A 57,671-nucleotide genomic window follows, 5' to 3' on the forward strand; every position below is an offset into this window, starting at 1 on the left:
TCGATTGGCAAATACAGAAGGATTAGGAGGACGTTCAAACCCTTCAAAAAATCGAGCAAATGTGTTAGCACTGGTATCAATATGTTCCGGAACTGCGACTGCAAAACCATGAGAGGCTAAATGTTCAGCAATATAACTAAACGTTTGAGGATCGGAACCCAAACCATGAGAAATAACGATTAAAGGAACAGACTTTTTGACTTGAGGTAAATAAAGTCTCAAAGGTGAAGGCTGATCGCGATTAGGATTGCGAAAGGTCAATTCTTCTTCTGTCCAGGGAATTAAACCTTGTGTTCTGGGATCGGGTAAGTTAAAAGTATAGTTTTCATTAATTTGAGCCTGTTGTGCTTGCTGTTCAACTGATTGAATAACTAACTCATCTTCAACCAAAATCTGAAGAATATCTTCTAAGAGTTCTAAACTAAAATCTAAATCAACTCGAATACTTTCGCCGGGAAATTCTTCTAAAATACGCAAAATCGTTAAACCTTCAGGATGAGCTGAGGCTTGACCAATTGCTATTCTTAATGCTGCATAACCATTCTCATTTTTGTCTGTTTTCAACACTTTTCCGATCCGAGTCAACAGAACCCTTCCAGTGGGTGTATCAAGAAACTGTCCCACACTCCAAGGACTGGCTTCTAAAGGCGTTTGTAAAATTGTTCTGAGTTTCTGCCCATCTTTTAATTTCAGCAGTGTTCCATACAACGACAAGATGGGAGTAACTTTACCTTGTTTTGCAAACTGTTGAATTTATCAATAGAAACGGAGGATTCCGCAGGGCCATAAGAAATGGTAATTTGTTCTGCACCTAAAGCAGGAATTGCAGTTAACACGCTAGAAACAATTCCTATATTCAGTGCAACTAAACGGGAATTGAGGCGAGATAACTTCGGTTGACGAGCAAAGAAAAGTTTGTGTAATCGGGAGTTCAGTCGAGGTATAAATTTAAACATAATGGTATTCTCCCAAATCAAAAGACTGATAAATCAGAAAGAGGATCGTTAAAATCGGCTTCTGAGATTAAGAATATTTTGAAGCCTAAAAAGTTTTTTCTTTGATCTTCAGTGATTTGCCGGAAATTTTGCATTTTTTATCTGCAATTTTCCTATCCTCTTTCTGTCTATCTGTCTCCTCGCCCTACCCTTAAGACTCGATACTCCGTTCAAGTTGTACAAACGGAATCAACCATTTAACATCATAGGGTTGCAGAGTGATTACCATTTTATCGTTTGTTGTCGTCCACCCCCGTTGATCAACAAGATCATACCAGTGAGTTTCTGCTGCTTCAAGTTCCGATAAAGGAATTTCAACTTGACAAATTTTGTTCGCAACATTGGTTAACGTCAGGATAGATTGATCCTGTTTTGGAGAGGTTCGCAATACAGCAAAGACTTCGGGAGAAATCATCAAAATCTTTTGTTCTCCATTGGGATGAAAAGCTGTATAACGTACCCGAAGATCGAGTAAATGTCCTAATTTTTTAAGAATAAGAGAAAGCCGGGATTTGCGATCCTGTACATCTTCAATTAAGCGGTTAACATCAATCACTCGACGGTTAATATCTCGTTTAGATTTAGTTCGCAACACGGCATCAATATCATTGCGAGTTCCAATTAAACCATGAAAATAAATCCCCGGAACCCCTCGTAATACTAAAGCAATACTGCGAGAAGCCACAAAACGTTTCACTTGAAAACTAATATCTTCTCCATTATTATCAAGGTTGAGAGCGCTATACCAAGTTGTATTAATTTCATAGGGTTCTTCGCCCTGTTCCCCGCTTTTGTAGGAAACAAATGCCCCATGTTCTCTGGCTTTTTGGATAATAAAATTAATTTCTTCTTGAGGTAAAATACTCTTGACTCCCATTAATCCTACGCCATCATGGGTATCTAGCATATTCAAAAATGTCGTCATTTTGGACAAGTATTTGAGTTCTTTTGCCCAATTCGATAGAGTGGTTGTATCTTCTCGATAAAAGGTGTAAAGCACTAAAGGCGGTAAGGCAAAATTATAAACCATTTGTGCCTCATCATCACCCTGACCAAAATAGGAAATATTTTGCTCGTGAGGTACATTGGTTTCGGTAATTAATCCCACAGTTGGAGCGACAGCTTTGACAATATCACGAAAGAGTTTAATGACTTGGTGAGTTTGTTCTAAATTCGCGCAGGGGGTTCCGGGTTCTTCCCAAAGATAAGTCACCGCATCTAAGCGCACTAAATTGGCTCCCCGTCGAATATAAAGTAGGAGAGTTTCTATTACCCCTAACAGAACTTTAGGATTTTTATAATTGAGGTCAATTTGATCGGGTGAAAAGGTTGTCCATACCCAAATCTGGCCGTTAATCGATTGAAATTCTGTTAAAATATCGGAAGTTCGAGGACGAACAATCATCCGCCTTTCTTCGGGTGTTAGTTCATCGGGGGAATGATAAGTTGTAAAGTAATCTTTGTAGTCGGGGTTGCCATTAAGCATCCGTTGAAATAAAGGACTTTTGGAGGAAACATGGTTAAAAACACCATCAAACATCAGTTGATAATAGTTTCCCATTTCCTCAATATCTTTCCATGATCCTAAGTTGGGATCAACGCTATCAAAATCTATGACAGAAAAACCGCGATCAGAAGAATAGGGAAAGAACGGCAAAATATGGAGAGTGTTGATACTTAACCCCAAATAATGATTTAAAAAATGAGCTAAGGTTGAGAGTGGAGATTGTCCATCTCCTTTGAGTAAATCACCGTAAGTAATCAAGATCAAATCCCATTCGGTAAAGCGATTATTGGGGTCAAAATCTTGTTCTTCTTCGATGAGTTCGGAAGGTTTATGAGCATAATGAACTTTCAAAATTCTTTCTAATTCAGGCATAAATAGTTTTGCCTGTTCTTCACCATAAAGAAAACAAAATCGCTCGAACATTTGTTGATGCAATTCGGGCGCTATTTCTAAGGGAGATCTGGTGTAGTCTGGTGCATCATTGTAGGGAATTCGGAGTCTCCGCATTGATTTTTGAAGCTGCTGACTGGTGTGATCCATAGCGATTGTTTGAATTATTGCACTTATTCTTGAAGATTATAACGGTTTCTGGACGGATCAGCATCTAGATCAGAGATTCAAAAAATAAAGTTATTTAATTTTAGTAAATTCAACAATATTCTCAATTATAATTGGAGTTTAATCATCAGTTTTATTGATTTCTTCAGCCGTATATAAACCCACTAATCGAGCTAAAATAATAGCTGAATACATTTGTCCGATCAGTGCTTCTAAGTTAGAAAACATCATTCCTTTATGATTTTGTGGGACAATATCTCCATATCCTAATGTTGTTAACGTTGTAAAACTATAGTAGAGGAAGATATTCAAACTCTGGGTTTCTTGTAAGTTAATTGCTTCTGAAAAAGAATCGCCATCTAATAAAAAGAGAAGATTATAAAAGAATGCCCATAAAATCCCAATCAAAAGATAGATACAAATTCCCCCTCGAATGGTATCGTTTCCTACTTTTTGGTCGGAGAAAATTCGTTTACCAATCACCAGAATAGCTAAACTGATAAAAATAATATCAATAATTCGATTTATTAAAATTAAGCTTTCGCTCCAGCTTGGAATGAAATGATATTGAGCGATAATTTCACAAATAAAAGCTAAAAATGCCAGCAATACATAAACCCAAAAAGTTACTTTATTGAGATTAAATGTATTAATAATTAGGAGCAGAGTAGAGAGAAACGTAATTGAGATAATGACTGATCCCGATGCACTATCTTCTAAAAAGGGAGAACTAATCAACAAGAAAATTAGAACACCCAACAATCGAGTATATTTGGTTTGATAGAAATTTTTCTGAGAGAAGGTAGGAAAGAATCTCATATATTCTGAGATAAACAGCAGCGTTCAACTTGGAGTCAACTGTACTGCTCAGTAAATTTACGGAGAGAAATTTATTGTTCTCGGATTATATAGAAAACTATACAGAAAACTATACAGAATCTTGTACCTGTTCAGCATAATCTTTGAGTTTATTGGCAAACTCATCGCTGTTAATCAGTTGAGTCAGTTGACTGGCGGCTTTTTGGACTCGCTGAATATACTCCAATTTTTTCTCCTCAGACCAAGTATTATTGTACCGACTCAATAATTCGGCTGAAAGTAAAATCGTTGTTAAAGGGGTACGCAGTTCGTGGTTAACGACGGTGATCAAAGATTGATGATGATTGGGACTGAGTTGGGAAGTATTCATGGTTAAGCTGATCCATTATCACTAACAGTCTATACTCCTCTATCATAAACGCAAATCCAATTAACTTCATCCGAGAAAATACGGAATAAAAAAAGGTGATTTTGAACAGCACTCACAGAACAGACTATCGTTGTAAACTCCGAGGGTCAAGAGCATCTCGTAGGCCATCGCCGAGTAAATTAAACGCCAGTACCGTCAAAATAATCAGTAGAGCAGGAGGTAAAATCAGCCAGGGTTGTAAGACTAAAATAGAAGCATTTGTTGCTGATGAAAGTAAATTCCCCCAAGAGGGATCGGGTTCTTGAATGCCTAAGCCAATTAAACTCAAAACTGACTCAGACACAATAAATCCGGGAATTGCTAATGTTGCAGAGATAATCACATAAGTAGCGGTTTGAGGCAGAATATGACGCCAAATAATATAGAGCGGATTTGCACCCATAGCTTGAGTTGCTTGTACAAATTGCCGCTCTTTAATCGATAGAACTTGTCCACGAATAACCCTCGCTAAACCCGCCCAACTAATAAAAGAAATAATTACAACAATTAATAAATAGCGTTGAGCGCTACTCAGTTCAGGAGGTAATATAGCGGCTAGAGCTACTAACAAATAAATGCCAGGAATCGTCATTAAGACTTCTACTACACGCATAATCAGCGTATCAGTCCACCCTCCAAAGTAACCTGAAATTCCACCCAAAATTAGACCGATGGGGAAGTAAATTGCAATTCCCACAAAGCCAATACTCAAACTAATTTGACTGCCAAAAATTAAGCGACTAAACTGATCGCGAGCTTGTTCATCGGTTCCCAGAATATGAATTTTACACTCTCCAATTACTCCAAATAAATGTCGATCTCCGGGAATAATTCCCCAAAGTTTATAGGGAGTTCCGGAGACAAATAACCGGAGCGGACAAGGGTTATCTCGATCCACTCTTAACTGACGTTTTCCGGTTTCAATTTCGACTGGCCCCTGAGTATTCGGGTAAACGTGCGGCCCAATAAATTCTCCCTGTTGATTTTGCCAATAAATGCTCGTGGGTGGAAGTAATGCCCCATCAATTTTAGTCTCATAGGCACTGTAGGGTGCGACAAAATCTGCAAAAATTGCACAGAGATAAAATACAATTAAAATAATTGCTCCGAGTCGAGCTAAGGGATTTTTCTTGAGCCGATGCCACCATTTCATATTATTTTTTTGTTTAGTTTTAGAGTACAATTCAACAACAATTATAATCGATAATTGATCTAATTATTCACAATCAGGGAGGATTGCTCTTCGGTTTCCTGACTCTGACGATTTTCTCCTTCAACTTCATCTAAAGGATTTTTAAAAAATGAACCCGTTTGGGGAGGTGAACTCGGATCGAGAATCACTTCAAAAATACTTTTGATCACACCTGTTAATGGAATTGCGAGAATTACACCCAATAATCCCCCAATTCTACCCCCAAGTAGGAGAGAGGAGAAAATAATCACCGGGCTAAGTCCAGTAATATTTCCCATAATTCGAGGGGTAACAAGATTATCTTTGATTTGCTGAAATATGATCGCCACAAGCAGAACTTGCAATGCTAACCACCAATCAATAAAAGCCACAATAATAGTCACAGTTCCAATTCCTAATGTCGCCCCGACAAAAGGAATGATTTCTAGAAGGCCAATAAATACGGCAAATAATAGAAAGAAGGGAACTTTCAGCAAGAAAAAAGAGATCGTTAAACTCACCGCCATAAATAATCCCAGGATAAACTGACCGACTACAAATCCTTGCAGGTTTCGGGCGAGACAGTCTGTAAAAATATAGCGAACTTTCGGCGATAAAAAACTGGTGATTCCATCCCACAACCGTTCACCATCAAGTAACATATAAAAGGCAATCACCAGAATCAGAATAAAATCAATAAACCAGTTGAATGTCCCAACGACTAATCCTAAACTGGTCGCGGCGATCGCTTCGGCTTTTCCTTGTAAATTAACGAGCAGTTTTTGTTGTAAAATCCCCACATCAATGGGTAAACTTCGTTCTAAACCCCAAGCTTGAAATTCAGCTAACTGTTGTTTTCCAGACTCGATCAACTCCGGTAAGCGGGTAATCAGTTGTCGTCCTTGTATAATCACAGGAGGAACAACCGTTAAAGCAATCACAATCACGACTAAAGCAGCGACTAAATAAACCAATGCTGCGGCTAAACCTCGGGGAATTAATCGTTGTAATTTAGCGACAGCATAATTGAGGATAAAAGCAATTAATCCCGCTGTCACTAAAATACTAATCAGTTCACCGATATACTCAAATGCACTAATAGTTAGTCCACTCGCCACTAAAACCAGCACCCATGTGATCAAAGAGTTTTGAACAGGGGAAAACATTCTGTTCATAATTCTAGAGTCTAATGTTTTTAATCAGAATATTCTTGAGATACAGACCGTTTCTAAGCTTGAGCAACTTCTTCAGCGATGTCGTCATGCTCGACCACAAACACATTAGAATAAAGGTTGGCAACGATCTGCTTTCCTTGTTGTGTGAGGCTCAGATAACGCAAGGCATCTTTAATATAAGGGTAAACGCCATTCCAGTAAAATTTGTGGTAATTTTTCCGTAAATCTCCTGGACTTTTATAGCCCACTTTTTCGTTAAAGCGAGTTTCCTCAAATTCATAAAACAAAGCACTCACCTTTTTTAAGTAGCGAGGATCGCTGAGTTGACCGATTAAATCAGCCCCTCGTACTAAACCGGGATAATTAATGGTATCTTGATGATCAGATTCTTTGGGGATCGGAAAGCGGGTTAGCTCGATATTGCGCTTGATCACTTGTGCATCAATCAGTTTGTGACCTCCAAACCGTTCATCAATAAAGAGTTTAGCTCGATCTACATGATAAGGGGTTAAACTAGCATCAGTGCATCCTTCCGGTAAATTCACCATATCCCCATTGTGTCCGGTGGCATACAATCCTTCTCGATCTTGCCGACAAACCCCCTTAACATAACCAATATCGTGACAAACCAGCGAGATCAAAAAATGTAGCCAGTCTTCACAGGAAACACCCCCTTCTCGGATATGTCTACCGCGTAGGATTTCCTGACCGACCAGAGTGACGAGGATAGTATGTTCAACATCGTGGTACAAAGCATCACTATTGGCAATATTTTCTAAGGCCATATTACCTGCCCAACCCACAATATCTTCGTAGTCGGACTTATAGCCTCCATAGGTGCGGCGATAGCCCTCTCGAATTTGTCGAACAAAGGTATCAATCAATAATTCAGTTGCGTTGAAAAACATACGAGGTATTGACTTTTTGCAGTCGGTTGTATAAGGGTTAGCGAGATTGATCAGCGGCGTTACAGCCCATCAAAACAATTTCGGAAATACAAACAGTGATTGAATACTGACCCTGATCAACGGTGAATTGTCAACTGTTAGCCGCCCTGATCTGGCGATGCCTCCGATCAAGTTACACCCTGGTTGTAGAGGCAACTCATCCGGAAAGAAGACCGAGTATAACGTATCTGATCGGACAAGTGGCTATTTCTAAATTAGACGATAGAAGACCCGATGAGGATCGTTTTGATTGAGAATCATTCCCTAAAACTGTTAAACTTTCTCCTGTTGAGTCTCCAAGGAATAATCTCGGCGATCAGTAGAATCTCAAGTGATTACAATTTTAATTTAACTTTTTATAACTTTACATAAAATTAATCTCATCTCAATTCTGATAACATCAACTCAAAGACTTGATAGATAGCCGTTTCAGTTTATAGATTTGAGAATGATCGGCGACGGTAACAACACGCTACAATTAAGAATATTAAGAAAAATCCGTAATGCTATACATATATTTACACAAATATAAAACCCTGACCTGGAGGAACCCCTAGTGGCTTATCAAGATATCATGTCTAAACTTAACGATCAAGATCTCCCGTCCCAGAGAGAATCACCCTCTGTTGAGGATGAGAACGGGCAGAAGAATCAACCCATAGGCAATGAAAGCGAACTCAAAGACGAAGATCAGACTCCGACCTCTAACCCCAATTCAGGCCGATGGGGAGGGATGATATCCGGTTTAGGACTCGGTATCCTGGGAACAATAGCGGTCATGCACTTCTATGTTAACCCCAAAACTCAAACCCTAGAACCCACCAACCCTGAAAACCCAGTCGTTGAAGTTTCCACCAGTCCAGCTTCGGGGCAAACCGTCACCGTCGCCCCTGTCGAGTTAGCCACCGTTACCCGCCAGTTAGAGGTCACGGGAACCGTCGAAGCCTATGATCTCTTACCTATCCTTCCACAAGCCAGTGGGCTGCAAATTCAAAAGGTTCTCGCCGACGAAGGAGATCTCGTCGAAGCCGGGGAAGTTCTAGCGGTTTTAGATAATTCAATTCTGCGATCGCAAATCGATCAAGCCGAAGCGGGGTTGGCCCGAACCCAAGCGAACCTCAGTAAGCTACAAACCGGTAGCCGTCCCGAACAAATTGCCGCCGCCCAGGCCAAGTTAGATCGGGCATTAGCCCAGTTAGCCGAACTCGAAGCCGGAACCCGTCCGGAGGAAATTGGCGTTGCTCAAGCTAAACTCAATGAAGCCGAAGCCAGACTCGCCGATGCACGTTCGGGGAGTTTGCAAGATGAAATTGCCCAAGCCGAAGCCAGACTCGAAGCCAACAAAGCCGATCTGCAACTGGCCAGCGAACGGGTGAACCGTTATCAGAAGTTAAAAGATCAGGGGGCAGTTTCCGAAGATAGTCTAGAGGAATACTTACAAAATGAACGCCGACTCCGGGCATTAGTCGATGAGGCCCAAAGACGCATTCAACAGCTAGAACAAGGTCAGCGAAGTCAGGTTGATCGCTTGGAAGCAACCGTTGACATGGAACGCCAAGCCCTGCGACAGTTGCAAAATGGCGCCCGTCTTGAGGAAATTGCCGCAGCGACTGCCGAAGTTGCAGAAGTTCGCAGTAATTTGAATGAGTTAACCAATGGAACTCGCCCCGAAGAAATAGCAGTGGCTCAAGCCGAAGTTCGTGAAGCCCAGGCACAAGTTCGCTACTACGAAGCCCAGTTAGAAGATACCACTGTTCGCGCCCCAGCAACCGGTGTGATTGCCAACCGAGTCGCCCGAATTGGGGATGTCACCAACGGCACCAAAGAACTCTTTACAATTATTGCCGAAAATCAGTTAGAACTCCACGCCAAAGTCCCCGAAACTCAACTTTCTCAAGTCAAAATCGGATCGCCTGTCACAATCACTTCTGATGCCGACTCTAAGTTAAAAGTCCAGGGAACTGTGCGAGAAATTGCGCCGTTAATTGACCCAGAAAGTCGTAAAGCAACGGTTAAAATTGACCTCCCGCCTCTCGGTGCAATTTCGGGGTCTTTCTTGCGTCCGGGAATGTTTTTAAGGGCAGCGATCGCCTCCAGCAGCACTCAAGGGTTAAAAATTCCAGCTCAAGCTGTTGTTCCCCAAGCCGATGGGAGTTCAATGGTTTATCGGTTAACCGAAAATGAAACCGTAGAAGCAACTCCGATTCAAGTCGGTGAAATTCGCGGTAATTTTGGGGGAGATTTAACTCTGGCCAAAGTGGAAATTAAAAGCGGTTTAAATCTGGGTGATCAGGTTGTGGTTTCCGGCGCTGCCTATCTCAAAGATGGTGATTCAGTTAACGTGGTTAGTCCTGAACTGAGTCGATTTTAGATTCACTTACTCCTGATTATTTAAAAATGTCTCAATTTAGTTTATCGGCTTGGTCAATTAAAAGACCTGTTCCCACTTTAGTTTTATTTTTAATCCTAACCTTAGTTGGGTTAATGTCTTTTCCGCAGTTGGGAATTGATGACACTCCTAATGTTGATATTCCGGCTGTAACTATTACCGTCACTCAACCCGGTGCTGGGCCTACAGAATTAGAAACTCAAGTGACCAAAAAAGTCGAAGATTCGGTTGCGAGTTTAGGAAATATTGACCGTTTAACCTCGACTGTTCAAGATGGAGTTTCGACAACAACCGTTAGTTTTATTTTAGGAACAGATAGCGATCGCGCCACCAATGATGTGCGAAATGCGATCGCCCAAATTCGTCAAGATTTACCCCTAGATATTAACGATCCGGTTGTCCAACGGTTGCGGTTTGCGGGGGGAATTGTAATGACTTATGCGGTGACATCTCCTCAAAGATCCGTTGAAGAATTGAGTGATTTAGTGGATCGAACCATTAGCCGAGAATTACTCAATGTTCCCGGTGTGGCGCAAATTCAACGGGATGGAGGCGTCGATCGCGAAATTCGGATTGAGTTAAACCCAGATCGACTCCAAAGTTTAGGAATTACGGCAACACAAGTTAACGATCAAATTCGGGCTTTTAATATTAATTTACCCGGAGGGCGATCGCAATTTGGCGGCACAGAAAAGAGTATTCGCACGTTAGGAAGTGCCAAAACAGTTGAAGCCTTAAGAGATTATCCGATTGTGCTTCCGTCTGGCGGTTCAATTCCCCTTTCAAGTCTCGCGAATGTGGTTGATGGGTTTGGGGAAGTTCGTCAGCTTGCCCGTTATTTTGAGGTCGAAAATTATCCGAATTCAGATTCTCAAGAAATTGGTGAACCTGTTGTTACCTTTTCCGTCTTTAGAAGTACGGGTAGCACGTTAGTTACCGTTGAAGAAGGGGTTCGCGAAGCCGTTGCTGAGTTAAAGAAAACTTTACCCGAGGATATCAATTTAGAACTGATTTTAACGGATGCTGACTCAATTCGAGACTCCTATCGAGCCTCAGTTGATGCGTTAGTTTTGGGGTCGGTTTTAACCGTGATTGTCGTCGGTGTATTTTTGCGGAATTGGCGACCTACATTAATTACAGCGATTGCTTTACCCTTGTCAATTTTACCCACTTTTATGGTAATGAAACTATTGGGATATACCCTCAATAGTATGACGTTATTAGCATTAGCATTGGCAATGGGAAACTTGGTTGATGATGCGATCTGTATGATGGAAAATATCGACCAACACGTTGAAATGGGTAAAACACCCTTTCAAGCCGCCCTCGATGCTTCGGCAGAAATTGGGTTAGCGGTGGTCGCCACAACTGCAACCATTGTCGCTGTGTTTATACCTGTTGCCTTTATGGGGGGTGTTCCGGGTCAATTCTTTCAACCTTTTGGGGTAACTGTTGCGGTTTCAACGATGTTTTCCACCTTGGTTGCTTGTACCGTAACTCCGATGTTGGGGGCGAGATTATTAAAGCCGAAAAAGCAAAAAGAGTTAACGGTTTCTGAATATCAATTGACTCAAAATCGGATTCATCCTTATCGGAATTTATTGCGTTTCTCGTTGCGAAATAAGGTGTTAACGTTAGCAGTTGCCGTTGCATTTTTTATCGGTAGCTTGCAGTTGGTTCCGATGATTCCCAAGGGATTATTTGATAATGGGGATACAGGTTTAAGTACAGTATCGATTGAACTTCCACCAGGTTCTACGTTGCAGGAACTCGACAAAACCGCCCAACAAACAACAGCGTTAATTGGAGAAAATCCGGCGGTTACCAATATATTAGCCATAGTCGGTAGCGGCGGTAATAGCGATGCGGGAGTCAATAAAGGAACGATTTATGTTAATCTTAAGCCCCGAGATGAACGACCGGTTTCTCAAGAAGAATTTGAACAGGAAATGCGCCTAAAGTTTGAACAAGTTCCCGGCGCGAGAATTAGTTTTATGGCTGAAGGTGCGGGTGGTGGCGGCAAAGATCTGTCAATTGTTTTAACGAGTGAAAATCCTCAAGCTTTGACTCAGGTGGCGAATGATTTAGAACGTCAAATGCGGGAGATTTCGGGTTTAGTAGAAGTGACTTCTAGTGCGAGTTTAGTTAAACCAGAAATTCTGATTAAACCCGATCCCGAAAGGGCGGGAGATTTGGGTGTTTCTGTGCAATCAATCGCCCGGACTGCAAGACTTGCAACCTTAGGCGATAATGAATCTAATTTAGCAAAGTTTGATTTGGCCGACCGTCAAATTCCAATTCGAGTTCAATTAGCAGATGAATTTAGAAACAATTTTGATGTCATTCGTAACCTACAAATTCCCAGTCAAACGGGTGATTTAGTCCCCTTATCTGCTGTTGCTGAACTGACAATTGGCAGCGGGCCTGCAACAATTGATCGCTTTGATCGGGCGCGTCAAGTGTCAGTAGAAGCAAATTTACAAGGGATGTCTTTAGGCGATGCGTTGGCGAAAGTTCAAGCGTTACCTGCAATGAATCCGCTTCCGCCTGATGTCGAAGAAAAGTCCGATGGAGATGCCAAAATTATGATTGATATCTTCACTCGATTTTTAAGTGCGTTGGGTTTGGCGGTGTTGGGAATTTATGCGATTTTGGTACTATTGTACAACAATTTTTTACTTCCCTTTTCGATTTTAATGGCGTTACCGTTATCCATTGGCGGGGCGTTTTTAGGGTTGTTATTGACGCAGAAAGAGTTGGGGTTATTTGCTTTAATTGGGATCGTTTTATTAATGGGTTTGGTGACGAAAAACGCGATTTTGTTGGTAGACTGTTCGCTAGCCAATGAACGAGAAGGAAAGCCTCAATTTTATGCGGTAATTGAAGCCGGAGTTTCTCGTTTCCGTCCAATTTTGATGACCACACTTTCGACAATTGCGGGAATGATTCCGATCGCGTTAGAATTAGGCGCAGGTTCTCAAACTCGTAGTCCGATGGCGATCGCAGTGATTGGCGGAATGACAACTTCTACACTGTTAACTTTGGTTGTTGTTCCGGTTTGGTTTACCTACGTTGACGGCTTTCAACATCGACTTCAGAATCTATTTACAGGCAAAAAACGGAAAGCTAAACGGTCTTCTAAGTCAAAAAACTCAAAAGCCAAACTTCCGAGTATAGATTAATGAGAATTAGGACTAGAGTTGAACGAATCAATAATAAACTAAAGCTTAAAAAAATTATTGATTCTAAGTCAAAAGTCTACGGATTAGTATTTTCTTAAATACTTTAAAATCACCCATACTCAAGACGCTTAAGTTTGGAATGGGGTACAAATCAAGTTAGATTGAATCTAATTTATTTTTTCTATTGATTCAGGGGTGAAAATCATAGATAATTGATCATTATCTATATTTTTGTCTATTAACATGAATTCACCGACCGCAACAATATTATTATCTTGTCCCGATCAACAGGGATTAGTGGCAAAAATTGCGAATTTTATTTATTCTAATGGTGGAAATATTATTCACGCCGATCAACATACAGATTTTACATCAGGAGTCTTTCTAACTCGTATAGAATGGCAATTAGAAGGATTTAACTTACCGCGAGAAGTGATTAACCCCGCATTTGGGGCAATTGCTAAACCGTTAGCGGCTAATTGGCAATTGCATTTTTCTGATAAAATTCCTCGAATTGCAATTTGGATCACGAAACAAGATCATTGTTTATTGGATTTATTATGGCGATGGCAAGCCAAAGAAATGGCTGTAGAAATTCCGGTAATTATTAGCAATCATACTGATTTAAAGTCTTTAGCTGAACAATTTGGGATTGATTTTTATCATATTCCTATCACTAAAAGTCATAAAAAAGAACAAGAAATCCAACAGTTAGAGATCTTAAAACAATATCAAATTGATCTGGTTGTTTTAGCAAAATATATGCAAATTTTGAGTTCAAGTTTTGTCGCACAATTTTCAAATATTATTAACATTCATCACTCATTTTTACCTGCATTTCCAGGTGCAAATCCCTATCAACGCGCTTACACAAGAGGCGTTAAAATTATTGGGGCAACCGCTCATTATGTGACTGAAGATTTAGATGAAGGCCCGATCATTGAGCAAGATGTTGTCCGAGTGAGTCATCGAGATGCGATCACAGATTTGATTCGTAAAGGAAAAGATTTAGAACGATTAGTGTTAGCAAGAGCAGTTAGACTACATTTACAAAATCGCGTATTAGTTTATAACAATCGAACTGTCGTTTTTGAGTAAAATTCAAGTCAAACTAAAATAATTTAATTCGATTCAAATCCCGATTGTCCCATAAAAATAAATCCTGCCCATTCAAGAGGTTTAGGATGTTTTTCTATGGTTTTAATCATCGCTTGACGCAAGGCAGAGGCTTTATCATTTGTTGTTTGCATCTGACGATAAAACTCAATCATTAAGTCCGCAGAAGGATTGTCAGGAATATACCACAAAGAAACGATAACACTCGGAACACCTGCGGAAATAAATGAACGAGACAAACCAATTACTCCATCTTCAGTGATTTTACCTCGCCCTGTATTACAAGCACTTAAAACCACTAATTCGGCTTTGAGTTTCAAATTAAAAATTTCATCAGAGGTGAGTAAACCATCATCTTTCAAAGTGGGCGTTAGAGCTAATGCTCCCGGTATTTCTAATCCTAAATGTTTTAATTCATTGAGTAAACCATGTGTAGCCATGTGAATAATACGAGCTTGAAGCATTTTTTTAACGACTATATCTTCTGTGGCAATCTCACCAATCATCGGTTCAGTTTTTAGCATTTTAGCAATTGCTAATGCTTCTCGTTCTGTTCCTGGGAGAGAACTTAAAGCTTGAGGTTTTTCACCGAGTCGAGAGGCAATACTTGGCATTTTTGGATTGCCAATTATAAGAGTTTTGAGTTGATTTTCTTTGGCTAAATGTTGTTGATGTTTGTAGGTTAAATCTAACACTTGAATTGAAGGTGAAATTAAAATGGTATGCTTTTCAATTAGATAAGTGCCTTGTTCATCTTGTAAGGCAGCAAAAGGAACTAAGAAGAACTCTTGATGAGGAATAAAAATAACATGATGATCGGGATTTGTGGGGAGTAAATCAGCAATGGGTTTAATGAGAAACTTATATCTTCTTAATAAAAATGGATCTTTATAACGAACAATATTAGCCACAGGTTGAGAATTGACTGCGGCTTTATTGACAATCTGTTGATCCAGTTGGGCAATATTTTTATGGACAAAATTATCCTGTTCTTCAATCTCATTCCCTCGATTAATCACTTGTCGATGATTGCCAGTCTCAGGCGAAATACTTTGTAATGAACTCAGATCAACAGAGCGAAATTTTAGCTCACCGTCCGGCTGAATTACCCAAATATAAAGCAGTTTACCTTCAATTACAATTGAGTATTCAACAAGAGTAGAATTTTGTTGTTGAGCGATTTGTTGAATTTGTTTAAATTTCAGTGGTGAGGACGACAAATCAGATTCATTAAATCGTGATGCTAATAACTGTGCAAATGCTCTTGCACGCCCTCGTTCTGAAACTTCTAAAGCCGCTTCAATTTTATTTTGAGCGATTAATGCTTGCTGTAGCCAACGATAGGTATCTGCTTGGCTATCCATCAATGAAACTTTATTTTCATCATTGAGTCCAGGATGCAAAGATTCCCAAATTTTTACTGCTTTAAATAATTGATCTGCTGCTGCGGCTTCTTGACCTAATTTTAACAGAGTTAAGCCTATATTACTCAGCGTTTCTCCTTCTTGGGGACGAGCATTAATTTGACGGGAAATTTTTAAGGCTTTGTTATAATTTTGGAGAGCAATTTTATACTCCTCTAAATTCCGATAAACAGTACCAATATCATTGTAAGTTGTACGTTCTCCGGGTAAATCTTTTAACTCCTGACGAATCACTAACGCCTTTTGTAAAGACTGTAATGCAGCCGGAATATCACCAACTTTACTTCGCACTAAACCCAGATTATTAAAAATCCGACCTTGAGCGACACGATCCCCATCTTTTTCAGCTAAATTCAGAGCTTTTTGATAAGAATCTATTGCCTTTTGATACTGTTCTAAGTTGGCATAAATTAAACCCAGATTATTTAAAATTGCTCCTTGCCAACCTTTATCTCCTACTTGTTGAAGAATCTCTAAGGCTTGTTGATAAAATTCTAAAGCTTGTTGATTTTGATTCAAATTTTGATAAATTGCCCCCATATTATTAATAATTTCACCTTGCCTTTTGATATCGTTAACTTGTTGAGCAAAGACGAGAGCTTGTTGATGAGATTCTAATGCTTTTTGATACTCTCCAATATCACCATAAAGCGCTCCCATATTGGTTAATATAGCTCCTTGCTCTTGCCATTTTTCCTCTTGAGTGTAAATATTTAATGCTTGTTTATAAGAATCTAGAGCTTTTTCGTAGTTCCCTAAATGATAGTAAGCATAAGCAATTTGGTTAAGCGTTCCGGCTTGACCTAAACGAGCATTACGATCACTTAAATCTTGAACTGTTTTTAAAACTTCCTCAAAAGTATCTAAAGCCGCTTGAAATTGACCTGAGTTTAAGAGTTGCGTGCCTTGTTGATAAAGTTCCATCGCTCGCGTTTTTGGGTCTTTAGTTGTGTCAATCTGGGCAATCTGTTCAACTTTTGATACAATCAAGAGACCCGGATCAACTGCTCTAGCATTTATAGAGCAAACTAATACTAGGGTTGCTATTGCCACCATGAAGTAAAAAAGCCTGAAGCTCATAGTCAGCCTCCTTTGTTTTTCATATAAATTTGAGATAAATAAATAAAAATGATGATTTATTTTAAGCTTGAAAAAAAATTCAAACAATGGGTAACTTTAGCAATAATGGTGAGTTTTATTTTAGGAATAACCACTAATATTTTAGCACAGTCAGACTCTGAACAAACTTCTGATCGCTCTAAAAACAGTTCGGAGAAAAATTCGGAGACCAACCGAGGTTTACCCAACACGGATGTTCCTGAAAATTTGCCTGATGCTAAAACAATCGAGAATTCCAACAGCATGACATCCGAAAATTATAATGATAACCCTTTTGCTCCTACTGTCGTTCGAGGAACTCCTCGCCGTTCTAGTCCTAGTGACATCATTAAAACCCTCGAAAATGATGATCAATTTCAAACTCTCCTTTCAATTTTAGAACTGGCTGATCTCAATTTTGAACTCGAAAAACCGGGATTTTTAGTGTTATTTGCACCCACAGAAGAAGCATTTAATCACCTAGCATCAGAATTCTATGATCGCTTAATTTTGCCTGAAAATAGGAGTCAACTGATTGAGCTGATTAAAAATCATTTTGTTATTCAACAAATTCAAGCAACAGATATAGAACGGGGTGAAATTCAAACCCTAACTGGAACTAAAATACGGGTTCAAGTTAACTCAGATGGAAAGGTTGAGCTGAATGAAGCTACTGCAAAAAAAGATGAATTTATTCAAACTCGAAATGGCTTAATTGTTCCTGTCGATCAGGTTTTATTTATACCTAAGCTAGACATTGAGAACTCAACAACTCAAACTCCATCAACATTTTGATAAGAAAAGATAAGAAATCCGGATTTTAAATCGGGTTGAGGTATAGTGTAGCCCACAGCTAAATAGTTAATCTATGGAGATGAAACAGGTTCAGCGATCGCATTCTTACCCCTTTTTCCCCTTAGCGAGTCTATTGTTTGGCGGAAGCTTACTGTTAAATAGTCCCGCAACCGCTCAAATTATACCCGATAATACACTGGGATCAGAACGTTCTGTTATTAGACAAAATGTTAATATTAATGGCAGTTCCGGCGATAGAATAGAGGGCGGTGCATCACGGGGAGGCAATTTATTTCACAGTTTTAGAGAGTTTAATATTTCTGAAAATGGGCGAGTTTATTTTGCGAATCCCGCCGGAATTGAAAATATTTTAACTCGGGTAACAGTCGATAATATTTCTAACATTCTCGGTACATTAGGAGTAGAAGGCACGGCAAATTTATTTTTGATTAATCCGAATGGAATTTATTTTGGGCCGAATGCACGGTTAGATGTAGGCGGTTCATTTTTTGCATCTTCAGCAGATAGTATTTTATTTAACAATGGGACTGAATTTAACGCGATTAATCCTCAGATTCCGCCATTATTAACGATTAATATTCCCATTGGTTTACAGTTAAGAAATAATCCCGCTAATCTTCAGGTCGATCAAGCTCAACTCGGTGTTAAAGAGAGTCAAAGTTTAGCATTAGTTGGAGGAAACATTAACATCAATGGCGGACTATTAAGAGCGCAAAATGGTCGAGTAGAACTTGGAAGTGTAAGTGAAGGAGTTGTTGAAATCGAACAAAATCGCTTAAATATCCCCGCCAATATTCAACGATCTAATGTTGTAATTAGTGAGAATTCTACCCTTGAAGTGATTGGAGATGGACAGGGAAATATTAATATTTTTGCTCGCAATCTATTAATTTATAATAGTGACCCAGCCTTAAGAGCAGGTATTGATACAAGCAATCAAAGTATAGCAGGTTTAACACCCGTAAATATTCAACTTAATGCCACAGAATCTGTTACGATTAGTAATAGTAAACTTTCTAATATTGTTGAACCTGGAGGAATTGGAAATAGCGGTCAAATTCTGATTAAAGCTAACAATTTAAGCATGAGCGAGGGTGCTGCACTTGATAGTCGTGTGAGAGGTTCGGGAGAGAATAACCAACGGATAGCTGCACAGGGAAATGCAGGTGCAATTTCTATAGAAGTTGCTGAAGCTGTTACATTAGATCGCAGTTTTATTAATACGAATGTGGGGAATAATGTTTCAGGTGATAGTGGGGTAATTGAAATTATTGCTGATTCTCTGATTCTTCGTAATGGTTCAGAACTGAATACTGGAAATTCTGGACAGGGTTATTCCGGTGATATTACAATTACAATTACAGGTCATTCTTTATCACTGAGTCAAGCTTCAAATCTCGATAGTCGAGCATTCAAAAGTGAAGAAGAACGTCCTGGAAATGCTGGAAATATTACGATTAATGCAGAACAGGCGATTGTTAATCTCAACCGAGGTTATATCTTTACAACGGCTGGTAATGGAGTTCTCGGAAATAGCGGAGATATTAACATTCGAGCAGCATTTCTTTCACTAAGTAATGGGTCGAGAATTGAAGCGAATACTTCGGGTGGGAATTCAACTCAACCCTCAAAAGCAGGTAATATAACCCTTAACGTTCGCGATCAAATTAGAATTGATGGGGTTGATGGGGTTGAGGAAATTAGCCCAGATACCGCCCCAAAATCTAGCGGAGTTTTTAGTCAAGTTGCAGAAAAAGGAGTTGGAACTGGGGGAAATATTGACATTCAAGCGCGATCATTAACTTTAACAAATGGCGGACAATTGAGTGCAGATACTTTTGGAGTTGGTGATACTGGATATATTAATATTGAAGTTGAGGATACAGTTGAAATTGCCAAAACTTTTGATAATGGGGTTAATATTCCTCAGTTAAGTGGTATTTTTTCCCGAGTCAATAACGGTGCAGTTGGGAGTGGTCAATAAATTAGGATTCAAGCTAATTCATTATCAATTTTAGAAGGAACTATTGACAGTCGAGTTCAAGGATCAGGTGCAAACAATGAGCGTATTGCTGGACAAGGAAATGCAGGAAGTATTACCTTTAATATTGCTGACTCCGTGACTTTAAATAAAGCCTATATTAATGCTAATATAGGCAGTAATGTGATCGGAAATAGTGGCTTCATAGAAATTAAATCAGGCTCGTTATTAATGATGGGAGGTTCTCAACTTAATTCTAATACTTCAGGAGGCAATTTTGAGCAACCCTCACAGGCTGGAGAAGTCAGATTAAATATTCGCGATCGCCTTAATTTAGAAGGACTAGGAACAACGGTAGATCCTGCCCAACAAACTAAAATTACCACCGAAGTTGATAATGGTGGAATTGGAGAAGCTGGACAAGTGAAAATTGAAGTCACAAACGGCTCTTTTTCGATGAATAATGGGGCGGCTTTAGTAACCCGAGTTCGACGGGCGCAAACCGATGAAAATACCGGAGAAATTCTTATTCCAGCCGGACAAGGAAATGGGGGTGATGTTAATATAAATGTACAAGATGATGTCATTATTGAGAATAATAGTTTGATTTTAACAACCGTTGGAGATGAAGTTTTAGGAACTCGTAGCGGCAATGTTAGTATTGAATCTAATTCAGTTTATTTAAACAATAATTCCGAAATTATTACAGCCACAGGGGGGAGTATAAACGCTTTACAAACGCCCTCAGTTGCGGGTAATATCTCCATGCAAGTGAGTGATTCAGTTAACTTAAGTCAAAGTCAAATTATTTCTTCAGCTACTCAAAAAGCAACCCGTGCATATGGTGGAAATATTACGATTAACACCCCGTCAATTTCCTTAGAAAATAGTGCAATTACAGCCGGAGATGGGACACTAAATCCTGCTGAAGAAAATAGTGCGGGTCAAATCATTGTCAACGCCCCTAACCTTCGATTTAATACCGGAATATTACAGGCAGATACTCAACGCGATCGCACAGAAACCGCCAGTATTACGGTTAATAGTCAAGACTTACGTTTACAAACTCAAAGTAACTTGACCACTAATGCTAAAGAAACCAATGGGGGTAATATTACCATTAACGCAGAAACGTTAGTGGGTTTAAATAATAGTGATATTACAGCCAACGCGGATGGTGGTGCAGGTGGTGCTATTTTGATTAATGCTGAGGGAATTTTTGGGGCAACTCCTCTAACTCGACAACAAGTTGAAGAACGTTTGGGTGAACAACAAATTCAAGGAAATCCTCAATTTAGTCAAGATTTACTGCAAACAACCAGCGATATTGTAGCGATTTCAACCACCGATGCTGCCCTGAGTGGAAGTGTTGATCTTAATAGTGCGCTTGATCCGTCAAAAGGATTAGTTGATTTACCTCAACAAGTCATTGATCCTGCCGCATTAATTGCTGAAGATCCCTGCAAACAAGGTTCAGAAAGTGAGTTTATTATTACCGGGCGAGGAGGAATACCAACGACACCCGATGATCGGTTTACAGGCGAAAATGTGCGAGTAGAATTAGTTGATCCGAGTTTGGAAGAAGACTTAATAGAAGACGCCGGAAAAGTTCAGCAACCGATTGAAGAAAAGGTTTCTAGTGCTAATATTATTCCCGCTAGAGGATGGATTCGCACAGCTAACGGTGAGGTTATTTTAGTCAGTTATGACCCCACTCGTCGCGGAATTCGACGTCAACCTCGCAACTCCAGTATTTGTTCACCTTTTTCTGAAGACTCAGAAATGAACTCAAAAATCGAATAAAAAAATCGAACTTTCTACTCAACCTTGTCGTCAAAGAGAGGAATAGGGGTAGGATACTGAGGGGGAAAATCACTCTGGCGTTTCTCTTGAGATATTGGTTATTATCAAGCTAACCTCTATTTGACTCATTTCAGTGACCCCATTACAGCAGAATAAAAGTGCAATCACTTTATTGTTGTGTAGGATGATCTAAACGGAGATTCAAAAAATCTGGAGATTTACCTGAATGCCTTTCACAAAGTCCATTTATACTTCCCCGACTAAAACCTTGAATTTAACTCAAAATCCTTTAACTTCTGAACAATTTCAACTGTTTCAATCTCATTTATTAGAGTCAACCTTTACTCCTTCAAATTATTCCTCTGATCAAGTTTTTGCGGGAAGTTCTATCAATCTTTTTTTTGATCCTCGTCGTCCCCAACAGTTTAAACGTCCGGATTGGTTTGGTGTTGTTGGAGTTGATAAACTTTATCAAGGTCAAAATATTCGCAGATCCTATGTGAGTTGGCAAGAATCTTTTAATCCTTTTATTGTGATTGAATTTATGGCTGATGAAACCGCCACTGAAGATTTAGGTCAAACTCCGGTTGGTGTAGAGACTATTCCAACAAAATGGGATGTTTATGAACAGTTTCTTCGGATTCCCTATTATATTTTGTTTGATCCTGAAAACAATAAATTAGAAGCATTTCATTTAGTGGGAAGTCGCTACGAACAACTCGAACCCACTGAACAACGAATTTGGATACCGGGCTTAGAATTAGGATTAGGGTTATGGAAAGGTGTTTATCAAGGGATTGAACGGCAATGGTTACGGTGGTCTGATGTTCGAGGAAGTTGGATAGAAGTTCCGAAAAATAAACAGCCAATTTCTCAACCGAAGTCTGAACAAATTCACAAACGAAAACAAATCAATAAACAGCAACAAATTGGAAAAAATTTAAAGGAAAAGTTAAAAAATATTGGACAAAAAGTTGATTCAATCTAGTCATTGATTGCGTGAGTTAGACTAGCATAACGTCTCTTTTTTTATTGTTGATCAGAAAAGATGAGTTGTACTACCTCTAACTCATGTTAAAATTTTGATTGGATGAATTCTTGATGAAAACGTGCTGAAGTTTATTGACTTATTTGCTGGAATAGGAGGGTTAAGATTAGGATTTGAACAGGGAATTGCATCTCTGGGGTGGAGAGGTGAATGTTTGCTAGCTAGTGAAATTGATGCGGAAGCTAGTCAAGTCTATTCTCAAAATTTTCTACACGTTCCCGAAGGAGATATTCGTCAGATCAAATCTTTACCTGAACATGACGTTTTACTGGCTGGTTTTCCTTGTCAGTCCTTTTCTTATGCGGGAAAAAAACAAGGCTTTGGGGAGATTCGCGGAACGCTATTTTTTGAAATTATGCGGCTAATTGATACCAATCAGCCTCAAATTTTAATCCTAGAAAATGTCCGGGGTTTAACTACCCATGATCACGGCAAAACCTTCGCAACAATTGAACATGAGATTAAATTAAGAGGTTACAGTTTTTATCAATTTATCCTCAATAGTGTTAACTTTGGCTTACCTCAAAATCGAGTCAGAGTTTACATGATTGGGGTATTAAATGCTTCGCCCCAATTCAACCTAATTTCTGACTTAGGGCCGAAAGATTCCCACAGTTATAACGCAGTTCAGCTTAATCTTTTTAGTTTAAATCATTTTCCCCCAAAAGTCAAAGATATTCTCGAAGAAAATCCCGATTCATCCTTTGATTGTTCACCCGAATTTTCACAAGCTTTAAACAAAGTTGTTCAAGGAGATCTTAACAAGTTACATGGCGTGCGGTTAATTGACTATCGGGGTGGAAATTCGATTCATTCTTGGGAGTTAGGCTTGCGAGGAGACTGTAGCCAAGATGAAATTAAATTAATGAATTTACTGATTACCGAAAGACGTAAGAAAAAATTTGGTCAACATCAAGATGGGAAACAACTCACCCGCGAACAAATTGCCAGTTTTTTTGAACATCCCAAATTAACTCATCTTTTAGAATCTCTCGTCACAAAGCGTTATTTAAAAGTAATTAACGGACGCTACAAACCCGTTTCAGGTAACTTTTCTTTTGAAGTCTATAAATTTCTTGATCCGGAGAAAGTCTCTGTTACCTTAGTCGCCAGTGATGCTAACCGGATTGGAGTTTATTACAATAATAGAGTTCGTAGAATTACTCCCAGAGAAGCCGCCCGTTTACAGGGATTTCCAGACGACTTTCAACTCCACCCAAACCCAAGCAAAGCCTTTTATCAATTGGGAAACTCAGTGAGTATTAATGTGATTACTGCGATTACTCAAGATGTGATTAACCAGGTTTTTAATAATAATTGTCCTGAACTTCCTTTACTTCACCTGAATCAACCAAAAGAAAATGTTTATTCTATTGCCGAGTTGAACCCTATATGCCATGATAGAGAATAAGTCAGAACTTGGTGGAAAGATGGCTCAAAATCTCGTTTCTGTTGACCGACTCAGACAGCTAACTAATCTATCGATAGAAACTTTAGAATCTCTGCTGACAAGTCCCGATGTTTCTTCTCAACAAAAAGCAGAGATTGCCTTTAAAATATTAGAACTGGTGGGTGTGTCTCCAGAAACTTTGATCTCTCCTGCTGTTTCTCCGAAAACAAACGGTTTTTCACCCCAACCGACAACACCCCAAGCTGATCCGATTCCCGCCCCTGACTATCAATCGGTTATCCAGAAAGAATCGCTATTTTTACCGGGCGATCATGTTTTTATTGAAAACTTTTTATCTTTGGAAGAAAACCAAGAAATCTTAAAAATTGCCTTCAGTAAAAGCGATCAATTTGTCGGTTCCACCACCACAACCCAAGCCGTAAACTATCGTCAGTCTTCGATCTTGTATGCGACTTTATTTCCGGAGTTTTATAACTTGATGAGAAACAAAATCTTAAACGCTTTACCCGATATTTTACCCCAACTCAATCATCAACCCTTTGACGTTTCTCAAGTTGAAATGCAACTCACCGCCCATAATGACGGTTGCTTTTACAAAATTCATAATGACTCGGGAAGTGAAAAAACCTACACTCGCACCCTCACTTACGTTTATTATTTCCATCAAGAACCCAAGCAATTTTCAGGGGGAGAACTGAGACTCTATGAAACCGAACTTAAAAACGGTTCAGCCATTAGTCAGGGTCAATATAAAACCATAGAACCCCGCAATAATAGTATTGTCTTTTTTGATAGTCGCTGCAAACATGAAGTCATGCCCGTTCGTTGTCCGTCTCAGCGCTTTGAAGATGGACGCTTTACCCTCAACGGTTGGTTACGACGCCCTGATCATTAAAACTTATTCAACTTCGCCCGTCGGACTCTAAATACAGAGGGAGTCAGAGTTTTTTCAAGAACAAATCGCTTTTTCTCAAAGATAAGTCTTCCCATCTCCCCACCTCCTCACCTATCAACTTTTAGTCCAACGAGTGAAACAACCCTGGGGTAAGAAATTTTGGGAAGATCAAAAATTAGACCAAATCGGTGAATTTTTCTTAGAGAATCTACGTTAGAATGCCTTGTGACCTGCATTAAAATTAGAGACTAATGACGGATCGAACTGTAGCCCCCTATGGATCTTGGAAATCTCCCATTACTGCCGATCTAATTGTAGCGGGAACGGTTGGACTCGGAAGTGTTGCTTGGGATGGGGAAGATATTTACTGGCTAGAAGGACGTCCTTCAGAAGGAGGACGTAATGTATTAGTTCGACTGACTCCCGATGGTCAACAACAAGATGTTACTCCCAAACCCTTTAACGTGCGGACTCGGGTTCACGAATATGGGGGCGGATCATATACTGTTTATCAAGGCATTGTCTATTTTTCTAACTTTGTCGATCAACGTCTCTATCGTCAGGTCATTCACAACAGTGCTATTCCTCACGAAGTCACTCCTGAACCCCTGACACTTGATGGAAACTACCGTTATGCTGATGCGGTGATTGATACCCAACGTCAACGGTTGATCTGTATCCGCGAAGACCACACAGGTGAAGGTGAAGCGGTTAACACCATTGTCAGTATCAACCTGAATAACCCCGAAGATGTCAAAATCTTAGCATCGGGGATGGACTTCTATGCTTCCCCTCGCCTCAACGCTGATCATTCCCAACTGTGTTGGATTAGCTGGAATCATCCGAATATGCCGTGGGATGGTACCGAACTGTGGTTAGCTTCCGTCGAAGCCGATGGTTCTCTCGCAGCCCCCAAAAAGATCGCTGGTGGTCCAGAAGAATCCATTTTTCAGCCTCAATGGTCGCTGAGAGGTGTACTCTATTTTGTCAGTGATCGTTCTAATTGGTGGAACTTTTACCGTTATCGATCTGGTGAGATCGAACCTCTCTACCCCATCCCGGCTGAGTTTGGCTTACCGCAATGGGTTTTCGGAATGTCTACCTACGGTTTTGCCACTCCCGACGGAATTATCTGTGCCTACAGTGAAAAAGGGAATTCCTATCTCACCACGTTAAATACACAATCTCGCCAACTCCAACAGATTGAGATTCCCTACACAACGATTTCTGGAATCAAAGTTTCTGGAGGCCGTATTCTATTTATTGGGGGATCTTCGACTGAACCGAGTGCAGTTGTCCGCCTCAACTTTTCTGATGGGGAAATATCAGAATTAAAACGTTCAACCGATCTGGAGATCGACACCAACTATTTGTCTGTTGCTGAATCGATTGAGTTTCCCACCGATAACGGTCAAACTGCTTACGGCTTTTTCTATCGGCCCACGAATAAAGACTACACCGCCCCAACGGGTGAAAAACCGCCTTTATTAGTCAAAAGTCACGGTGGCCCGACGGCGGCGACATCGAGTAGCCTTAGTTTAAAGATTCAATATTGGACGAGTCGAGGGTTTGCTGTCTTGGATGTCAACTATGGCGGAAGTACAGGCTATGGCCGTGAATATCGTCAACGGCTAAAAGACAATTGGGGAATTGTTGATGTCAATGACTGTGCAAATGGGGCGAAATACTTGGCACAAAAGGGTTTAGTTGATCGCGATCGTATGGCAATTACAGGCGGAAGTGCGGGCGGTTACACTACATTGTGTGCCTTGACGTTTACAGATGTGTTTAAAGCCGGGGCGAGTTATTACGGGGTTAGTGACTTAGAAGCATTGGTTCGAGATACACACAAATTTGAGTCGCGCTATTTGGATAATTTAATTGGGCCTTATCCTGAATGCCAGGAAATCTACATTCAGCGATCGCCCATTCATCATACTGAAGGGTTGTCCTGTCCGGTGATTTTCTTTCAAGGTTTAGAAGACAAGGTAGTGCCGCCCAACCAAGCTGAAACCATGGTAGAAGTGTTGAAAGCCAAGGGGTTAACCGTTGAATATGTGGTGTTCCCCGACGAACAACATGGGTTTCGTAAAGCGGAAAATATTAAACGGGCGATCACAGATGAGTTTCGCTTCTATGCCCAGGTATTCGGGTTTGAACCTGCTGACGCTTAAGTTTGGGTTTTGGGTAGACAGAAAGGAAATTTGATCTGTCTATCCAACTAAGCATTCCATTGTTAGGCCACTAGAAATGGATTTGCCGCCATTAAATCTGACGAATCTACACTCATTAATACGGCTAAAGTTTCACTCTCAAAATTGATGATGGTATCACGATTACTCTGAGTTATCGATAAAGCTTCTGGAGTAAAACCCCCTTCAAGTCTCAACAAATCAGTTCCGATTTCAAAATCTAAAAAAGCTACCCTAGAATCTGCTAGAGTAGCTTAAATATTATTGAGTTGTAGATAGGGAAACAGAAATCAACTATGCGATCGCTGCAACCCGAACATCATTATTTGCTAACAAGTCTTGCAACTCCTCAGAGTCAACCGTCTCTTTCTCAATCAACATATCTGCTAACTTATTGAGAATCTGACGATTTTCTTCTAACACATTTTTAGCGCGAACATAAGCTTCATCAACTAAGCTACGAACTTCTTCATCAATCGTCGCCGCCGTTTCTTCTGAGAAATCCCGCTCAGACATGATATCACGACCGAGGAAAACATTCCCCTGTTGACGACCTAAAGCCACAGGCCCCAACCGTTCGCTCATCCCGTAACGAGTAATCATCTGACGGGCGACGCGAGTCACCTGTTGCAAGTCATTAGAAGCGCCAGTTGTGACTTCTTCATGTCCAAAAACAATCTCCTCAGCCAGACGACCTCCCAAAGCGACAGCCATCTGATTTTGCAGATAAGAACGACTGAATAAACCCGAGTCCATCCGATCTTCACTGGGCATAAACCAGGTTAAGCCACCCGCACGACCCCGAGGAATAATGCTGATTTTTTGTACAGGGTCATAGTCCGGCATCAACGCACCAACTAACGCATGACCTGCTTCGTGAAAAGCAACCAGAGTTTTGCGCTTTTCGCTCATTACCCGATCTTTCTTCTCGGGGCCTGCTAACACGCGATCAATGGCGTCATTCACCTCATCCATCGAAATTTCAGTTAAATTACGACGAGCGGCTAAAATTGCAGCCTCATTGAGCAAGTTAGACAGGTCAGCGCCTGTAAACCCAGGAGTCCGACGGGCAATTTTTTCTAAGTCTACATCTTTGGCAAGAGTTTTGCCGCGAGCATGGACTTGCATAATTTCTAGACGACCAGCGAAGTCCGGACGATCCACAACCACTTGACGGTCAAAACGACCCGGACGCATTAATGCTGCATCCAAGACATCAGGACGGTTGGTAGCCGCAATAATGATAATTCCGGTATTGCCTTCAAAACCATCCATTTCGGTGAGTAACTGGTTGAGGGTTTGTTCCCGTTCATCGTTACCGCCACCTAAACCTGCACCCCGTTGACGACCAACGGCATCAATTTCATCGATGAAGACGATACAAGGGGCGTTGGCTTTGGCTTGTTCAAACAGGTCACGTACCCGAGAAGCACCGACACCGACGAACATTTCAACAAATTCTGAACCGGAGATACTGAAGAAAGGAACACCTGCTTCCCCGGCGACGGCCTTAGCCAGAAGGGTTTTACCCGTTCCCGGAGGGCCAACTAATAGCACACCTTTGGGAATTTTTGCACCGACTGCCGTAAAGCGATCGGCATTTTTCAGGAAGTCTACTACTTCGCTCAGTTCGAGTTTAGCCTGTTCAATTCCAGCTACATCCCCAAAGGTGACTTGAGTTTGGGGTTCCATCTGAACTCTGGCTTTAGACTTACCAAAGTTCATCGCTTGGCTTCCAGGGCCGCTTTGGGCGCGACGCAATAAGAAAAATAAGCCAACTAAAAGTAAAATAGGGAAGAATAAGCTGCTGAGAGCTTTGAACCAGAAACCCTCATCACTTTGGGGCATTACGGAAATGTCAACGTTATTCTCACTGAGAATATCGATCAAGCCCGGATCGGGAGGAAGGTTAACCATGATTTTGGCGCCATCCTCGGCGGTAACGAGAGCCTTGGATCGATCAGCGCTCAGGCTAACCCGCTCAACCTGATTGTTCTCGACTTCCTGAATGAAAGTGCTATATTTCCAAGTTTCCCGTGTTTGAGGTTGTTTATCAAAAAAGGCTGTTGCCAGGGCAATGACAACAATTGCTAAAAGTGCGTATAAGCCTGCGTTTCTCCAGCGTTTGTTCACCGGGGTCTATCCTCCTAATGTTGCTCCGAGTCCTGTGGACTCTGGTATCTTTTTTATTATGTTTACCAATCTTAACGTATTTTTCATCAATCCTGGGGATCGGGACAAGAAGCCTTAACATTCGATCGGGGTGATGTTGTCACTTCAGACCGGGAATGGGTGGCGAAAAATAAACGCTTGTTTATTAACATCGAATCACTTTTTTGTCAAGATGGTTTTCGCTTCAGTTTTCTGAGAACAGAAGGACTAGAAAAATTAAGAATTGAACAGAGTTAAGAATGAGTTCATTATTGTTAATTGAAAAAGATGATTTGAAACTTGAAGTTTTATGCAAAATCTAGAAGCGACACTGCAAGCAGCTTTAACATTTTATCAAGCCGGAGATGATCACACAACGGAGTTGGTCTGTTGCCAAATCCTAGAATCTCATCCTGACTATGAACCTGCTTTGAATCTTTTAGGGAAAATTAGACATCATTCTATTCAGCAGCAGCTTTCTGCTGCAAACGCAGGTCTAGCTTATCATTTATGGTACTATAATCAGCAGGTTTGGACAACCACAACTTGGGCAGGAGTCAAAGCCTTGAAATCTCCCTGTGATCTGTGGAATTATCAAGAAATTATTTTTGAGTTGAAACCCAGTTTAATTCTAGAGTTTGGGACTTACTCCGGGGGCGCAACATTGTTTTTTGCGTCTTTACTCGATCAAATGTCTTATGATTCTAAAATCTTATCTATTGACATTGATCATCATTTAATGGATGAAAGCCTGAGACATAATCCGCGTATAGAATTAATGCTTTGTTCTTCTATTAGTCCTCAAGTTTCTCAAAGAATTTCTCAGTTACGTCAAGAATTTCCGGGATCTGTTTTTGCTATTTTAGATAGTAATCACGAAAAAAATCATGTTTTTCAAGAAATGTTATTATTGCGTTCTTTATTAAACAAAGGAGACTATCTTATTGTCGAAGATGGAAATATTAATGGTCATCCCGTATTACCCGAATGGGGAGAAGGGCCTTACGAAGCGATAGAACAATATGTTTCGCTATATCCCAATGACTATGAATTGGATCGCAAACGAGAAGATAAATTTGGTTTTACTTTTGCTCCAAAAGGATTTTTAATTCGATGTTAATTTTTATTCCTATTTAGTGATGAAATTTAGATTACATCAACCTACCTTAAAGTTATTACAAGGATTATCGGGAGTAGAACTCGGTGCTGCGGCTCATAATCCCTTTGGTGTTCATTCTATGAATGTTTCACCTAAATTTGATGAACAGGTTTATCGCGAGAGTCAAGTTGAAATGGGAGAAACTCCGACTCCAATTGATCTTTATGGAGATGCCAGTAATATTCCCCTAGACAAACACAGCCAAGATTTTGTATTATCCAGTCATGTTTTAGAACATATTCCTAACCCGATACAAGCCTTTTTAGAGTGGCAAAGAGTGCTGAAACCCGGTGGTTATGTTGTAATGATTGTTCCTCAACCCGATGCTTTACTCGGTGATAATCGCGCTTTATCTCGTTATGATCAACTCATTCAAGCTTATCAAGAAAATTGGACAATCGAAACTGCACCCCCTGGAAGTTGTTATTCTGATCATTATTGGAAATTTACCTCAACAATGTTAAGAAAGTTTATTGACAAATTAAAATCAGGAGTAGAAGATTTACCGCACATTAATTGGACATTAGTTGGAATAGAAGATCCCGATAGTAAAGTCGGAAACGGATTTTGGCTTGCTTATCGAGTTCAATAATTTAACTTCAAACTTAAAAATATTTTGAAACCCTAAGTACCCAACATTTATCGGAAAAAAATATGAGTCTTAAAGCATCATTGAGTTATCAGCCTCTCATCAGTATTATTTTACCCGTTTTTAATCCACCAGAACCCTACTTCAGATCGGCTTTACAATCCGTTTTGGATCAAACCTATTCTCACTGGGAATTGTGTATTGCTGATGATGCTTCAAGCTTACCTTATGTTCGAGCCGTTATAGAAGAATATGTTCACCAAAATAGCAGAATTAAACGGGTATTTAGATCCGAAAATGGTCATATTTCTGCTTGTTCTAATTCGGCTTTAGAAATAGCAACAGGTGAATTTATTGCATTATTAGATCACGATGACTTACTAACTTCTGACGCTTTAGAAGAAGTTGTGCGGCTACTCAATCAGCATCCAGAAGCCGACATGATTTATTCCGATGAAGATAAAATAGATGATCATAATCAATTGAGAGAAGCCGCTTACAAACCCGATTGGTGTCCCGATTCATTTCTCTCTCGAATGTACACCTGTCATTTAGGTGTTTATCGTCGATCATTAGTTAATCAAATTGGAGGATTTAGAATTGGGTTTGAAGGAAGTCAAGATTATGATCTAGTCTTAAGGCTAACCGAAAAAACAGATAAAATTTTTCATATTCCTAAAATTCTGTATCACTGGAGAATACACTCGGCGTCTGCTTCTCTGTCACAAACGGCTAAACCTTATGCTTATCAAGCCGCAACAAAAGCTTTAACAGAAGCCATGCAAAGACGGAATGAAGGTGGACGAGTTATTCCACTAAAAGATTCTCCAGGATATCACAGTATTCGCTATAAAATTGATTGTTATAGACGGGTTAGCATTATTATTTTGACCCGAGATTGTGGGAGTATTTTACATCAATGTTTAACCTCTATTTTTCAGAATACCAGTTATCCTAACTATGAAGTGATTGTGATTGATAATGGGAGTGTTGAAGCAGAAACACAAAATATTTTAGACTATTGGAAAACACAAAAATCAGATCAATTTAAAATCTATCCTTTAGAGACTCCCTTTAATTATTCTCAGCTTAACAACTCTGGTGTGAGTCCAACAAATAGCGAATATTTAATATTTTTGAATAATGATACTAAAGTCATTACATCAGATTGGATAGAAGCATTGGTTGAACAAGCTCAACGTCCCTCAATTGGTGCTGTGACTGGGTTACTTTTATATCCAGATAAAACTATTCAACACGCTGGATTTGTTTTAAGTAAAAATCAAATATCGAGTTCCTTTTATCCGGGTATTTCTAAAATCAATGATTATGATACGTTCTTACAAATTAACTTAATTAATAATGTTTCTGCGGTGAGTGGCGTTTGTTTAGCTTGTCGTCGCACTGTATTTCAGGAAGTCGGAGGATTTGATGAAGCATTACCCTTAATCTATAATGATGTTGATTTTTGTTTAAAACTAATCAATCATGGATATCGAAATATTTATCTTCCTCATGTTCGACTCTATCATCAAGAGTTAAAAAGTTGGGATGTAGACTTAACAGCCAGTCAACGCATTCAAATTCAGCAATCTTCTACACAATTAATTAAGCAACGATGGAGTCATATTCTGACTTCTGATCCCTGTAGTCATCCTCATTTTATTCAAAAATTTACAACAAAAAAATTAGAGATTCCTTCCGTTCATCAGCATCAGAGAATCGTGAGTTATCCGTTGGTTAGTGTTTGTGTTCCGACTTATAATGGAGAGAAATATTTAGCCGAGTGTTTAGAGAGTATTTTATCTCAAACCTACCCACATTTAGAAATTATTATTTCGGATGATAATTCCAGAGATAGAACGTTAGAAATTGCTCAATATTTTCAATCTAAATTCTCTGGACATTTTAGAATTTTAACTCACCATCAGTATGGGTTAGCAGTTAATTGGAATTACTGCATTTCTCAGGCTCAAGGAAAGTATATAAAATTTATATTTCAAGATGATATTTTAGAAAATACCTGTATTGAAGAATTAGTAAATTTAGCAGAAACAGAAGAAAAAATTGGATTAGTCTTTTCTCGTCGTCAAATGTTAGTTTCTCCCGAAGCACAGTCTAATCAATATTGCCAAGAAATTAGTGTTTATGCTAAAGATATTGATAAACATTGGCTAAACCTAAAATCAATACAAGAGGGAAAAGAACTCCTTGCTGTTCCCTATCTTTTAAATCATCCTATTAATAAAATTGGAGAACCTAGTACCGTTTTAATCCGCAAAAGTGTATTTCAGAATGTCGGAATGTTCGATCCTGAACTCTATCAACTGCTTGATCTAGAAATGTGGTTTAGGATTATGAGCCAATATAAAATCGGTTTTATTAACAAAAGCTTGTCTCAATTTCGGATTCATCCAGAGCAGTTATCAATTACTAATAAACTTCAGGGAAATAGTCAACGAGATATTCATAGATTCTATCAAAAAATTGTTAATAGTTCCTATTTTGAGTGTTTTGACTCAAAGCTTAAATCTCAATTAACGCAAACCCTAACAAAAACATCTGGTTATCAATTAATAGAGACTCAACAACCTTCACCTTTTCAGAATATGAATTTTCCTAAAATTGATCGGAATATTGAACAAAAAAATAGACCTTTTTGGTCAGTAATGATTCCCACTTACAATGGAGCAAAGTATTTAGCAAATACACTCAATAGTTTGTTAAGTCAAGCACCTAATCCCGAAGAAATGCAAATTGAAGTTGTAGATGATTGTTCCCCAGATCAAGATATAGAAACACTGGTTAAAGAGATTGGAGGCGAACGGATTTCATTTTATCGACAACCTCGAAACTTAGGCTTAATTGGGAATTGGAATGATTGTATTCAACGTGCAAAAGGAGAATGGGTTCATATCCTCCATCAAGATGATTTGATCTTACCGGAATTTTATAAAAAATTACGAGCATTAATTGAACAAGAAGCCCAAGCAAGTGCAGCTTTTTGTCGCCATTATTATATTGATGCAGAAGGAAAACAACATTCTATATCGAGTTTAGAACAGGAAAAACCTGGAATTATTCCCAACTGGATTGAACGAATTTCTATCATGCAGCGAATTCAATGTCCTGCAATTGTTGTCAAACGAAGTGTGTATGAAACCCTCGGAGGATTTTGTCTAGAAGCAGGTTCAGCCGCAGATTGGGAAATGTGGAAACGAATCGCTGTCAATTATTCGGTTGTCTATGAACCTCAACCATTGGCTTGTTATCGTCTCCATTCATCTTCTGAAAGTTCTCGTTTGATTAAAGTCGGTGCAAATATTACAGACATACTCAAAGCCATTGAAATTTCCCAGTCTTATCTTCCGCCTGACAAAGTAGAAATCCTCTCAAACAAAGCACGAGAACACTATGCTTTTTATGCAGTGAATACAGCCAAGCAGATGTTTGGACTGAAGGAAGAAAAAATAGCGATTGCCCAAATACAAGCTGCACTGAATTGTAGTCAATCTCAGCAAGTTAAAGACGCGATTATTCAGCTATTCAGTTCAGAAAAATCGGCAGAAAATGACTTAAAGTTAAACGAACTTTTACCAGTAGTCACGAGTTTATCAGAACAATATCGTCAAGACTATAAAAATACAACTGCTTTGCATGAACTCATAAAAATTCGTCAACATTTAGCAGAAGTTTGGTTGAATACTTCCTCAGAAGTATTGGATAAAATTTATCTAGGAGATGGCGGAAAAGCTCACAAAATATTGCTGAAAAGTGGCATTAAATATGAACTCTTAACCGACGCAGAACGCCAACTGGTGAATCAGATTAAAACAGTCATATCTCAAGGTTTCTCACATCCTCAAGCTATTCAATATTTACTGGCAGGAATGCTTTATTGTCGTGCTGACCAACTCCAGGTTAAGTTTGATCACGCTCCTATTCCAACGTGGTTTGCTGACAGTTATATTGAATTTATGTTTGAAACTCCTCCTCTATTTCAAGAACTAGGGGAAGCCGATCATTATGCTCATTATCAATCCCAATGGCTGGATTATATTGTTAAAAATTTACAACAGCAACCCCACTCTCCGGTCTGGCATAACATTGTAAAATTCTTTATTAAAAACTCTAATTTTATTCCTCACTATTTTGCCAATTTTAATGTCAAAAATATCTATACTCAAAGAGCTGAAATCATAGCTTTTTTCCTAAATATTCAAGGATGTCAACTTAATTATCAGTTCCCTCAACGTCCTGTAAATCGTCCTAAAATTCGTTTAGGGATTCTCAGTAACCATTTTACTCCACAAACAGAAACCTATTTTACTTTGCCTGTTTTTGAACATTTAGATCGATCTCAATTTGAAATTATTTTATATGCTTTCCATTGTAATCAACATCCTCTAGAACAATATTGTCAGAGTTGTGCAGATCGATTGGTAAAACTCCCATCCCGGTTATCGGAACAAGTAGAGTTAATTCGTCAAGATGACTTAGACATTCTGTTATTAGGAACGAATGTAACGGCTGTTGTCTCCTCAATTACACAATTAGTATTTCACCGTTTAGCCCGGATTCAAACAACCATATTTTCTTCTCCTGTTACCACCGGAATTAAAAATATTGATTATTATATTTCTGGTCAGTTGTCAGAAACAAAAACGATTGCTCAAAGCCATTACCGTGAAAATTTAGCTTTATTACCAGAAACGGGTTTTTGTTTCAGTTACTATGCTGTTGAACCTTCTCCCGCTCAAATTAATCCCACCCGTGAAACTTGGGGAATAACGGATGAAACTGTTGTGTTGATGTCGGGTGCAAACTTCTATAAAATTATTCCAGAAATCGGAGAAACTTGGGCTAAAATTTTAGCAGCCGTACCGAATTCTATTTTAGTCCTTTATCCTTTTGCTCCAAGTTGGAGTCGTTCTTATGCAGTCATGCCTTTTATAAGACGATTTCAACACACTTTACAACAATATGGTGTTAGGCAAAAACGGTTAGTGATCATTAAATCTCTACCTAGTCGCTCAGATGTTAAAGAATGTTTAAAGTGTGGAGATATTTATTTAGATTCTTATCGTCATTCGGGTTCAAATTCCCTAGTTGATCCTTTAGAAGTGGGTTTACCAACGATCACAATGGATGGAGAAACTTTACGCTCTAAACATGGATCGGGAATGTTGCGATCGCTGGCTTTAAATGACTTGATTGTTGACAGTGAAGATACTTATATAAACTTAGCAGTTCAGTTAGCAAATAACCCGCAACTTAGACAACAATATTGCCATAAAATCAAACAAAAAATGCAGCAAAATCCTTCATTTTTAGATAGCTTTAGTTATTCTAAAAAAATGGAGTCACTGTTTAAAAAATTCTTTAATACTTGGAAACAAAATCAACAATTTCCTGAAATTCCCCTCAATACTCCTATCGCTAGACGAGACTATTTGTCGGAGTTAGTTCATTATATTAATCTCTACGCCCTCAATCCCTCTGAGCAAGACGTTATCGAACGCTTACGCCAACTTCGTAAAGCCATGGCGGAATACTGGTTAAAAATTTCTTTTGAACAATTAGAGGAAGTTTATAAAGGACACATGGGAAGTGGCTATCAAGTTTTACTCAGTCGGGGAATTCAACATGAACCTTTAATCGAAGCTGAACGTCAATTTGTCGATGAACTAACCCAAGTCGCTACGGGTTTAACACATCCAAATGCGCTGAACTGTTTAATTGCAGCGATGTTGTATTATGTACCCGGTAAAATGTTAGTTCGAGATGCTGAAAAACGTTTACCGAGTTGGTTAATTAAAGACTATAAAACCGTATTTGAAAATCAACAGGTTTTACAGAAAGTTGAACAGACATTAGCCGCAGCCCAAGTCAAAACAACACCCGAAATCCTCACTGCAAAGACTTCTACTCTCACAACTCAACAATTTCAAAATCGCCTTCAAGGTTGTCTAAACTTGTATCATATTGATCCATCAACTCAATCGGTTGTAGAAGAATTACGTCAAATTCGGCGACAACTTGCAAATTTTTGGTTAACTGTAGCAGAAACGGATTTAGAATCAGTTTATCAAAGTTCTATCGGAAAATGTTCTCAGTTATTTTATAAAAGTGAGTTTATTAGTGAACCTCTCACCGCAGCAGAACAGCAAATTTACCACCAACTAACTACTGAGTTGAATTCAAGATTAAATACCCAAAAATTGATAAATTATGTTTTAGCTGTAAGGTTTTATTCTTCTCTAGAACGATTACAAATTCCAGAACTTTCAGCTTTACCTTCCTGGCTACAAGCGATAAATTAGTCAGAAATGTCTATATTTTTTAGTTGCAATGATACCCTAAATTTAACATTTTTTATGAAATTAATTTTAAAATTGCAGTTAATTTTTGGAGACTGGCTTATTAATAATAGATTGAGTTAATTCAACAATTTGATCATAACGAAATTTATCTAAAATGTCAGTTAAAGCTTGAGCTAAATCTGAATATTGGGTGGGAATTTTTTTGATCATACAATTGAGCGAAAAATCACTACATTGGGCTGAATATACATATAGTTGTTCAACCCATTCTCTCAGCCTAACATCAAGGGAAATTGCATTTAACACAAAGTTTGACTGAGAATTGTTTAAGTTTTTGCTGTGATTTTTGGGAGAGGTTAAGGGTTCTTCTTCATAACGGTATTGAATGTTTAAATATTTGCTAATTGTAGCGAATAATTCCTTTTGTTGAAAGGGCTTACGGATCAAATCATCACACCCAATTGAGAGAATATATTGTCGATATTCTTCAAAAGCGTGAGCCGTTAAAGCGAGAATGATCGTCGCTTCACCTTGCTGATAAACTCTAATATTTCGGGTCGCTGTATAACCATCTATGATAGGCATTTGCATATCCATAAAAATTAGATCGGGTTTCCAGTCTAACCAAGTTTCTAGAGCTTCTTGACCATTAGAAGCTTCTCGTACTTCAAAGCCAACTGAACTCAACAGTTGAGTCAAAAGAAAACAGTTTTAAGAGTCATCATCAGCGATTAAAATGCGGTAATTAGATTGATCCGCAGCTATCCCAGTGACAATTTTAGAGGTTTGATTGGTTTCCGTTAGAATGTTTTCTACAGCTTTGATCGGTAGACTAAAAGTAAATAGAGTTCCTTGATTTAATTGACTTCTAACCGTTATTTCTCCACCCATCAATTTTACAAATTTTTGACTAATGGGTAAGCCTAAGCCTGTTCCTTGACCTGATTTTATTCCGGTTTCTGTTTGACTAAATGCTTCAAAGAGTTTCTTTTGTTCTTCCAAACTAATGCCTTCCCCAGTATCTTCTACTTCAAAAGTTAAAATATTTTGCGGTTTAAATTTCTCACCTTTAACTCGTAGTGTTACACTTCCTTTTTCTGTAAATTTAATGGCGTTACTGACTAGATTAATCAAAACTTGACGTAGTTTTCTTTCATCGGTACAAATATATTGGGGAACCTGAGAATCGATTTGAACAACTAATTTTAAGCCTTTAGAGTTGGCTTTTAACCCTAATATTTCTTCTAAGCTATCAACCTGACTATAGAGATCAAAGTCATTTTCCAAAAGTATAATTTTTCCGGCTTCGATTTTAGAGATTTCCAAAATATCATTAATCAAAGCAAGTAAATGTTCACCTGCTCGGTTAATAATATTAATATATTCACGATGCTTAACAGTGAGTTGGACATCCCGAGACATTAGTTCAGTAAAACCTAAAATTGCATTTAGGGGTGTACGCAGTTCGTGACTCATGTGAGCAAGAAACAAACTTTTAGAACGGTTTGCTGCTTCGACAATTGCTAATTCTTCTGGTGTTTTTAAAGAGAGAAATCGAGGTAATAATACCATTAACTCTAAAGCCGTGTAGCAAGAAACAAGAGCAGTAAAAGCTCGCTCGATACCTGATAACCAATAAGCTGGATGCCAGAGTGTCCAGATATCAAGGAGATGACCTACACCACAAGAAACGATAAATAAGCCAAATAAAATGAAGACTCTATTAAAAGGAATATCTTGTCTTTTGTAAACAAAATAGATGAGCATTACAGGAATAGAAAAATAGGCGATCGCAATCAGTAAATCACTAATAACGTGTAAGCCAATTAATGAAGTTTGCCACAAGTAGCATGAGCCATGCGGCATATATTTTTTCGGCTAAAATATAGTCTCTAAAAAGTACAACATTTGATAAAAAATTATAAAAAATTTAACACGTCTAGAGTTGGAAGTATAGACAGTATTGACGAGGTTTATAGCATTAAACCTGATTTAGTTATTACTTAGTTTATCAGGATTAATATATTTTTACAACAAAAATTAACAAGTTTTTTACTTAATCGGAGTTATGGATTAAAAATTAAATTTATTTAATTTAAGTTGATTTAAAGTTCAAATATTTATTACCTTTGAGTTGAGCTAAACTGCTCTTAAAATTTAACAGTTTAGCTTAAACTTAATTTCTGCCCTAATACTTCATAAAATCAGGACTTCCTAAAATCAAAGCAGATTTGATATCTGGCGAACTTTGATCAATTACTTCTCGGGTATTTGCAGAAAAATTATCACCTAAAGTTTCAATTAACTTTTGAGTATCTACAGGTTTTTTATCATGGAGTATACCTTTAGAAAGGTGTACCGCGAAACTACTACGACGAATCATGGTATCTGGATTTAACCAAGCATCCTGAGTATTTTTATAACCATCGGGTGAAGAACAACCATACAAAGGCATTCCCAACTGTCTTAATGAACCATTAGCAGAGTTAAAATTACTCACCTCACCGATTGCTCGCATCACTGATATAATATAACGATAGGGGGTTTTAAATTTCCCCTGATAAACATCTGAATTCCAAAATTCTGAACTGGTAAACAAAGTATTGAGAACAAGACGAATTTCCCCGTCGGTTTCTAAGAACTTTTTCGCCATTTTTTTGACCAAAGATTCTGGGGGCTGATCGGCAACAAAAGCTTGTGCTAATTTATAGCTAATATATCGAGCCGTCGAAGGATGACGTGCTAAAAGATCCAAAGCTTCCTCTCCTTCTTCGATACCTCTCCCTTTAATTTTTTGACCTAAAAATACTTTATCCTCAAAATCATGGCGATCGCTTTCAAAGTCAAAACCATCTTCATCTTCTATTCGTTTCGCACGAGGATGAGGAACTCCCCAACCTGTTAAAATTCGAGCTAAGGCAATAATATCTGCTTGAGTATATCCCCCATCTACCCCTAAAGTATGAAGTTCCAATAATTCCCGTGCATAGTTCTCATTTAACCCTTTAAATCTTCCCTTCGCTTTCGGACTTCCTGGGGCTGTATTTAGCCAATTATCCAAATAAATTAACATCGCTGGATGCTTGGCTGTCGCACCCAAAAGCTGGCGAAATTTCCCCAAAACATGAGGTCGAATTGCGTGTTGCTCGTAGGAACTAAAATAGAGCTTAAGTTGTCCACCTTGCAAACCATTCACATTAAAGTGATTGTACCAAAAATCAACCATCACTTCTTCAAGCTGTCGGGGACTTTGATCGGCTCGAATCAAACGTCCTTCTTCAGCGTGTTGACGAATTTTTCGTTCAAAATCTCCTCTAATTTTTTGAATTTGTTTAGACTCTAGCTTGAGTTTTTTGGCTTCTTCAATCAAACGCTGCTGTTGCTTATAGAGTTGACCTGGCGTTAACGTAAAAGTATCTAGAGTTTTAATTTTTTGAGTTAAAGTCTCGGGAACCGCAATTGATGTCGGTTTGAGTTGAGATTGAATATAAGCCTCAATTCCCATCTTTTTAACCTGTGGAATCAGTCCAGCGGTATATCCAAAAGTTAAGCGATTAATGGTATGAAAAACACGAGTATCATTCATCGGGATTTTTAGGGTGAGAACGTTTAGGTATTAGGGTAGATTCAGCCTGGCTTTTAAGATAAACTCATTAATGAAGTGTCAGAAAACCTTCTACTTCTATGATATCGAGCGATCTATGGCAAGCCAACCAAGACCTAATTATTGCCTGCCTTGAACATCCCTTTGTCCAAGGTATTGCTCAGGGAACTTTGCCGCGAAATTGCTTTGCCTTTTATGTGGGTCAGGATGCCTTTTTTCTCAGATCCTTTGCTCGCGCCTATAGTATTGCTGCGGCTAAAACTCCCGACTGGGAAGGGTTTCAGCTATTTCATTCTCTCGCCAACGGAGTCCTAGAAGAACTACAACTCCATCAAAATTATGCCCAAATTTGGGAAATTAACCTACAAACCATTCAACCCGGAGTCGCTACCCGTCGTTATACCGAATTTTTATTAGCCACCGCTTGGAGTCGAGATATCGGTGCGATCGCGGCTGCCATGACTCCCTGTATGAGATTATATGCTTTTCTTGGTCAAAAACTTGCTCAACCAGAGATCCCCAACCATCAATACACGGACTGGATTAAAACCTATAGCGGCGATGAATTTGAACAACTCACTCAACAACTCGAAGATCTAACAAATCGCTACAGTGTTGATGAATCGCAAGCTCATACAATCTACCGCTATGGGATGTTATGTGAACAAGAATTTTTTCAGTCGGCTTGGGAACAAAATAAACCGTAACCAGTAATCCGTGAAAACAGTTAACCGTTTTTTTCCCGCTTCCCCAACACCCGACACCTGTCGCCTAATTCAACGTCCTAACTTATTAGGAATCCCTTCACAACCCCCAGGAATTGTTTTTCGGGACTGTTCTCCACACCAAGCACAACAATAGTAACGGTTTTCATCAGACAAGCCATCAACCCCCGTCAAATTGGCATTTTCGATCACAACCCCTGTATACTGACCTGTTTTATAGTCCGGCATTTTTGTGCGACTGCGAGGAGTTGCGGTTTCTGATGAACCGTAAAATAATTTTGTTGCTCTGAGAGTCGCGTTAGAGAGATTGGCTTCATAAAGAATCGCACGGGATAAGTTCGCTCGTACTAAATCACAACCACTGAGATTCGCTTTCACTAAATTAGCTTCTGCTAAATCGGTTCGGCGTAAATCCGTTCCCGCTAAATCTGCACAAGCCAACATTGCACCCAAGTCGATCACCCGAATTCCTTCTAAACGATCTTCGGCATAACTACCATTCCCATCAAGAATAGGCCGACCCAAATGACGATCGCGTTTGAGAGGAGTAATCAGTTTAGCTTGAGAGAGAAACCGTAAAATCTTGGCTTTTCCCTCTGCATTCACACTGCGAATAATTGCCGCCGTTCGTCCCTCCGCAATCACCCGTTCTTGGGGCCAATCTTCCAGCAATCCCTGTTCACCTAACGCCAGATCAGAAACACCTTGAAAATAAGCATCAATCGTTTGCTGTTGAGTAATCAGGTTTTGTTGAATCGTTAAATCTCTAGAAATCACATATTGACGCCACGCCACATAAACCGCCAAAATCGCAATTAAAATCTGACCTAACGCGCCGATCAGTTCTCCTAACGCACCAATCGCATCCCAATTAATCACTATATTGCGACTGCCAAAATCTTTGTTTGAGCCGCTCAACATCAACAAACCTGCTATAGCCGCTAAAATCCCAAAGCTGGCAATAATCAAGCTGCGCCATACCGGGGGAATCAGCGAAGTCCAAATATTACCCCAACTCGGCCAGATCATTCGTAGGGATGCAAACAAAACCACAAAAGCGCTGATATATCCAACCCAAATATTATCGAGCGCCAACCCCAGGATCATAATCGCCACCGCAACCAGGGTGACAACAGAGGCTAGAAAGTTGCTGGGAGACTTTGTTTCTAGATTTCCGGTTAAGGTGTATTTACTCGCCGGCGCCGCCACCGCTTGTTCAAATTCTTCGCGAGTTGTCGAGATTTGCGCTTCCCCAGTATTGATGATCACTCCATTGTTTACAGGGATTCCATTTGAACTCTCTATATTTCTATCGGATTCTGTAGGATTCGGCGATTGGGAGTTAGGTTGCTCGGTCATAGGTTAGGGGAACTGGGTTGAAATAGCAATTAATTCTTAGGATGCAATCCTTCTGTTGATTGTACCTAAACTCATTCAAAGCTGACTAGGGCAAGCAAACGCGATCGGAGGTTTATGTTAAGCTCGAACTTGAGAGCGTAAAACCCCCGAGGCGGCTTGAGGTCTTAATTGTGGCATATATTCCAGGGTCTAGTGCGGATACCGAGCCACAATAAATGTATTAATAAGGGAAAAAGCTGCTGTTCTTTCTACTCAATTTGTTTTAATACTATTTTTTTTTGCCTAGACAGGAGGTTGTAGCAATGTCATCTCGTTTGAGACTATTGCTGAGATTTTTAAACGCACGTTTATCTAAACGAATCTCAATCTGGATTTTAGCGAGTATTTTTTTGATTGAGTTAATTATTTTAGTTCCTTCTGTTTCTCGTCGTCAGCAGGAACTTTTACAACAACTTACCGAAGTTTCTTCCGGTAAACTTGCCTGGATTATTGCCACTTATCCTTATCAATCTGAAGCCGAACTTTTAAAACAATTAAAGTATCTCGATCAGCTTGATGCCAATATTAAGGGGGGTTTCGTTTACAAGCTTCCAGACGGAAAACGCATCGGCGAATTTGGTGAACTCCCTCAACTCTCTTTTTCTCAAGCCAGACTTGGGGAGGATATTTATCTCAACACTCCATAGCCGCGATCGCTATGATGTTGCTTGTCATCTCCAGTCTTTAAAAGATGATTATTTAGTCGTTATTCGCCATGATGCTGATCAAATAAAACAAGAAGTTAATTTTTTTATTATCCGAATTGCTGGATTAGTTCTAATCATCTCTATTTTTGTGGGAATTGGGACAATGATTGTTTTGGAAAAAATGGTGATTACACCGATTTTAAACCTCAGACTAGATTTAATCAAAGCGGGAAAATCGATTTCCAACAATCAAGAACCTCCAAAATTTTATTCAGCTTCAACTCAACGCCATGATGAGTTAGGAGATGTGATTTCTGCTTTTATGCAAATGTTTACTCAAATTCATCAAGCCATTACCGAACGCCAACAAGCCGAGGAAGCCTTGCGAGTTGAAAAAGAAAAATCTGTTCAGCTTTTACTCAATGTTTTACCCCAAACCATTGCCGAACAGCTTAAAAAACAGCCGGGTTTAATCGCCGATCGCTTTGAACAGGCGACCATTTTATTTGCTGATATTACTGATTTTACCGGACTCGCCTCTCAAATTTCTCCAACGGAATTGGTGAGTTTACTCAATCAAATTTTTTCCAGTTTTGATCGTTTGGCGGAACGACATGGTTTAGAGAAAATCAAAACCATCGGAGATGCTTACATGGTTGTCGGAGGACTACCTAAACCTAGAAAAGATCATGCTGAAGCGATCGCAGATATGGCGTTAGATATGCAGCAAGAAATTTATCGATTTAAACGAGAAGATAATAAAATTATCAATATCCGGATCGGGATTAATACAGGACCAGTGGTTGCAGGTGTGATTGGGTTGAAGAAGTTTTCCTACGATCTTTGGGGGGATGCAGTTAATATCGCTAGCCGGATGGAATCTCATGGGAAAATTGGCGAAATCCAGGTCAGCAGCAGTACCTATGAATTATTAAAGCATCAATATGTCTTGGAAAAACGGGGTATCGTTCAAGTCAAGGGTCGTGGCGAAATGATCACTTATTGGTTGAAAAGTCGCCAACCTACTCCTGTAGAGTCTCAAGTCAAGACCAACGGTCATCGGCAAGCCCCGTCTTTTCAAGGCGGGGAACCGATGACTTAATTTATTTTTAGTCTAGAGAGAATATTATAATTTTAAAATTAAGGGAGTTTGAATATATGACAGAGGAGATTAATTTAGCCTATCTTTTCTTTTTAAAAATAAAATTAAATAACTATTCAAAAGGAAAAATAGAGAGTTTAATTTTGATTTCAGGCTTGTTTTTAGGATAACATTTTAATTTTTTTCGATCAGTGCAAACAGATACTGATTCAAAGTGGAAGAAGCTATAAAGTAGTAATTAAAGCCAAGCAAGTACACTATATACTAGGAGGTTTTGGATGAAGAAGCTTATTGGAATCGTCACCGTTGCTTTCGTCGGACTCAACGTAGGTCTACCTGCTCAAGCCATCGGTACCACAGGACAAGACATCGTTTGTGGTTATAAGTATAAAGTAGGTGACAGTGGCTGGAAAAACGGCAGCATCGGCGGCACAACTCGTCAAAGCGCTCGCCTCAGCCGTACCCAAGTTCTCTCCGGTCTAGAAACTAAAGCTGATGATTCTGGAGAAAGCTTCGATGTTACATACTTGGGATGCCGCGACCCCTATGGTCATAACTAAATTGGGGAAAATCATCCAGTTTTTAGGCATAACCCAACACCAATATTGTCTGGGATGCCAACCTGAGCATCCTCAGATCAACAGTCCCCGAGCAACGAATATTTCGCCTGAATAAAGGCTTCTGCTGATTTGCGATCGCATATCTCTTTATCTATTGTTGCAACCAATAGGTCATCAAGCATCTGCTTAAACTGAGGACTCGGCTTATACCCTAGTTCTTTCAAATCATTACCATTGAGTAACGGTTTGATATTCCACCACTGGGTTAAATATTGCCATATTCGATGTCGAACCCATCGCGGACTTTGCACTGCGATTAGGATTAACATTGGTAAATCATAAGGCACTAACAGTCGATAAAATTGGCTGGCTAATTGACATTCTGGCATTAATTTCACCACCTCGGCTTTGGCAGAATCTAACTGTTGAAGTCGTTCAATGCTGTCTAGAGAAAATTGTAACGTTTCCGCCACATCACCTCGATATTGCGGCGCTAAATGAGCAATTAATACCTCTAGTCTCATTTGCCAATGGGTTAAAGTTTTCTCGGGATCAAAACGAATTAACCCCCGATCTACCAATCGAATTTGTCGCCACAACTCCTGATTCAATTCTAAAGTCGGGTGAATACAACGCAACGCTTTTAATTCTCCCAAAAGTTGTAAAGCAGGTTTCCAGTAAGGCGCTTGCAAAATATATTTTAACTCACTTTTCAGCCGAGTTTCCAAAGCCGGAACCCGTTGACGAGTCGAGTAATTTTCCGATTGAACTTTTTCATAAATCCCACTATTAATCGCATACTGAATATAATCTTTCGTTTGAAACTCAAGTTCAAATCCCAACCGTACTGCAAACCGCACCGCTCGATAAATGCGCGTCGGATCTTCAATAAAACTATTGGCGTGTAAAACACGAATTTGGCGATTTTGTAAATCATTCATTCCGCCAAAAAAGTCTAATAATTCCCCTTCATAGGGTTTAGTTAGACGCAACGCCAAAGCATTAATGGTAAAATCTCGTCGGTACAAATCTTGACGAATTGAACTCGCTTCAACTTCTGGGTTGGCTGCGGGATAGGGATAAAATTCCGTTCTTGCGGTTGCAATATCAATCCATAATGAATCTAAAACCGGGTCATTATGCCACAATAAAGCCGCAGTTTGAAACTGTCCGTGAACATCTAAACGAGCATTAGAATAAGTTTTTTGTAACGCAGAGGCTAATTCAACTGCGGGAGGATTTTTATCGTTTTGTTGATTATTTTCTGCATTTTCATAACTTTGATGACAGCCATCAACAACCAAATCAATATCCGTTAATAATAGCGTTTTTTCCGGGTCAGCTAACAACAAATCCCGTACCGCTCCCCCCACTAAATAAAGTTGCCAACCCCGTTGTTGGGTGAGTTCCGCCAGTCGGTTTAAAAGTTCTAATAATGGCGGTGCTAAACGCTGTTCAAGTAGCTCTTGAATAGAATCACAGGTTGAACCGGGAATGCAGCCTTGACCCAGTTTTTTCTGCGGTCGTTGTTGTTGGTGAAGTAGTCTTAAAACATCGGTTCTGGTGACAATTCCCACCAAATTATTCCCCTCTAAAACGGGTAAACGTCCGATATCGTATGTGACCATTAAAGACTCAATTTCCGGTAACGTTGTATTGGGTTTAATGGTTTTTAATTGCGGCGTCATATACCCTTTAACCGGAGCGTGACTAAAGCCGTGATGGAGTGCAATATCAAGGTCACGTCTGGAAATAATTCCCACTAATTGATCTTGTTCATCAACTACCGATAAACCCGAATGACCATAACGCAGTAAAATTCGATGTGCTTCTGCAATTGTTGTCTCTGGGCGAATGGTTCTAACGGGAGAAGACATCAACTCCCGTGCTGTGGGAGGATGAGGAATTTGTGCTTTGAATTCTTCGATAATTTCGGTTAATTGTTCTTGAGGATTGGTATCTTTAATCACCACAGAAGCGGCTTGATCGTGACCTCCACCGCCAAAAGGTTTAAACAATTGATTCAGGCTGGTTTGTTCGATGCGAGAACGTCCGATAATTGTTAAACATTCGGTTTCTTTGTTCTTCTTCTGCTGACAATTTCCGAGCAATAACGCATCGCTTTCGGTAATTTCAATTAATTGAGAAGCCAAACTCGATAAACCCGGAACATAATCTTCTGTTTCGAGTAACACCCAAGCCACCTGATACCCGTGAACTGTGACTTGATTTAACTGTTCTAAAGCAACTGTTAATAAATCTTGTAGTTGGTTGGAAAATCCCGGTTCAATATATTCTGCTATTACCTGCAAACTCGCGCCATTTTCCATTAACCACGCCAACGCTAAGGCGTCTCTGGGGGTACTTCCTTCAAAGGTTAACGAACCCGTATCCACATGAATTCCTAACGCCATCACCGTTGCTTCTGCTGCGGTTAACAGCCATTTTGTGTCTTCGGTTTCCCGATGTTGTTTGGCATCTTTTAGCTTTTCTACGACTAATGTTGTTGTCGAACCAACCAATTCAATTTGAGTGGTAGTTGCGGGAATATTTAACTCACTATCGGGATGATGATCGCAGACGGTTATTTCATATAAATTAGGTAAATCAAACCATTCCGATGCTTTTCCTAACCGTTCACGATTTTGAGTATCAACAACTGTTATAAAACGAATATTTTCGGGGTTAACAGAACGCCGTTCAATTAGAGGAAATTCATCTCGATGTAAGGCTAAAAAATCTCGAACTCCAGGGTGAGAACCGCCAGTTAGAACGATTTTACTTCCCGGATACAAACGCGACAGTCCAACAGCGGCGCCCAAAGCATCAAAATCTGCGGTGGTGTGACATAAAATTAGGTGCATAGGAATAGAAAAAAAGACGTTAGTCCGGAGGAACTTTATCTATATTAGTTCTTTTTGAGCAAAATTATAACTACCCTAAGACATGATGTAGTTTGAAATCAAGTAAAAATTAAGTAGGTTGGGTTGAGAAAACTCAACAAACCCGATCTTGATTGAACCTAACAGGATTGTTATTGTTGGGTTGCGCTGACACTTTACTTAACTTACATCTACATTTACATTAATGATAGTTTGAGAAAAGTAGATAGATTACAATAACACCTATTTTCTATTTGTAGGATTATAAGCGATAATGAATATCGTTCAGGTAAAACTCAACAGCTTGATCCAGAAACATTGTGAAATCACGCACGACAGCCTAATTCAGTGATTTCTGGGTTGAGAGAATTGGTTGATGATATTTTTATTTAGTTCCCAAATGTTGAGATAATAATTCCTCACAAACCTCAACGGGTATCCCCGACAAACGACTCAATTCTTCGGCGTCGGGTACACCACCCGGAAGACGAGTAACTTCCCAATTTCTCCCATTATTAATTAACGCGACCATTCCCCCTGCTTCTCCCATCACCCAAGTTGCCAAACCAAATAAACCTTCTATGGTTACTTTGGTGACTTCAGGAGTCGGAAGTCCTGGTTGTTGAACGGCGTCAATTACCGCAGTTTCCAGGGGACTGGGTAAACTTTGAGCAAAGGTTGTAGGAATATCGGATAAATTGATTAATCCAATAATCGGAAAAATTAATAGCGATCGCCAGAAAATATTACAATAATTTTGACTCATTTGCTTAAATTGCTTAAATTGCTAGAGATATAAGAGATCACAGAAAAATGCTTGCTGTAATTAAATTTTAGCTTCTTCGCGTATTCTCAAGCCTAACCCGAGAAAATCTCTATGAATTTTCCCAAAAAAATAGGGCGGTTAAAAACCACCCCAATTCATAAACAACTTTACCGAGTCAGAACTCAGATTTTTGACATCCTAAAATTAGGCGATCATTACAAAAGGATCATCAGCCGTTAAATCAGCCGCATTTACACCTGTTAAAATCGCTAACATCTCGCTACCCAAGCTAATCTCAGCATTGCTTCCAACTTGAGAAATCGAGAGTTCATCGGCGCTGAGTTCGCCTTTTAAGCCTAATAAGTCAATTCCGACTTCAAAATCAACAATCGTATCAATCCCTTCGCCAACGGCTAAAACAAAGGTATCAGCACCCTGACCGCCTGAGAAATCATCTCCAGTTAGGATATCATCTCCCAAACCGCCATCAATGAGGTCATCGCCATCATCACCCCAGATGAGATCATCGCCTTCATCCCCCAACAGTTGGTCATTCCCGGCTTTACCGCCAATTTGGTCATCGCCCAAACCGCCATAAATCGTATCATCGCCACCAACGGTACCGCCCGGAGAACGACTATTTTCGTCACCTCGGAGGGTATCATCGCCTTCTTCACCGTAGACGAAATCATCGCCCAAACCACCTGCGGCAATATCATTCCCGATATCCGCCCGGATCAGGTCATTGGCATCTTCTCCGACCAACGTTTCATCGGCGGGTGTACCATCAATTAAGTTGGGGAGAACATCGCCGAACAGCGTCCGGTACATGACCTCATAAATTTCGGTATTATCAACCGTACTCGGCAATAAATCGGCATTGAGACCATAGGTTTTGGAAACAATACTCCCCGCAAAGTCCGGTGTTCCCACATAGGCAATACCAAAGGGAAACTGATCGCCACTGGCGTCGGGTGCAGAAATAAACGGTTCACTGTCCCGTCCTTCCGCGCCATCCATAGGCACTTCAATCGCATCAGAACGATCAGCCAATGTGGGGTTAACACCAACGCTTCCAACCGTTTCACCACTGCGATCATCGACTTCCAAACCGCCCGCATCGCTGTCGGCAGCCGTAATAATTAAAGTGTTGGGATCTTGGTTGTCCACGAAGTCCATCGCCACCCCGATCGCATCGTCGGCCCGTTGCATCGCTTCGACAAAACCGCGAGCATTATTATTGTTGGTAAAATTATCGGTTCCCTCTTCTTCCATCACCACAAAGAAGCCATCGGGATCTTGAGATAAGATCGGCAATGCCGCGTCTAACATTTCCGCAATAGTGGGCGGATTTTCGTTACCGGGTTGGCCGTAGTTTTCCAAACCTTCCGCAAAGTTGGCTTCTTCGGTGGTGTCGTTGTAGGTATCTTCTGCCGCAAAAATTCCCAGAACTTTTTGGGTATCTTCTGGCAAACTTTGCAGTTCTTCGCGGGTGTAAACAATCGTATAACCCAAGTCTTCGGCTTCTTCGATCAGGTTGCGACCATCTTCGCGGGTACCTTCTTCGCCAAAGAAACCCACTTCTCCGACGGGCAGATAGTCCGTTTCGCCGGCGCCCATGATCACGTCAACACCGGATTCTAGAATGTCTGCGGTAATTTGTTCGGTGTCCCTGCGGCTGGCTACGCTGGATAAAAATGCCCCGGTTCCGGGTTCGGCGATAAATCCGGAGTTAATCACGGCGGTGGCTTTTCCAGCCTCGATCGCTTCTTCCATGATCGTCATTCCCCGCATTCCAGAACGAGAAACCACAGGAACGCCGTTTTCATCTAACCCAAAGGAAGCCGCAGCCGTTTTAGTTCCGGTGGCGTGTGTTACCGCCCCGGCGTTGGAAGTTCCCACCAGTCGGTCTTCCATGTGTCCGAGATAAACCCCGGCATTGGTCATCATATCCCAATTTAAACGACCATCCGGGCCTTCCTCAACAAAGCGGGCCGCAGCAAAGTGGGAGGGGCTGGTACCGTCCGGGTGAATAAAGATAACGTTTCCGGTGTCTTGGGTGGGTTCGGGGGCCGGCTGGGGCGCTTCGGCGGGAACGGGGGAGGGCAGTTCCACATCGAATAGCGTTTGATACATGATCCGGTAAATGTCGGTGTTATCCAAGGTACTGGGTAACAAATCGGCATTGTAACCGAAGGTCTTAGAAACAATACTTCCGGCAAAGTCAGGGGTTCCGGCAAAACCAACGCCGAAGGTGTACTGGTTGCCGTTGGCGTCGGGGGCGGAAACAAAGGGTTCAGTATCGCGACCACTGGCCCCGTCGTAGGGAACTTCTATCGCATCGGAACGATCAGGTAGAGTGGGGTTAACACCAACAGTGCCAACGGTTTCACCACTGCGATCATCAACTTCTAAACCGCCCCCGTCACTATCTGCTGCGGTAATTAACAGGGTATTGGGTTTAACGTTTTCGATGTAGTCTTGGGCGACACCAAGGGCATCATCAGCCCGAAGAACGGCTTCGATAGTGCCGCGAGCGTTATTATTGTTGGAGAAGTTGTCTGTAGCTTCTTCTTCCATCACCACAAAGAAGCCGTTCTCGTTTTCCGGGGAGAACAGATCTAAGCTGAGAGTGGTTTCCAGCATCTGGGCGATGGTGGGCGGATTTTCGTTACCGGGCTGGCCGTAGTTTTCCAAACCCGCCTCGACGTTGGCTTCTTCGGTGGTGTCGTTGTAGGTGTCTTCAGCCGCAAAAATCCCCAGAACTTTTTGGGTGTCTTCTGGTAGGCTTTGCAGTTGTTCGAGGGTGTAAACAATCGTGTAACCCAAGTCTTCGGCTTCTAGGATGAGGTTGCGACCATCTTCGCGAGTTCCTTCTTCGCCAAAGAAACCGACGGTTCCGGTGGGGAGATAGTCCGTTTCGCCCCCGCCTAAGATCACGTTAACGCCAGATTCGACGATTTCGGCGGTGATTTCTTCGGTTTCACCTCGGTTGACTACATCAGCCAAAAATACGCCCGTTCCGGGTTCGGCGATGAAGCCAGAGTTGATCACGGCGGTAGCTTTTCCGGCGGCGATCGCTTCTTCCATGATCGTCATACCGGGTTCAACACCCAGGTTGGGGCCACCAAGTTCAGGGCTGAGGCTAGACAGGGAAACGATCGGATCGCCGTTTTCGTCTAAACCGTAAGATCCGGCAAAGGGTTTGACGCCCATCGCATGAACCACCGCCCCACCGTTGGAGGTTCCCACCAGTCGGTCTTCCATGTGTCCCAGGTAAACCCCGGCGTTGGTCATTTCGTCCCAGTTGAGGCGACCATCCGGCCCTTCTTGAACAAAACGACCTGCAGCAAAGTGAGATGGACTGGTTCCATCGGGATGAATAAAGATAACGCTGTTAGACATTTGCTTATTTTGAGGTAGATGCTGACTATTTTTTGACACAAAACTCCACCGAGTTTGAAGTAACTTTGTTGGGACTTCAAAGCTCAATTCAGGAGATGAACTTTAGGCAAAAACTTACTAATACACCCAGAGTGAGAGAGTTAACATTTTTACAAAAGTTTACTCTCAGGGAAATATTATTTCATTGAAATTAAATGGCAGTTATGCTTAAGTTATCTTTGGGTTAAACTATAAATTAACTTTTTTATAAACAATTTATTGACTTAACCTTCGGAGCAGGTTTACATAACTAATTTCTGGGACAACTTTCTGGGACAACATAGATTTACTCACCAAGCCGCCTCTATACACCTTCGATCTTTCCCACAAATCAAGTTTTAGGACTAGAACGCTCGCAGCCTTACCGAGTAGGAGAGGGGTAATTATACATCTTTAAAGGAAGCTAAATACTCACTGACAAACTGGAATTTCTATAGAAAACTCAGTTCCTTCTCCGACAACAGAATGACATTTCAGTTCACCTTTATGCTGGTCAGTAACCACTTGATAACTAATTGACAAACCTAAACCTGTTCCTTTTCCCAGTGATTTCGTAGTGAAGAAAGAATCAAAAATACGATTTTTAACCATTTCAGACATCCCAATTCCATTATCAATAATACGGATGAGAACCCGATTATTAATCATCAGTTCTGTAGAAATCTGAATCATTCCTGAATCAACTTTTTGTTCTTGTTGAATATATTTTTGTTTGTTTCTGTCTCTAATCGCATCAATAGCATTACTTAAAAGATTCATAAACACTTGATTTAATTGTCCGGGATAACACTCAATTAGCGGTAAATTCCCATATTTTTTAATCACTTGAATCTCAGTCAAGTCTCCACTTGCTTTCAAACGGTGTTGTAAAATCATTAACGTGCTATCAATCCCATCGTGAATATTCACAGCTTGAACTTCGGATTGATCAAGACGAGAGAAATTTTGAAGCGATCGCACAATCTGGCGAATTCGATCTACACCCATTTTCATGGAATCGATGACTTTTGGCAAATCCTCGGCGACAAAATCAATATCAACATCTTGACTATATTCAACAATTTCTGGATCAGTTTGATCGCTGTTTTTTTGATATAAAGAAAACAAAGTTAACAAATTATCCGCATATTCAGAAATTGGTGAAAGATTAGCATGAATAAAATTCACCGGGTTATTGATTTCATGGGCGACACCTGCAACCAGTTGTCCTAAACTGGACATTTTTTCAGTTTGAATCAGTTGAGTTTGGGTTTTCTGCAATTGATGTAATGTTTGGGTTAACTTTTCAGTTTGATTTTGGGTTTTATTTAATAAATTAGCTTGCTGAATAGCGACTCCGAGTTGAGCAGCAACCTGAGAGAAAAAACCCACTTCTAACGATTGCCAACGTCTTGTCGTTGAATGTTGATAAGCCACTAATAAACCCCAGAGTTTATGTCCGAAAAAGATAGGAGTAATCAAGTAGGACTTAACCTGTAGTTTCTCTAACATCTCTAGATGAAACGGAGAATATTTAGCTTGATAAATATTATTAACTGCTAGTGTTTTACCCTCTCGAAAACGTCCGCCCTCAGTTTCTTTTAAACAATTATCTCCCCAACTTGTTAGTCCTAAACTGACTAAACTTTTCCATTGAGGAAGCACAAATTCATAATCATGAATAAACTCCCCACCCCAGTCATCATTAAACTGATAAACCACCACCCGATCTGCTTGTAAAACACGTCCTGTTTCTTGAGTTGTAGTTTGAAAAATTTTCTGAATATTGAGAGAATTACGAATTTTTGCAACGACATCAAACAAAACCTGTTGTTGTTTTACGATTCGTTGACTATCGGCTGCGGCTTGTCTGAGTTTTAGGGTTTGTTTGCGAGTTTGAATTAAGAGTTGAGCTTGCTGAATAGCCACTCCTAATTGAGTCGCCACTTGAGAAATAAACTGAACCTCTGAAGTTTCCCATTTCCGAGAACAAGTATGTTGATAAACGGCTAAAATTCCCCACAACTTTTGTCCGACAAAAATCGGTGCTGTCACAAATGCTTTGATGTGAAATTGATTGAGAATATCAACATGACAATTGGTTAATCCCGCTTGTTCAACATCATTAACAACAAATGTTTCACCATGGCGATAACGTCCGCCTTGAGTTTCTTGTAAATAAGTATCATCCCAAACCGTATTTACACCAATTTCTAGGTTAGACCATTGCGAATCAACAAACTCATAATCTCCAACAAATTCACCACCCCAATCACTATTAAAGCGATAAACGGAGACTCGTTCTGTTTGAAGAAATTTACATAATTCTTTTGTTGTCGTGCGGAAAATTGTCTCTAAATTGAGTGAGTTTCGCATCTTCGTCACCACATCAAACAACACTCGCTGTTGTTCTGTTGATTTACGAAGGTTATGGGCTGTTTCTTCTAGTTTTAAGGTTCGTTCCTGAACCTTTATTTCTAAGCTTGCATTTAGAGCTTGCATCTGTTGACGCATTTGATATTGATAAATCGCTGAGGAAAACTGATGTCCGAGTGATCGCGCTAATTCCAGTTCATTTTCCGTCCATTTCGGCCTTTCTCTTCGTTTTTGTTCGCGCCAGACTTCAAACGAAATCTGCGGAGAAAGCTGTCTTTTGTCGTCTTCAACTCGTCCCGCCCACAACTTTTCTGTTTCCAGTTCATCTCGAAAAATACTGAGGTATCCCAATAATTCTTGTCGATAATGAAGTGGAATCATTAATAAACTGCGGATTTTTGTCTGATAAAAAGCAGATTGTAAATTCCGTAGTTTGTCTTCTTTAAAAAGATCTGAGATTGCCCAAATATCATAATTTTCGGATTGATAATGCTCTGACCAAACACTATATTGTTCCATCAACGGATAGAGAGAAACTTCAGGAATTTGAGGCTGTTTCCCTTGTGTATAAATCTGTATATTCTGACTTTTTAGACAATATTCAAAGCTTTTAATCGTGTCATCTTTGAGATTAAAAGGATTTGCTTTAATACACAGTCGCCCGCCTGATCCCGCCAAAGTGGTAATGATTTCTTCTAGGGCGGGTTGCAACTCGATACTCGAACTTGAATGAAGAAAGCTATTAATTCGATTAATACAAGTTTGTAAGTTCGCTCTTTCTTCGGCTTGAGTTAATAATTCTGAATGCGCGATCGCCACCGAAAGCTGATCAACCACTGTTTGTAATAATCGCAATTCCTCATCTGGAGTCGTTCTAGATTCACTATGATGAGAAACAAGCAATCCCCAAAGATGATCTTGATTCATAATCGGGACAGAGACTGAAGATTTTACTCCCATTGCAGTCAAATATTCCAAATGACAAGGATCAAGAGAACGATAGCGAATATCCTCCTCGTGAGTTGTCCCATCATCAAGTTCTTGAAAGTGACTATGACCAATTTCCTGAGTTTCAGTATTGATCACAGAACGAACTCGTGATTTAATATATAACTCTCGGGCTTCTGGTGGAATATCTCCAGCCGGAAAATTCAATCCCAAAAGTGAGGGTAAACGGTTTTCAAAAATCGATTCAGCCACCACCTGACCGCTCGCATCCGGATGAAACTTGTAAATTTTGACGCGATCTGTTCCTAATAATAAACGAACTTCTGCGGCCGTTGCTGCTAAAATCTCGGTCAGTTTTAGTGATTGTCGAATGCGATTGGTAATTCGATGCAGTACACTACCATACTCTAAATTGACTTTTAGTGTCTGTGGTTTGGAAATTTCCACGCCCAACCTCTCAAATTTATATAAATACTGAATTTAGACATTGCCCCAATACGATGAACCCCATAGTGTTTGATCAATTGCCAAATTGATTATTCAAGTTACTGATCGCGTTGACAAAGCTATCAATCTGTGTCTATCTGTACTCGACAAATCCATCAATTCAGGCAAAAAAGTCAGATGCAGAAAAAAAGTTAAGATGCAAAGAGATCGAAGTTCACATGATCGATTTTAACGCTTGTCATTTTCATTTGGATAGAACGAACCCGGTAATCCTCTCGATCAATTGTCTAAAAGTTGCAAATCTTATCAAACATCCCAAGTCCCAAGTTTTGATAAGATAATCAAACTACAATCGATCAACTGTCGAGCTACGAAACGTGAATGTTTTAGTTGTTGGAAATGGGGGCCGCGAACACGCCCTCGCCTGGACATTACTGCGATCGCCCAATGTCAAACAAGTGATCTGCACCCCAGGAAACGGAGGAACCGCTACTCTCAAAGGCTGTCAGAATCATCCGGTTGCTGTCGATGACTTTGAGGGAATCAAACGTATTGCTCAAAAGTATAACGTTTCTCTCGTCATTGTTGGCCCTGAAGTGCCACTTGCGTTAGGGATTACCGATTATTTACAACAAGACAATATTCCGGTATTTGGCCCGAACCAGGCCGGGGCGCAACTTGAAGCCAGTAAAGCTTGGGCGAAAAACCTGATGCAGCAAGCCCAGATTCCTACCGCCCAAACCGCAGTGTTTACCGATGCAGAAACAGCCAAAGCCTATGTCAAAACCGCACCAATTGTGATTAAAGCTGATGGTTTAGCCGCAGGAAAAGGGGTGACGGTTGCTGATCGTGTAGAACTGGCCCACTCTGCCATTGATGCGATTTTTGCAGGCGAATTTGGCAGTGAAAATCAGACAGTAGTGGTCGAAGAATATTTAACCGGTCAAGAAGTCTCTGTACTCGCCCTCACAGACGGTCAAACCATTCGTTCGTTAATTCCCGCCCAAGATCATAAAGCGATTGGTGAAGGGGATACAGGCTCAAATACAGGGGGAATGGGGGCTTATGCTCCGACCCCCATTTTGACAGATTCCTTAAAACAACGGATTCAAACAGAAGTTCTCGAACCCACACTAGCGACATTGCAAAAGTGGGGAATTGACTATCGAGGTGTGATTTATGCCGGGTTAATGATTACCCCAGATGGAGAACCCAAAGTTTTAGAATTTAATTGTCGATTTGGTGATCCCGAAACCCAAGCGGTTCTCGCGTTGTTAGAAACCCCGCTTGATGAACTAATACTGGCTTGCTGTCAACAACGGTTAGCTCAATTTCCGCCCCTATCCTGGAAACCTGGAGTCGCAGTCTGTGTCGTTTTGGCCTCTGGTGGCTATCCCGGATCTTATCAAAAAGGTTACGCTATTACTGGACTAGAACAGGCAGAAGCCAAAGGTGCAACAGTCTTTCACGCCGGAACGAAACTGCAAGGGGAGCAAGTGATTACCGATGGGGGGCGAGTGTTGGGAGTGACCGCAGTGGGTTCGACTTTTGAACAAGCCATCACAAATTCCTATGAAGCGTTAGACTGTATCCAGTTTAAGCAGATGTATTGTCGGCGTGATATTGGCTTTCGGA

The 57,671-nt window shown here is 40.1% G+C and carries 36 protein-coding genes and 1 pseudogene (1 of these 37 running past the window's edge); 18 read left to right on the plus strand and 19 right to left on the minus strand.

Annotated elements, in window-relative coordinates:
* The 8 genes from M595_RS14830 to M595_RS14865 all read right to left on the minus strand — a co-directional run.
* Window positions 1-708 (minus strand): alpha/beta hydrolase (locus M595_RS14830; RefSeq protein ID WP_152983580.1); only part of this gene is annotated, 708 nt, incomplete at its 3' end.
* The gene (locus M595_RS14835) at window positions 690-956 is read right to left on the minus strand and encodes a hypothetical protein (protein WP_023067152.1); all 267 of its coding nucleotides are present in this window, start codon (window positions 954-956) and stop codon (window positions 690-692) included. The genes M595_RS14830 and M595_RS14835, both read right to left, overlap by 19 nt.
* 190 nt (window positions 957-1,146) lie before the next feature.
* The gene (locus tag M595_RS14840) at window positions 1,147-3,042 is read right to left on the minus strand and encodes an alpha-amylase family glycosyl hydrolase (RefSeq protein WP_023067158.1); all 1,896 of its coding nucleotides are present in this window, start codon (window positions 3,040-3,042) and stop codon (window positions 1,147-1,149) included.
* Window positions 3,043-3,180: 138 nt separating this feature from the next.
* Window positions 3,181-3,879, minus strand: a complete 699-nt coding sequence (locus tag M595_RS14845; protein ID WP_023067160.1) for a potassium channel family protein — start codon at window positions 3,877-3,879, stop codon at window positions 3,181-3,183.
* 109 nt (window positions 3,880-3,988) lie between these two features.
* On the minus strand, window positions 3,989-4,249 hold the full coding sequence (locus M595_RS14850) for a histidine kinase dimerization/phospho-acceptor domain-containing protein (protein ID WP_023067169.1): 261 nt from the start codon (window positions 4,247-4,249) through the stop codon (window positions 3,989-3,991).
* A gap of 124 nt (window positions 4,250-4,373) precedes the next feature.
* Window positions 4,374-5,441 (minus strand): ABC transporter permease, encoded by a 1,068-nt coding sequence (locus M595_RS14855; protein ID WP_023067129.1) that lies wholly within the window; start codon window positions 5,439-5,441, stop codon window positions 4,374-4,376.
* A gap of 59 nt (window positions 5,442-5,500) precedes the next feature.
* On the minus strand, window positions 5,501-6,634 hold the full coding sequence (locus M595_RS14860; protein ID WP_052001780.1) for an AI-2E family transporter: 1,134 nt from the start codon (window positions 6,632-6,634) through the stop codon (window positions 5,501-5,503).
* 53 nt (window positions 6,635-6,687) lie between these two features.
* A complete protein-coding gene (locus M595_RS14865; protein ID WP_023067149.1) occupies window positions 6,688-7,542 on the minus strand; it encodes an Npun_R2479 family HD domain-containing metalloprotein in 855 nt (284 codons plus the stop codon).
* A 595-nt stretch (window positions 7,543-8,137) separates the two neighbouring features.
* On the opposite strand from M595_RS14865, the gene M595_RS14870 reads away from it, so the two are divergent.
* The 3 genes from M595_RS14870 to purU all read left to right on the plus strand — a co-directional run bounded on the left by M595_RS14870 (window position 8,138) and on the right by purU (window position 14,250).
* Window positions 8,138-9,952 carry an efflux RND transporter periplasmic adaptor subunit gene (locus M595_RS14870; protein ID WP_023067156.1) on the plus strand — a complete coding sequence of 605 codons (1,815 nt, stop codon included), beginning with the start codon at window positions 8,138-8,140 and terminating at the stop codon, window positions 9,950-9,952.
* Between the two features lie 26 nt (window positions 9,953-9,978).
* Window positions 9,979-13,152 (plus strand): efflux RND transporter permease subunit, encoded by a 3,174-nt coding sequence (locus M595_RS14875; RefSeq protein WP_023067124.1) that lies wholly within the window; start codon window positions 9,979-9,981, stop codon window positions 13,150-13,152.
* Window positions 13,153-13,395: 243 nt separating this feature from the next.
* Window positions 13,396-14,250: a formyltetrahydrofolate deformylase gene (gene purU, locus M595_RS14880; RefSeq protein ID WP_023067155.1), complete on the plus strand. Its 855-nt coding sequence runs from the start codon at window positions 13,396-13,398 to the stop codon at window positions 14,248-14,250.
* Window positions 14,251-14,273: 23 nt separating this feature from the next.
* On the opposite strand, the gene M595_RS14885 is transcribed toward purU, so the two are convergent.
* Entirely contained in the window at window positions 14,274-16,772 is a 2,499-nt protein-coding gene (locus tag M595_RS14885; RefSeq protein WP_040484150.1) for a CHAT domain-containing protein, read from the minus strand.
* A 48-nt stretch (window positions 16,773-16,820) separates the two neighbouring features.
* Here M595_RS14885 and M595_RS14890 point away from each other — a divergent pair, with 48 nt between their 5' ends.
* From M595_RS14890 to M595_RS14920, 7 genes are all read left to right on the plus strand, one after another.
* A complete protein-coding gene (locus M595_RS14890; protein ID WP_023067168.1) occupies window positions 16,821-17,585 on the plus strand; it encodes a fasciclin domain-containing protein in 765 nt (254 codons plus the stop codon).
* Window positions 17,586-17,658: 73 nt separating this feature from the next.
* Complete coding sequence (locus tag M595_RS14895; protein ID WP_052001782.1) at window positions 17,659-19,590, plus strand: two-partner secretion domain-containing protein; 1,932 nt, start codon at window positions 17,659-17,661, stop codon at window positions 19,588-19,590.
* A 135-nt stretch (window positions 19,591-19,725) separates the two neighbouring features.
* The gene (locus tag M595_RS14900) at window positions 19,726-21,390 is read left to right on the plus strand and encodes an autotransporter outer membrane beta-barrel domain-containing protein (protein WP_040484151.1); all 1,665 of its coding nucleotides are present in this window, start codon (window positions 19,726-19,728) and stop codon (window positions 21,388-21,390) included.
* 226 nt (window positions 21,391-21,616) lie between these two features.
* Window positions 21,617-22,378 carry a Uma2 family endonuclease gene (locus tag M595_RS14905; protein WP_023067147.1) on the plus strand — a complete coding sequence of 254 codons (762 nt, stop codon included), beginning with the start codon at window positions 21,617-21,619 and terminating at the stop codon, window positions 22,376-22,378.
* 121 nt (window positions 22,379-22,499) lie between these two features.
* The gene (gene dcm / locus M595_RS14910) at window positions 22,500-23,849 is read left to right on the plus strand and encodes a DNA (cytosine-5-)-methyltransferase (protein WP_023067136.1); all 1,350 of its coding nucleotides are present in this window, start codon (window positions 22,500-22,502) and stop codon (window positions 23,847-23,849) included.
* A 19-nt stretch (window positions 23,850-23,868) separates the two neighbouring features.
* Window positions 23,869-24,744, plus strand: coding sequence for a 2OG-Fe(II) oxygenase (locus tag M595_RS14915; protein ID WP_023067165.1), 876 nt, complete (start codon window positions 23,869-23,871; stop codon window positions 24,742-24,744).
* A gap of 251 nt (window positions 24,745-24,995) precedes the next feature.
* Window positions 24,996-26,918 carry a S9 family peptidase gene (locus M595_RS14920; RefSeq protein WP_023067141.1) on the plus strand — a complete coding sequence of 641 codons (1,923 nt, stop codon included), beginning with the start codon at window positions 24,996-24,998 and terminating at the stop codon, window positions 26,916-26,918.
* Between the two features lie 62 nt (window positions 26,919-26,980).
* Here the strand turns inward: M595_RS14920 and M595_RS31205 are convergent, their stop codons facing one another.
* Complete coding sequence (locus M595_RS31205) at window positions 26,981-27,133, minus strand: hypothetical protein (protein WP_161809823.1); 153 nt, start codon at window positions 27,131-27,133, stop codon at window positions 26,981-26,983.
* A gap of 97 nt (window positions 27,134-27,230) precedes the next feature.
* Window positions 27,231-29,069, minus strand: coding sequence for an ATP-dependent zinc metalloprotease FtsH3 (gene ftsH3, locus M595_RS14925; protein ID WP_023067153.1), 1,839 nt, complete (start codon window positions 29,067-29,069; stop codon window positions 27,231-27,233).
* A gap of 328 nt (window positions 29,070-29,397) precedes the next feature.
* Between ftsH3 and M595_RS14930 the strand changes: the two genes are divergently transcribed.
* The 3 genes from M595_RS14930 to M595_RS14940 all read left to right on the plus strand — a co-directional run bounded on the left by M595_RS14930 (window position 29,398) and on the right by M595_RS14940 (window position 37,158).
* A complete protein-coding gene (locus tag M595_RS14930) occupies window positions 29,398-30,207 on the plus strand; it encodes a CmcI family methyltransferase (RefSeq protein ID WP_023067128.1) in 810 nt (269 codons plus the stop codon).
* Between the two features lie 19 nt (window positions 30,208-30,226).
* Window positions 30,227-30,838, plus strand: coding sequence for a class I SAM-dependent methyltransferase (locus M595_RS14935; protein ID WP_023067133.1), 612 nt, complete (start codon window positions 30,227-30,229; stop codon window positions 30,836-30,838).
* 62 nt (window positions 30,839-30,900) lie between these two features.
* Window positions 30,901-37,158, plus strand: a complete 6,258-nt coding sequence (locus M595_RS14940) for a glycosyltransferase (protein ID WP_052001783.1) — start codon at window positions 30,901-30,903, stop codon at window positions 37,156-37,158.
* Between the two features lie 78 nt (window positions 37,159-37,236).
* On the opposite strand, the gene M595_RS32350 is transcribed toward M595_RS14940, so the two are convergent.
* From M595_RS32350 to M595_RS14955, 3 genes are all read right to left on the minus strand, one after another.
* Window positions 37,237-37,857, minus strand: a complete 621-nt coding sequence (locus M595_RS32350; protein WP_023067131.1) for a response regulator — start codon at window positions 37,855-37,857, stop codon at window positions 37,237-37,239.
* A 12-nt stretch (window positions 37,858-37,869) separates the two neighbouring features.
* Window positions 37,870-39,024 (minus strand): ATP-binding protein, encoded by a 1,155-nt coding sequence (locus tag M595_RS32355; protein WP_238987080.1) that lies wholly within the window; start codon window positions 39,022-39,024, stop codon window positions 37,870-37,872.
* 322 nt (window positions 39,025-39,346) lie between these two features.
* Window positions 39,347-40,744, minus strand: a complete 1,398-nt coding sequence (locus M595_RS14955; RefSeq protein ID WP_023067139.1) for a DUF1800 domain-containing protein — start codon at window positions 40,742-40,744, stop codon at window positions 39,347-39,349.
* 98 nt (window positions 40,745-40,842) lie between these two features.
* Here M595_RS14955 and M595_RS14960 point away from each other — a divergent pair, with 98 nt between their 5' ends.
* Window positions 40,843-41,469 carry a TenA family protein gene (locus M595_RS14960; protein WP_023067135.1) on the plus strand — a complete coding sequence of 209 codons (627 nt, stop codon included), beginning with the start codon at window positions 40,843-40,845 and terminating at the stop codon, window positions 41,467-41,469.
* Between the two features lie 69 nt (window positions 41,470-41,538).
* Here M595_RS14960 and M595_RS14965 read toward each other — a convergent pair whose 3' ends face one another.
* Window positions 41,539-42,846, minus strand: coding sequence for a pentapeptide repeat-containing protein (locus M595_RS14965; RefSeq protein WP_040484152.1), 1,308 nt, complete (start codon window positions 42,844-42,846; stop codon window positions 41,539-41,541).
* A 302-nt stretch (window positions 42,847-43,148) separates the two neighbouring features.
* Here M595_RS14965 and M595_RS31845 point away from each other — a divergent pair, with 302 nt between their 5' ends.
* From M595_RS31845 to M595_RS14980, 3 genes and pseudogenes are all read left to right on the plus strand, one after another.
* Window positions 43,149-43,532, plus strand: coding sequence for a hypothetical protein (locus tag M595_RS31845; RefSeq protein ID WP_023067138.1), 384 nt, complete (start codon window positions 43,149-43,151; stop codon window positions 43,530-43,532).
* Between the two features lie 346 nt (window positions 43,533-43,878).
* Window positions 43,879-44,634, plus strand: a pseudogene (locus tag M595_RS14975) (adenylate/guanylate cyclase domain-containing protein); the annotation flags it as partial.
* Window positions 44,635-44,912: 278 nt separating this feature from the next.
* The gene (locus M595_RS14980; protein WP_040484153.1) at window positions 44,913-45,194 is read left to right on the plus strand and encodes a hypothetical protein; all 282 of its coding nucleotides are present in this window, start codon (window positions 44,913-44,915) and stop codon (window positions 45,192-45,194) included.
* A gap of 77 nt (window positions 45,195-45,271) precedes the next feature.
* Here M595_RS14980 and M595_RS14985 read toward each other — a convergent pair whose 3' ends face one another.
* The 4 genes from M595_RS14985 to M595_RS15000 all read right to left on the minus strand — a co-directional run bounded on the left by M595_RS14985 (window position 45,272) and on the right by M595_RS15000 (window position 56,036).
* Complete coding sequence (locus M595_RS14985; RefSeq protein WP_023067163.1) at window positions 45,272-48,058, minus strand: CBS domain-containing protein; 2,787 nt, start codon at window positions 48,056-48,058, stop codon at window positions 45,272-45,274.
* A gap of 403 nt (window positions 48,059-48,461) precedes the next feature.
* Window positions 48,462-48,842, minus strand: coding sequence for a hypothetical protein (locus M595_RS14990; RefSeq protein WP_023067148.1), 381 nt, complete (start codon window positions 48,840-48,842; stop codon window positions 48,462-48,464).
* A 204-nt stretch (window positions 48,843-49,046) separates the two neighbouring features.
* Entirely contained in the window at window positions 49,047-52,247 is a 3,201-nt protein-coding gene (locus M595_RS14995) for an alkaline phosphatase (protein ID WP_023067132.1), read from the minus strand.
* A 450-nt stretch (window positions 52,248-52,697) separates the two neighbouring features.
* Window positions 52,698-56,036, minus strand: a complete 3,339-nt coding sequence (locus tag M595_RS15000; protein ID WP_023067166.1) for a GAF domain-containing protein — start codon at window positions 56,034-56,036, stop codon at window positions 52,698-52,700.
* A gap of 377 nt (window positions 56,037-56,413) precedes the next feature.
* Here M595_RS15000 and purD point away from each other — a divergent pair, with 377 nt between their 5' ends.
* A protein-coding gene (gene purD / locus M595_RS15005; protein WP_023067125.1) for a phosphoribosylamine--glycine ligase crosses the window boundary here: on the plus strand, window positions 56,414-57,671 show its 5' portion. The gene runs 14 nt beyond the window's last position; only the first 1,258 of its 1,272 coding nucleotides appear in the window; its start codon is at window positions 56,414-56,416; its stop codon lies off the right edge, out of view.

The organism is Lyngbya aestuarii BL J (assembly GCF_000478195.2).
Classification (GTDB): Bacteria; Cyanobacteriota; Cyanobacteriia; order Cyanobacteriales; family Microcoleaceae; genus Capilliphycus; species Capilliphycus aestuarii.

Coding starts and splice junctions, on each gene's coding strand:
- M595_RS14980 (WP_040484153.1), top strand. CDS start 44,913: ATGAAGAAGCTTATTGGAATCGTCACCGTTGCTTTCGTCGGACTCAAC.
- M595_RS14990 (WP_023067148.1), bottom strand. CDS start 48,842: ATGAGTCAAAATTATTGTAATATTTTCTGGCGATCGCTATTAATTTTT.
- purU (WP_023067155.1), top strand. CDS start 13,396: ATGAATTCACCGACCGCAACAATATTATTATCTTGTCCCGATCAACAG.
- M595_RS14935 (WP_023067133.1), top strand. CDS start 30,227: ATGAAATTTAGATTACATCAACCTACCTTAAAGTTATTACAAGGATTA.
- M595_RS14985 (WP_023067163.1), bottom strand. CDS start 48,058: ATGCACCTAATTTTATGTCACACCACCGCAGATTTTGATGCTTTGGGC.
- M595_RS14930 (WP_023067128.1), top strand. CDS start 29,398: ATGCAAAATCTAGAAGCGACACTGCAAGCAGCTTTAACATTTTATCAA.
- M595_RS14875 (WP_023067124.1), top strand. CDS start 9,979: ATGTCTCAATTTAGTTTATCGGCTTGGTCAATTAAAAGACCTGTTCCC.
- M595_RS14915 (WP_023067165.1), top strand. CDS start 23,869: ATGGCTCAAAATCTCGTTTCTGTTGACCGACTCAGACAGCTAACTAAT.
- M595_RS14895 (WP_052001782.1), top strand. CDS start 17,659: ATGGAGATGAAACAGGTTCAGCGATCGCATTCTTACCCCTTTTTCCCC.
- M595_RS14885 (WP_040484150.1), bottom strand. CDS start 16,772: ATGAGCTTCAGGCTTTTTTACTTCATGGTGGCAATAGCAACCCTAGTA.
- M595_RS14865 (WP_023067149.1), bottom strand. CDS start 7,542: ATGTTTTTCAACGCAACTGAATTATTGATTGATACCTTTGTTCGACAA.
- M595_RS14920 (WP_023067141.1), top strand. CDS start 24,996: ATGACGGATCGAACTGTAGCCCCCTATGGATCTTGGAAATCTCCCATT.
- M595_RS32355 (WP_238987080.1), bottom strand. CDS start 39,024: ATGCCGCATGGCTCATGCTACTTGTGGCAAACTTCATTAATTGGCTTA.
- M595_RS14905 (WP_023067147.1), top strand. CDS start 21,617: ATGCCTTTCACAAAGTCCATTTATACTTCCCCGACTAAAACCTTGAAT.
- M595_RS14855 (WP_023067129.1), bottom strand. CDS start 5,441: ATGAAATGGTGGCATCGGCTCAAGAAAAATCCCTTAGCTCGACTCGGA.
- M595_RS14960 (WP_023067135.1), top strand. CDS start 40,843: ATGATATCGAGCGATCTATGGCAAGCCAACCAAGACCTAATTATTGCC.
- M595_RS14955 (WP_023067139.1), bottom strand. CDS start 40,744: ATGAATGATACTCGTGTTTTTCATACCATTAATCGCTTAACTTTTGGA.
- M595_RS14995 (WP_023067132.1), bottom strand. CDS start 52,247: ATGTCTAACAGCGTTATCTTTATTCATCCCGATGGAACCAGTCCATCT.
- M595_RS31845 (WP_023067138.1), top strand. CDS start 43,149: ATGTCATCTCGTTTGAGACTATTGCTGAGATTTTTAAACGCACGTTTA.
- M595_RS14840 (WP_023067158.1), bottom strand. CDS start 3,042: ATGGATCACACCAGTCAGCAGCTTCAAAAATCAATGCGGAGACTCCGA.
- M595_RS14890 (WP_023067168.1), top strand. CDS start 16,821: ATGATGATTTATTTTAAGCTTGAAAAAAAATTCAAACAATGGGTAACT.
- M595_RS14965 (WP_040484152.1), bottom strand. CDS start 42,846: ATGACCGAGCAACCTAACTCCCAATCGCCGAATCCTACAGAATCCGAT.
- M595_RS14835 (WP_023067152.1), bottom strand. CDS start 956: ATGTTTAAATTTATACCTCGACTGAACTCCCGATTACACAAACTTTTC.
- M595_RS14940 (WP_052001783.1), top strand. CDS start 30,901: ATGAGTCTTAAAGCATCATTGAGTTATCAGCCTCTCATCAGTATTATT.
- M595_RS14860 (WP_052001780.1), bottom strand. CDS start 6,634: ATGAACAGAATGTTTTCCCCTGTTCAAAACTCTTTGATCACATGGGTG.
- M595_RS14850 (WP_023067169.1), bottom strand. CDS start 4,249: ATGAATACTTCCCAACTCAGTCCCAATCATCATCAATCTTTGATCACC.
- M595_RS14845 (WP_023067160.1), bottom strand. CDS start 3,879: ATGAGATTCTTTCCTACCTTCTCTCAGAAAAATTTCTATCAAACCAAA.